Annotated in this window: 49 protein-coding genes (1 of these 49 running past the window's edge); 26 read left to right on the forward strand and 23 right to left on the reverse strand. The window is 55.5% G+C overall.

The window, feature by feature from the left end:
* Both IMQ33_RS20480 and ppiA read right to left on the reverse strand, forming a co-directional pair.
* Positions 1 to 220: LytS/YhcK type 5TM receptor domain-containing protein (locus tag IMQ33_RS20480; RefSeq protein ID WP_304621682.1), on the reverse strand; the 220-nt coding region annotated here is incomplete at its 3' end.
* Positions 221 to 386: 166 nt separating this feature from the next.
* Positions 387 to 956, reverse strand: coding sequence for a peptidylprolyl isomerase A (gene ppiA, locus IMQ33_RS20485; protein WP_021181682.1), 570 nt, complete (start codon positions 954 to 956; stop codon positions 387 to 389).
* 308 nt (positions 957 to 1264) lie between these two features.
* Here ppiA and IMQ33_RS20490 point away from each other — a divergent pair, with 308 nt between their 5' ends.
* From IMQ33_RS20490 to tsgA, 6 genes are all read left to right on the forward strand, one after another.
* Positions 1265 to 1570, forward strand: a complete 306-nt coding sequence (locus tag IMQ33_RS20490; RefSeq protein ID WP_065684036.1) for a PTS sugar transporter subunit IIB — start codon at positions 1265 to 1267, stop codon at positions 1568 to 1570.
* A 16-nt stretch (positions 1571 to 1586) separates the two neighbouring features.
* Positions 1587 to 2912: a PTS sugar transporter subunit IIC gene (locus tag IMQ33_RS20495; protein WP_065684035.1), complete on the forward strand. Its 1326-nt coding sequence runs from the start codon at positions 1587 to 1589 to the stop codon at positions 2910 to 2912.
* 25 nt (positions 2913 to 2937) lie between these two features.
* Complete coding sequence (locus IMQ33_RS20500) at positions 2938 to 3276, forward strand: PTS lactose/cellobiose transporter subunit IIA (protein ID WP_065684047.1); 339 nt, start codon at positions 2938 to 2940, stop codon at positions 3274 to 3276.
* Complete coding sequence (locus IMQ33_RS20505; protein WP_065684034.1) at positions 3273 to 4583, forward strand: 6-phospho-beta-glucosidase; 1311 nt, start codon at positions 3273 to 3275, stop codon at positions 4581 to 4583. Before IMQ33_RS20500 ends, IMQ33_RS20505 begins: the two co-directional genes overlap by 4 nt.
* 89 nt (positions 4584 to 4672) lie before the next feature.
* Complete coding sequence (locus IMQ33_RS20510) at positions 4673 to 5653, forward strand: LacI family DNA-binding transcriptional regulator (RefSeq protein ID WP_173408578.1); 981 nt, start codon at positions 4673 to 4675, stop codon at positions 5651 to 5653.
* Positions 5654 to 5886: 233 nt separating this feature from the next.
* Positions 5887 to 7071 (forward strand): MFS transporter TsgA, encoded by a 1185-nt coding sequence (tsgA, locus tag IMQ33_RS20515; protein ID WP_021181688.1) that lies wholly within the window; start codon positions 5887 to 5889, stop codon positions 7069 to 7071.
* 56 nt (positions 7072 to 7127) lie between these two features.
* Here the strand turns inward: tsgA and IMQ33_RS20520 are convergent, their stop codons facing one another.
* Entirely contained in the window at positions 7128 to 8411 is a 1284-nt protein-coding gene (locus tag IMQ33_RS20520) for a cytosine deaminase (protein WP_196062619.1), read from the reverse strand.
* A 287-nt stretch (positions 8412 to 8698) separates the two neighbouring features.
* Here IMQ33_RS20520 and nirB point away from each other — a divergent pair, with 287 nt between their 5' ends.
* The 4 genes from nirB to cysG all read left to right on the forward strand — a co-directional run bounded on the left by nirB (position 8699) and on the right by cysG (position 14085).
* Positions 8699 to 11248, forward strand: a complete 2550-nt coding sequence (gene nirB / locus IMQ33_RS20525) for a nitrite reductase large subunit NirB (protein WP_024527562.1) — start codon at positions 8699 to 8701, stop codon at positions 11246 to 11248.
* Positions 11245 to 11574: a nitrite reductase small subunit NirD gene (gene nirD / locus IMQ33_RS20530; protein ID WP_024482730.1), complete on the forward strand. Its 330-nt coding sequence runs from the start codon at positions 11245 to 11247 to the stop codon at positions 11572 to 11574. The genes nirB and nirD overlap by 4 nt, the downstream gene beginning before the upstream one ends.
* A 253-nt stretch (positions 11575 to 11827) precedes the next feature.
* Positions 11828 to 12628 (forward strand): nitrite transporter NirC, encoded by an 801-nt coding sequence (gene nirC / locus IMQ33_RS20535; protein ID WP_065684029.1) that lies wholly within the window; start codon positions 11828 to 11830, stop codon positions 12626 to 12628.
* A gap of 53 nt (positions 12629 to 12681) precedes the next feature.
* Positions 12682 to 14085 carry a siroheme synthase CysG gene (cysG, locus tag IMQ33_RS20540; RefSeq protein ID WP_173408577.1) on the forward strand — a complete coding sequence of 468 codons (1404 nt, stop codon included), beginning with the start codon at positions 12682 to 12684 and terminating at the stop codon, positions 14083 to 14085.
* 128 nt (positions 14086 to 14213) lie between these two features.
* Here cysG and trpS read toward each other — a convergent pair whose 3' ends face one another.
* From trpS to pilM, 12 genes are all read right to left on the reverse strand, one after another.
* Positions 14214 to 15218, reverse strand: a complete 1005-nt coding sequence (trpS, locus tag IMQ33_RS20545; protein ID WP_196062620.1) for a tryptophan--tRNA ligase — start codon at positions 15216 to 15218, stop codon at positions 14214 to 14216.
* A gap of 2 nt (positions 15219 to 15220) precedes the next feature.
* Complete coding sequence (locus IMQ33_RS20550) at positions 15221 to 15919, reverse strand: phosphoglycolate phosphatase (protein ID WP_065684027.1); 699 nt, start codon at positions 15917 to 15919, stop codon at positions 15221 to 15223.
* Positions 15912 to 16589, reverse strand: a complete 678-nt coding sequence (gene rpe / locus IMQ33_RS20555; protein WP_024482734.1) for a ribulose-phosphate 3-epimerase — start codon at positions 16587 to 16589, stop codon at positions 15912 to 15914. The genes IMQ33_RS20550 and rpe overlap by 8 nt, the downstream gene beginning before the upstream one ends.
* Positions 16590 to 16615: 26 nt before the next feature.
* Positions 16616 to 17437 (reverse strand): adenine-specific DNA-methyltransferase, encoded by an 822-nt coding sequence (gene dam, locus IMQ33_RS20560; RefSeq protein WP_024527566.1) that lies wholly within the window; start codon positions 17435 to 17437, stop codon positions 16616 to 16618.
* An 84-nt stretch (positions 17438 to 17521) separates the two neighbouring features.
* The gene (locus IMQ33_RS20565) at positions 17522 to 18517 is read right to left on the reverse strand and encodes an SPOR domain-containing protein (RefSeq protein WP_065684025.1); all 996 of its coding nucleotides are present in this window, start codon (positions 18515 to 18517) and stop codon (positions 17522 to 17524) included.
* 280 nt (positions 18518 to 18797) lie between these two features.
* Positions 18798 to 19895, reverse strand: a complete 1098-nt coding sequence (gene aroB, locus IMQ33_RS20570) for a 3-dehydroquinate synthase (RefSeq protein WP_024527568.1) — start codon at positions 19893 to 19895, stop codon at positions 18798 to 18800.
* A 94-nt stretch (positions 19896 to 19989) separates the two neighbouring features.
* The gene (aroK, locus tag IMQ33_RS20575; protein ID WP_005271698.1) at positions 19990 to 20511 is read right to left on the reverse strand and encodes a shikimate kinase AroK; all 522 of its coding nucleotides are present in this window, start codon (positions 20509 to 20511) and stop codon (positions 19990 to 19992) included.
* 552 nt (positions 20512 to 21063) lie between these two features.
* Complete coding sequence (hofQ, locus tag IMQ33_RS20580; protein WP_161738646.1) at positions 21064 to 22311, reverse strand: DNA uptake porin HofQ; 1248 nt, start codon at positions 22309 to 22311, stop codon at positions 21064 to 21066.
* A 9-nt stretch (positions 22312 to 22320) separates the two neighbouring features.
* On the reverse strand, positions 22321 to 22668 hold the full coding sequence (locus tag IMQ33_RS20585; RefSeq protein ID WP_196062621.1) for a DNA utilization family protein: 348 nt from the start codon (positions 22666 to 22668) through the stop codon (positions 22321 to 22323).
* On the reverse strand, positions 22661 to 23167 hold the full coding sequence (locus tag IMQ33_RS20590; RefSeq protein WP_196062622.1) for a hypothetical protein: 507 nt from the start codon (positions 23165 to 23167) through the stop codon (positions 22661 to 22663). Before IMQ33_RS20590 ends, IMQ33_RS20585 begins: the two co-directional genes overlap by 8 nt.
* Positions 23160 to 23696, reverse strand: a complete 537-nt coding sequence (locus tag IMQ33_RS20595) for a PilN domain-containing protein (RefSeq protein WP_161712897.1) — start codon at positions 23694 to 23696, stop codon at positions 23160 to 23162. Before IMQ33_RS20595 ends, IMQ33_RS20590 begins: the two co-directional genes overlap by 8 nt.
* Entirely contained in the window at positions 23696 to 24538 is an 843-nt protein-coding gene (gene pilM / locus IMQ33_RS20600) for a pilus assembly protein PilM (RefSeq protein ID WP_196062623.1), read from the reverse strand. Before pilM ends, IMQ33_RS20595 begins: the two co-directional genes overlap by 1 nt.
* 121 nt (positions 24539 to 24659) lie before the next feature.
* Between pilM and mrcA the strand changes: the two genes are divergently transcribed.
* On the forward strand, positions 24660 to 27218 hold the full coding sequence (mrcA, locus tag IMQ33_RS20605) for a peptidoglycan glycosyltransferase/peptidoglycan DD-transpeptidase MrcA (protein WP_065684020.1): 2559 nt from the start codon (positions 24660 to 24662) through the stop codon (positions 27216 to 27218).
* A 115-nt stretch (positions 27219 to 27333) separates the two neighbouring features.
* On the opposite strand, the gene nudE is transcribed toward mrcA, so the two are convergent.
* A complete protein-coding gene (gene nudE / locus IMQ33_RS20610; RefSeq protein WP_065684019.1) occupies positions 27334 to 27888 on the reverse strand; it encodes an ADP compounds hydrolase NudE in 555 nt (184 codons plus the stop codon).
* A gap of 447 nt (positions 27889 to 28335) precedes the next feature.
* Here nudE and IMQ33_RS20615 point away from each other — a divergent pair, with 447 nt between their 5' ends.
* The 5 genes from IMQ33_RS20615 (at position 28336) to pckA (ending at position 34361) form a co-directional block, all read left to right on the forward strand.
* The gene (locus IMQ33_RS20615) at positions 28336 to 30468 is read left to right on the forward strand and encodes an intracellular growth attenuator family protein (protein ID WP_065684018.1); all 2133 of its coding nucleotides are present in this window, start codon (positions 28336 to 28338) and stop codon (positions 30466 to 30468) included.
* 84 nt (positions 30469 to 30552) lie between these two features.
* Positions 30553 to 31233, forward strand: coding sequence for a GMP/IMP nucleotidase (gene yrfG / locus IMQ33_RS20620; RefSeq protein WP_065684017.1), 681 nt, complete (start codon positions 30553 to 30555; stop codon positions 31231 to 31233).
* The gene (hslR, locus tag IMQ33_RS20625; protein WP_098929538.1) at positions 31230 to 31637 is read left to right on the forward strand and encodes a ribosome-associated heat shock protein Hsp15; all 408 of its coding nucleotides are present in this window, start codon (positions 31230 to 31232) and stop codon (positions 31635 to 31637) included. The genes yrfG and hslR overlap by 4 nt, the downstream gene beginning before the upstream one ends.
* Positions 31638 to 31662: 25 nt before the next feature.
* Positions 31663 to 32541 (forward strand): Hsp33 family molecular chaperone HslO, encoded by an 879-nt coding sequence (gene hslO, locus IMQ33_RS20630; protein ID WP_024482748.1) that lies wholly within the window; start codon positions 31663 to 31665, stop codon positions 32539 to 32541.
* Positions 32542 to 32741: 200 nt separating this feature from the next.
* Positions 32742 to 34361, forward strand: a complete 1620-nt coding sequence (gene pckA / locus IMQ33_RS20635; RefSeq protein WP_098929537.1) for a phosphoenolpyruvate carboxykinase (ATP) — start codon at positions 32742 to 32744, stop codon at positions 34359 to 34361.
* A 182-nt stretch (positions 34362 to 34543) separates the two neighbouring features.
* Here the strand turns inward: pckA and envZ are convergent, their stop codons facing one another.
* Positions 34544 to 35914, reverse strand: coding sequence for a two-component system sensor histidine kinase EnvZ (gene envZ / locus IMQ33_RS20640; RefSeq protein ID WP_196062624.1), 1371 nt, complete (start codon positions 35912 to 35914; stop codon positions 34544 to 34546).
* A complete protein-coding gene (gene ompR, locus IMQ33_RS20645; RefSeq protein WP_004709363.1) occupies positions 35911 to 36630 on the reverse strand; it encodes a two-component system response regulator OmpR in 720 nt (239 codons plus the stop codon). Before ompR ends, envZ begins: the two co-directional genes overlap by 4 nt.
* 378 nt (positions 36631 to 37008) lie before the next feature.
* Here ompR and greB point away from each other — a divergent pair, with 378 nt between their 5' ends.
* The 4 genes from greB (at position 37009) to IMQ33_RS20665 (ending at position 43544) form a co-directional block, all read left to right on the forward strand.
* Positions 37009 to 37491 carry a transcription elongation factor GreB gene (gene greB, locus IMQ33_RS20650; RefSeq protein ID WP_024527581.1) on the forward strand — a complete coding sequence of 161 codons (483 nt, stop codon included), beginning with the start codon at positions 37009 to 37011 and terminating at the stop codon, positions 37489 to 37491.
* Between the two features lie 125 nt (positions 37492 to 37616).
* Positions 37617 to 39947 carry a Tex family protein gene (locus tag IMQ33_RS20655; protein WP_196062625.1) on the forward strand — a complete coding sequence of 777 codons (2331 nt, stop codon included), beginning with the start codon at positions 37617 to 37619 and terminating at the stop codon, positions 39945 to 39947.
* Between the two features lie 169 nt (positions 39948 to 40116).
* Positions 40117 to 40824, forward strand: coding sequence for a DUF1266 domain-containing protein (locus IMQ33_RS20660; protein ID WP_121608416.1), 708 nt, complete (start codon positions 40117 to 40119; stop codon positions 40822 to 40824).
* Positions 40821 to 43544, forward strand: a complete 2724-nt coding sequence (locus IMQ33_RS20665) for a DUF805 domain-containing protein (RefSeq protein ID WP_161712902.1) — start codon at positions 40821 to 40823, stop codon at positions 43542 to 43544. Before IMQ33_RS20660 ends, IMQ33_RS20665 begins: the two co-directional genes overlap by 4 nt.
* A gap of 51 nt (positions 43545 to 43595) precedes the next feature.
* On the opposite strand, the gene IMQ33_RS20670 is transcribed toward IMQ33_RS20665, so the two are convergent.
* Complete coding sequence (locus IMQ33_RS20670) at positions 43596 to 45287, reverse strand: molecular chaperone HscC (RefSeq protein WP_196062626.1); 1692 nt, start codon at positions 45285 to 45287, stop codon at positions 43596 to 43598.
* Positions 45288 to 46067: 780 nt separating this feature from the next.
* Here IMQ33_RS20670 and feoA point away from each other — a divergent pair.
* From feoA to IMQ33_RS20685, 3 genes are all read left to right on the forward strand, one after another.
* A complete protein-coding gene (feoA, locus tag IMQ33_RS20675) occupies positions 46068 to 46292 on the forward strand; it encodes a ferrous iron transporter A (RefSeq protein WP_024527584.1) in 225 nt (74 codons plus the stop codon).
* 75 nt (positions 46293 to 46367) lie between these two features.
* A complete protein-coding gene (gene feoB, locus IMQ33_RS20680; protein WP_173408562.1) occupies positions 46368 to 48680 on the forward strand; it encodes a Fe(2+) transporter permease subunit FeoB in 2313 nt (770 codons plus the stop codon).
* Positions 48680 to 48919: a FeoC-like transcriptional regulator gene (locus tag IMQ33_RS20685; protein WP_098929532.1), complete on the forward strand. Its 240-nt coding sequence runs from the start codon at positions 48680 to 48682 to the stop codon at positions 48917 to 48919. The genes feoB and IMQ33_RS20685 overlap by 1 nt, the downstream gene beginning before the upstream one ends.
* A gap of 49 nt (positions 48920 to 48968) precedes the next feature.
* On the opposite strand, the gene IMQ33_RS20690 is transcribed toward IMQ33_RS20685, so the two are convergent.
* Positions 48969 to 49253: a YdgH/BhsA/McbA-like domain containing protein gene (locus tag IMQ33_RS20690; RefSeq protein WP_065684045.1), complete on the reverse strand. Its 285-nt coding sequence runs from the start codon at positions 49251 to 49253 to the stop codon at positions 48969 to 48971.
* A gap of 300 nt (positions 49254 to 49553) precedes the next feature.
* On the reverse strand, positions 49554 to 50324 hold the full coding sequence (gene bioH / locus IMQ33_RS20695; RefSeq protein WP_161712905.1) for a pimeloyl-ACP methyl ester esterase BioH: 771 nt from the start codon (positions 50322 to 50324) through the stop codon (positions 49554 to 49556).
* An 86-nt stretch (positions 50325 to 50410) separates the two neighbouring features.
* Here bioH and gntX point away from each other — a divergent pair, with 86 nt between their 5' ends.
* Together gntX and nfuA are read left to right on the forward strand one after the other, a co-directional pair.
* The gene (gene gntX / locus IMQ33_RS20700) at positions 50411 to 51094 is read left to right on the forward strand and encodes a DNA utilization protein GntX (RefSeq protein ID WP_065684008.1); all 684 of its coding nucleotides are present in this window, start codon (positions 50411 to 50413) and stop codon (positions 51092 to 51094) included.
* Between the two features lie 58 nt (positions 51095 to 51152).
* Complete coding sequence (nfuA, locus tag IMQ33_RS20705; RefSeq protein WP_065684007.1) at positions 51153 to 51728, forward strand: Fe-S biogenesis protein NfuA; 576 nt, start codon at positions 51153 to 51155, stop codon at positions 51726 to 51728.
* 73 nt (positions 51729 to 51801) lie between these two features.
* Here nfuA and malQ read toward each other — a convergent pair whose 3' ends face one another.
* Together malQ and malP are read right to left on the reverse strand one after the other, a co-directional pair.
* Positions 51802 to 53883 (reverse strand): 4-alpha-glucanotransferase, encoded by a 2082-nt coding sequence (malQ, locus tag IMQ33_RS20710; RefSeq protein ID WP_196062627.1) that lies wholly within the window; start codon positions 53881 to 53883, stop codon positions 51802 to 51804.
* Between the two features lie 9 nt (positions 53884 to 53892).
* On the reverse strand, positions 53893 to 56298 hold the full coding sequence (gene malP, locus IMQ33_RS20715; protein ID WP_196062628.1) for a maltodextrin phosphorylase: 2406 nt from the start codon (positions 56296 to 56298) through the stop codon (positions 53893 to 53895).
* A 592-nt stretch (positions 56299 to 56890) separates the two neighbouring features.
* Between malP and malT the strand changes: the two genes are divergently transcribed.
* A protein-coding gene (gene malT / locus IMQ33_RS20720; RefSeq protein WP_065684004.1) for an HTH-type transcriptional regulator MalT crosses the window boundary here: on the forward strand, positions 56891 to 57671 show its 5' portion. It continues 1934 nt past the right edge of the window; the window shows 781 of its 2715 coding nt (coding positions 1–781); its start codon is at positions 56891 to 56893; the stop codon falls past the right edge of the window.

Genomic DNA, 57671 nt, shown 5'->3' on the forward strand with positions numbered 1-57671 from the left:
TAGCGCGGGTATTGGCGATGGAGTCCTGAATATGCAGGCCAAAATAGGTGCCCATAATGCAGAACACCGAGAAAATGACGTAGCACAGCAGCTTGTGTGGCAGGCGGATGGTCACCTGCATCAGCGGAATAAACAGCGGCGTCTTGCTCAGCAGATAAGCAATGACGAGATACACGCACATCTGCTGTAGCAGCAGTAACACCTGGTTAAATTCGTACATAAAAACGGCTCATCCTGAACAACGGGGCGATCAAAAAAGTGCCGGGTATCCGGTCTGGTTTTAGGCGGGCAATTAAATCACGTGGGATCAAAAAAAACAGTGATGCAGGCAAACATTCAGGAGGGAAAAGCAGGCCGGCCCCCAGCTAGAGACCGGCTTGGGTGATTTATGGCAGCACTTTGGCCGACAGGATCACGATAGGTTTGCTAGGGACATTCTGGTAAGGACCGACGTTGCCAGTGGGTACCTGGGAGATTTTATCTACTACGTCCATCCCTTTAACGATCTTGCCAAATACCGCGTAGCCAAAATCACGCTGGCCATGATCGAGGAACGCATTGTCTGCCACGTTCAGGAAGAACTGGCTGGTGGCGCTGTCTTTATCGGCGGTACGCGCCATGGAAATGGTGCCACGCAGGTTACGCAGGCCGTTGTCGGCTTCGTTTTTGATCGGTGCATTGGTGGTTTTCTGCTGCATATCCGCAGTAAACCCGCCGCCCTGAACCATGAAACCTGGGATCACGCGGTGGAAAACGGTGTTGTTGTAGTAACCGCTGTTCACGTAGTCAATAAAGTTCTTGGTTGAGACCGGTGCCTTCTGACTGTCGAGCGCCAATTCGATATTCCCTGCCGAGGTGGTCAGCATGACGTGGGTTTCACCGGCGGCTAATGCGGCGGGTGCCATAGCTGTCAGGGAACACAGCGCAACGAAGGTCACTAAAGTACGTTTGAACATGAACGGGTCCTTTCTTTGAGATACAAACAACGGAAAGCGCTTTGATTCTAAAGAGCTGCGCCCGGCAGCGCCAGCCATTTACCTATATTTACTCAATTGCCGGACGTTTCTGAGTGCGCCCGGTTTTTTCCTGCCGACAGTATGATCCCCGTACTGATTTTTGCCAAGCCGATCACGCATTATTTGCCCATTTTCGCCCTTCATCGTTTTTTGCGACACAAATCCCGGTTTGGTTCTGCAATCCAGCTAGGCTAAATAAATGAGAGCGCTCTCATTTGCGCTGATAACAATAATACTGGAGAGCAATGATGAAGAAGATAGTGCTGTGCTGTGCCGCGGGGATGTCCACCAGCATGCTGGTCAAACGCATGCAAACCGAAGCGCAAAAGCGCGAGCTGGCCGTGGAGATTGTGGCGGTAGCGGCTGCGGATTTCGAAGCCGAGTTGCCAACCGCCAGCGTGGTACTGCTTGGGCCACAGGTGAAATACGAACTGGCCCGCTTCAGCCAGCTTGCTGAACCGCATGGCCTGCAGGTTGCCGTCATCGACATGATGGATTACGGCACCCTGCGCGGTGACAAGGTATTAGACAAAGCCCTCAGCCTGATCGCCTGACGCCGCGGAGACCCCCATGAGCCTATACGCTTCCCTGATGCGCGTGGTCGAAAGCCATATCGCGCCACTGGCTGGCCGGATCGGTAGCCAGCGCCATATTATTGCCATTCGTGACGGTTTTATCAGCGCCATGCCGTTTTTGATCGTCGGCAGTATCATGCTGATCGTCGCCAACCCGCCGTTTGACGCGACCACCACCTCCAGCTTCGGGCAAGCCTGGTTAGGGTTCGCCAAGAAGCACTGGGACACCATCACCATGCCGTTCTTTATGACCATGGGGTTGATGAGCGTATTTGTCTCTATTGGTACCGCCTACAGTCTGGCAAAGCACTACAAAATGGACGCCCTGACCGCCGCGCTGCTGTCGCTGATGGCATTCCTGCTGGCCTCCGCGCCACAGGTCGACAACAAGATGTCCCTTGATTTTCTGGGTGGTCAGGGGGTATTCACCGCCCTGATCTGCGCCATTTGGTCGGTCGAACTGATCCGCCTGCTGAAAAAGTACAACATCACCATTCGCATGCCGGAACAGGTTCCCCCTGCCATTGCCCGTTCGTTTGAACTGCTGTACCCGGTGGTGGGCATTCTGTTGACGGTCTACCCCGTCAGCCTCCTGATGCAGAGCGAATTTCAACTGTTGCTGCCCGCCGCGATTATGCAGGTGTTCCAGCCGCTGATTTCCGTCGGCGATACGTTGCCAGCCATTCTTTTGGCGGTGCTGATTGCCAACCTGCTGTGGTTTGCCGGTATTCACGGCGACAACATCGTGACCGGCCTGCTGAACCCGATCTTTATGGCTAACCTGGCGACCAACGCCGCGCTGGTCGCCAACGGTGCCGCCATGACCCAAACGCTGACCGCGCCCTTCTGGTCATTCTATGTCTGTATCGGCGGTTCTGGATCCACGCTGGTGTTGGCCTTCCTCTACCTGCGCAGCCGCTCCATTCATCTTCGCACCATCGGCAAGCTGAGCGTGGTTCCGGCGGCTTTCAATATCAATGAACCGCTGCTGTTCGGTTCGCCGGTGGTGATGAACCCAACGCTGTTTATCCCGTTGATTGTGGTGCCGATGGTTAACGCCACTCTGGCTTATTTCGCCCTGCACTGGGACATGGTGGAGAAAATGGTGGCGATGGCCCCCTGGACCGCTCCGGCACCGCTGGGAGCGATGATCTCCGCCTCCTGGGATATCCGTGCCGCCGTATTGGTGCTGGTGCTGATGGTGATAGACCTGGCGATCTGGCTACCGTTCTTCAAGGTGTATGAAAAACAACTAATGGCGCAGGAACACGAGCAGGCTGAGGCTGAACGTGAAGCCAGCAACGCCGCCGCCGCGCAGTAACAGGAGAGATAACGTGACTGAACTGATGGCTGAAGTCAGCCAGGATTTTGAAAGCACCATTATGGAGCTACTGGTATTTGCCGGTAGCGCCCGCAGTAGCGCGCTGATGGCTTTGCAACAGGCCCGTGCCGGTGATTTCACCGGCTCCGCCGAACATATGGCCGAATCCAAGCAGGCGGTGAAGCAGGCCCACCGCATTCAGACCCAACTGATCGGCATGGACGAAGGCTGCGGCAAGCTGGCCATCACCCTGATCACCGTACACGCGCAGGATCACTTGATGAACGCCATGGTCATTCAGGATCTGGCAGATGACATGATCGAACTTTATCGCCGTCAGACACTGCAGGAGGCCCGCTCATGAGTCCATTAAAAATCGCCATTATTGGCGGCGGCAGCAGCTACACGCCGGAGCTGGTGGAAGGCCTGATCCTGCGAATTGAAGAGTTGCCGGTGACCGAGCTGGCATTGGTGGACGTTGAGCCTGGCCGGGAGAAGGTCGAGATCATTGCTGCATTAACCCAGCGAATGTTGGCTCGTAACGGCCTGGAGCAGGTGAAGGTCAGCGTGCATTTCGACCTGGACGAGGCCATTCGCGGTGCCAGTTTCGTCCTCACCCAGTTCCGCGTGGGTCAGTTGCCTGCCAGGGCCGCCGACGAGCGCCTGGGGCTGAAATACCAACTGATCGGCCAGGAAACTACCGGCGTTGGCGGTTTTGCCAAGGCGCTGCGCACCATCCCGGTGATGCTGAATATCGCCCGCAAGGTTGAACAACTGGCACCCGATGCCTGGATCATCAACTTTACCAACCCGGCGGGCATCGTGACCGAAGCCGTTTCGCGCTATACCAAGGCGAAAATCATCGGCTTGTGTAACGTGCCGATCAGCATGCATCACATGATCGCCAATATGCTGAAGGCCCCTTACGCCGAGGTGCAGCTGCAATTCGCCGGGTTGAACCACATGGTGTGGGTCCACCAGGTGCTACAAAACGGCAAGGACGTGACCGGCAAAGTGATCGACATGCTGTGTGACGGTGCCGCACTGACCATGAACAACATCAAGGAAGAGCCTTGGCCGCCGGAGTTCCTGCGCGCCGTTGGGGCGATCCCCTGCCCTTATCACCGCTATTTCTACCAGACCAAAGAGATGCTGGAAGAAGAGATTGCCGCCGCAGCCGAACGTGGTACCCGTGCCGAGCAGGTGATGAAAGTAGAGAAGGAGTTGTTCGAACTGTATGCAGACCCGCATCTCGACAGCAAGCCCGAGCAACTCAGTTTCCGTGGCGGCTCCTTCTATTCCGAAGTGGCGCTGGAGCTGATCCGTGCCATTCACAACAATCTCGGTACGCAATTAGTGGTCAATACCGCAAACCGTGGCGCTATTCGCGGTTTGCCAGACGATGCTGTGATAGAAACCAACTGTATCGTCGATGCTCAGGGCGCTCATCCGCTGACGTTTGGCCAACTGCCGGATTCGATGCATGCGCTGACCCAGCAGGTTAAAGCCTATGAACGGCTGACGATAGAGGCCGCTGTGCATGGCGATCGCCGCAGTGGGCTGCTGGCACTGGTCACCAATCCCCTGGTCGCCAACGCCCAAATTGCCCAGCCGCTGCTGGAAGAAGTGCTGGAGGTGAATAAAGCCTATTTGCCGCAGTTTAACGCATAACCATCAACATTGGGTTCGGCTCGCCGGGCCCACTTATCTCCTGTAATCTGATCAAGTGGGGGGATAAGCCCGTAATCAGGAGCAGCAAAATGGTGACACTGGAAGATGTCGCAGCGATAGCGGGCGTATCCCGCGCGACTGTGTCACGCGTAGTCAACGGCGATAACAAGGTCAAAGCGCTCACCCGCGAGAAGGTCAAACGGGCGGTGGCCGAACTGGGCTATACCCCCAACCCGGCGGCCAGGGCGTTGGCATCCAGCCAAAGTAACACCTTGGGCCTGGTCACCACCTCATACCGAGGCGGCTTCTTTGGTGCCCTGATGGATTTCGTCCAAACCGAAGCCGAGTCCAACGGTAAACAGCTGTTGGTGACCCAAGGCCGCAATAGTGCGGAAAATGAACTGCTGGCGATCCAACGCCTGTTCAGCCTGCGTTGCGACGGCGTGATCCTGCATGTGCGCTGCCTCAGCGACGATCGGCTACGCCAGTTGGCTGCCGAACAGCGCTCCTTTGTGCTGCTGGATCGCCTGGTCCCCGGCCTGGAAGATCGCTGTGTCACCTTCGATCACGTTTACGCCAGCCAGCTTGCTACCCAGCAGTTGATCGACGCGGGCCATCGGCGCATTGCCTGTATCAGCGGTCCAGCCCAACGAGCATCCAGCCAACAGCGGTTACAAGGGTTCCTTAATGCGATGCAGGCCGCCAATCTGCAACCGCTAGGCTGCCCGGAAGGGGTGTATGACCTGGAAAGCGGCTACCAGTGCGCTGACCAACTGCTGCGCAGTAAAGCGCTGCCTACGGCGATTTACTGCTGCAACGAAGAAATGGCGATTGGTGCCCTGCTAGCAATTAATGAGCGGCATTTGCGCGTACCACAGGATATCTCGCTAATCTGTTACGACAGCGGCGAGCGAGCGCCGTTTGTCCGCCCGGCGCTCACCAGCGTGCATTTCCCCATTACCGAGATGGCGCAATATGCCGCTCGTCTGCTGATAGATCCACTGACCGCGCCGGTGAGCTTTGAGCCGACCATCATCCAGCGCGATTCGATCGCCACACTCGGTAGCTGATCACATAAAAATCTAAAAACCTTTCATCCCTTGCATCAAAAAATCGATGCTCGTCACATAAACTCCCGTTGTCTATGCTAGGATCCGCCTCCTGGTGGCCTGATCGGGATCTTTTCCAGTTTTTACCAGGAAAAACCTGCGGCCTTATGCCAGCTTTAAACCCCAGGGATCTCAGGTTTCGGCCTGACGGCCCACGGGTATAAACCACAACAAAGATAATCAGGCCTATATACATGAATGACAGCAACCGCATCCGGCTAACCTGGATCAGCTTCTTCTCTTATGCGCTGACCGGTGCATTAGTGATCGTCACAGGGATGGTGATGGGAAACATCGCAGAGTATTTCAATCTGCCGGTTTCCAGCATGAGCAATACCTTTACCTTCCTTAACGCGGGTATTTTGATTTCAATCTTCCTCAATGCCTGGCTGATGGAAATCATTCCGCTGAAACGTCAGTTGATCTTTGGCTTTATCCTGATGCTGCTGGCCATCGCCGGGCTGATGGTAGGCAAAAGCCTGACCCTGTTCTCGCTGTGCATGTTTGTGCTCGGCGTGGTCAGCGGTATCACCATGTCGATCGGCACCTTCCTGATCACCCATATGTATGCTGGCCGCCAACGCGGTTCACGCTTGCTGTTTACCGACTCCTTCTTCAGCATGGCCGGGATGATCTTCCCGATCATCGCCGCAATGCTTCTGGCGCGTAGCATTGGCTGGTACTGGGTTTACGCCTGCATTGGGGTGCTGTACCTGGCCATCTTCGTGCTGACGCTGTGTTCCGAGTTCCCGGTTCTGGGTGATAAAGGGGAGAAAAGCAGCGAGCCGGTGGTGAAAGAGAAATGGGGTATCGGCGTGCTGTTCCTGGCTATCGCTGCGCTGTGCTACATCCTTGGCCAGTTGGGCTTTATCCAATGGGTACCGGAATACGCCACCAAAACCTTCGGCATGAATATCGACCAGGCGGGCAAGGTGGTCAGCAATTTCTGGACTTCTTACATGATCGGTATGTGGGTGTTCAGCTTCGTGCTGCGCTTCTTTGACCTGCAACGCATCGTCACCGTGCTGGCTGCGCTGGCAACGGGTGCCATGTACCTGTTTATCAGCACCGATAATCCTGAGTACCTGAGCTACTACATCATGGCTCTGGGCTTCGTCTCCAGCGCGATCTACACCACGCTGATCACGCTCGGTTCTCAGCAAACCAAGGTTTCCTCACCGAAACTGGTCAACTTTATCCTGACCTGCGGCACCATCGGCACTATGCTGACCTTCGTAGTCACCGGCCCGATCGTTGCCAGCAGCGGAGTCCATGCCGCGCTGACTACGGCCAACGGCCTGTATCTGGCCGTGTTTGTGATGTGTCTGCTGCTCGGTTTTGTGACCAAGCACCGCAACCATGGGCATACCACGCACTAACTGCTGCTAGTTTTCCCCATGAGGGTTCTGCCAACGCAGAACCCTTTTTTTTATGTCTAACGCCTGAAGTCGACCTGCTCTTCCTGCTCCAGATACAGCGTAGTTTGCGCAGGCTGGGTGGCCGCGATGACCGCACCAGCACGGATCGAATAGCGTACCGGCGTCTGGCGGCGTACTGCGTCAAAACCGCTCTCTGCGGGTAAGATCACCAAATCGGCACTATTGCCTGCACGCAAACCGTAATCCGTCAGATTCAGGGTTCGTGCGCTGTGGGTGGTGATCAGATTCAAACCGTCATCGATCTGGCCATAGCCCATCAGTTGGCAGACGTGGAGCCCCATATGCAGCACCTGCAACATATTGGCGGTACCCAGTGGATACCAGGGGTCAAACACGTCGTCATGACCAAAGCAGACGTTGATGCCCGCCTCCAGCATCTCCTTCACCCGGGTGATGCCACGCCGCTTGGGATAGGTATCGAAACGTCCTTGCAGGTGAATATTCACCAACGGGTTGGCCACGAAGTTGATACCGGACATTTTCAGCAGCCGGAACAGCCTTGAGGTATAGGCCCCATTGTAGGAATGCATCGCGGTGGTGTGGCTGGCGGTGACCTTGCCGCCCATCTCCAGCTTCAATGCCAGCGCGGCCACGGTCTCCACAAAGCGGGACTGCTCGTCGTCAATCTCGTCGCAGTGCACGTCCACCAGCCGATCATATTTCTGTGCCAGGGCAAAGGCCTTGTGCAGCGACTCCACGCCGTATTCGCGGGTGAATTCAAAATGCGGGATAGCCCCAACCACATCCGCCCCGAGCCGTAATGCCTCCTCCAGCAAGGCTTCCCCATTGGGATATGACATGACCCCTTCCTGAGGAAAAGCCACGATCTGCAGCGTGATCCAAGGAGAGACCTCCTGCTTGACCTCCAGCATGGCGCGCAGCGCGGTCAGTGTAGGATCGGATACGTCAACATGGGTGCGCACATGCTGTACGCCGTTGGCGATTTGCCATTTCAGCGTCTGCCACGCGCGTTGCTTCACGTCTTCATGGGTGAGCAGTGCTTTGCGCTCTGCCCAGCGTTCAATGCCTTCAAACAGCGTGCCGGACTGGTTCCATGCGGGCTGCCCGGCGGTTTGCGTAGTATCCAGGTGGATATGCGGCTCGATAAACGGCGGCAGCGCCAGCCCGCCTTCGGCATCCAACACGTCGCTGCGCCACTCCAGGCCCTCAGGCTGTGGAATGATATGCGCGATCCGCCCCTGCTCAATGGCCAACTGCCATAGCCCCTCATGCCCACTCAGGCGCAGATTATCGATAAACTTGACCGGATTGTTCGCCATTTTTTTACCTCTGCTCGGCTCACCATTTCTTTCATCATACTGGGCAATGACGAGCTGACAAAATCACCGCTTGGCTTTCCTTCCCCCGGTTACTCCCCAATGAGTATTTTTTGCATTAACTGTCTCGATTCAGCTAAAGTTGAGTAAAAACCGCAACTTATCAAATATCGATAAAAATCATAGATATACCACCTTAGAGGTATATAAAGGCTAACTTGACCTGCATCAATAAATTGCCTTCTGGGAGGAATAAGGTACATCCAGGAAATCAGAATTTTGAGGCAATAATGAGCAGAGTCCAACTCGCGGTCATCGGCAATGGCATGGTCGGCCACCGCTTTATCGAAGATCTGCTGGAAAAGGCAGACAAAGACCAGTTCGACATCACCATCTTTTGTGAAGAGCCGCGCATCGCCTACGACCGCGTGCATCTCTCCTCCTATTTCTCCCACCACACTGCCGAAGAACTTTCGCTGGTCCGCGAAGGCTTCTACGAAAAACAGGGCGTCAAAGTGCTGGTGGGCGAGCGCGCGATCACCATTAACCGCGCAGAGAAAGTGATCCACTCCAATACCGGCCGCACGGTGTATTACGACAAGCTGATCATGGCGACCGGCTCCTATCCGTGGATCCCGCCGATCAAAGGTTCAGAGACGCAGGACTGCTTCGTTTACCGCACAATTGAAGATCTTAACGCTATCGAATCCTGCGCCCGCCGCAGTAAACGTGGCGCAGTGGTGGGTGGTGGTCTGCTCGGCCTGGAAGCGGCTGGCGCACTGAAAAGCCTGGGCGTGGAAACCCACGTGATCGAGTTCGCGCCGATGTTGATGGCAGAACAGCTCGATCCGATGGGCGGCGACCAGCTGCGCCGCAAGATCGAGCGCATGGGTGTCAAAGTCCACACCGGCAAGAACACCACCGAAATCATCAACGGCGGCAAAAGCGCACGCAAAACCATGCACTTTGCCGACGGCAGCGAGCTGGAGGTCGACTTTATCGTCTTCTCCACCGGCATCCGTCCGCAGGACAAACTGGCTCACCAGTGCGGGCTGGCTACCGCCCCACGCGGTGGCATTGCGATTAACGATAACTGCCAGACCTCCGATCCGGACGTTTACGCCATTGGTGAATGCGCCTCCTGGCAGCAGCGCACCTTCGGCTTGGTAGCGCCGGGCTACAAGATGGCTCAGGTCGCCGCCGACCATCTGCTGAGCCGTGAAAACAGCTTCCAGGGTGCCGATATGAGCGCCAAGCTGAAGCTGCTGGGGGTCGATGTTGGGGGTATTGGTGATGCGCACGCACGTACCGAAGGCGCCCGCAGCTACGTCTATCTGGATGAAAGCAAAGAGGTGTATAAGCGCCTGGTCGTCAGCGCAGACAACAAAACGTTGCTTGGTGCGGTGCTGGTCGGCGATACCAGCGACTACGGTAACCTGCTGCAGCTGGCACTCAACAACATCGAACTGCCGGAAAATCCGGACAGCCTGATCCTGCCAGCCCATGCCGGCAGCAAGCCTGCCATCGGCGTAGATTCGCTGCCAGAGACCGCACAGATCTGTTCCTGCTTTGACGTCAGCAAGGGCGATATCATCAAAGCGGTGAATATGGGCTGCCATACCGTAGCGGCGATCAAGTCCGAGACCAAGGCCGGTACCGGCTGCGGCGGCTGTATTCCACTGATCACCCAGGTGCTGAATGCCGAACTGAGCAAACAGGGTATTGAGGTTAACCATCACCTGTGCGAACACTTTGCCTATTCTCGCCAGGAGCTATATCACCTGATCCGGGTTGAAGGCATCAAGACCTTCGACGAACTGTTGGCAAAATACGGCAAAGGTTACGGCTGCGAAGTGTGCAAACCGACCGTCGGTTCACTGCTGGCCTCCTGCTGGAACGAGTATGTGCTCAAGCCGCAGCACACGCCGCTGCAAGACACCAACGACAACTTCCTGGGCAACATCCAGAAAGACGGCACCTACTCGGTGATCCCACGCTCTGCCGGTGGTGAAATCACGCCGGAAGGTCTGATCGCCGTCGGCCAGATTGCCAAAGAATACAACCTGTACACCAAGATGACCGGCTCGATGCGTATCGGCATGTTCGGTGCGCAGAAAGACGATCTGCCCGCCATCTGGAGCAAGCTGATCGCCGCCGGTTTCGAAACCGGCCACGCCTACGCCAAGGCGCTGCGGATGGCGAAGACCTGCGTCGGCAGTACCTGGTGCCGCTATGGCGTGGGTGACAGCGTTGGCTTTGGCGTACAGCTTGAACACCGCTACAAAGGCATCCGTACTCCGCACAAGATGAAGTTTGGCGTTTCCGGCTGCACCCGCGAGTGTGCCGAGGCGCAGGGGAAAGACGTTGGCATTATTGCCACCGAGAACGGCTGGAACCTGTATGTCTGCGGCAACGGCGGGATGAAACCGCGCCATGCCGACCTGCTGGCAGCCGATCTCGACAACGAAACGCTGATGCGTTACCTCGACCGTTTCATGATGTTCTACATCCGCACCGGCGATAAGTTGCAGCGTACCTCGGTCTGGCTGGAAAGCCTGGAAGGCGGCATCGATTATCTGCGCAAGGTGATTATCGACGACAAGCTGGGCATCAACGCACAGCTGGAAACTGAAATTGCCCGCCTACGTGAAGCGGTGATCTGCGAATGGAAAGCAACTGTCGAAAATCCTGCATCGCAGGTGCGTTTCGCTCACTTTATTAACAACAGCCAGCGCGATCCTAACGTTCAGGTCGTGGCTGAGCGCGAGCAACATCGCCCAGCACGCCCGGATGAACGCATTCCCGTCACCTTGCTGGAAACCGAGGAGAACAACGCATGAGCCAGTGGATCACCGTTTGCCCCATCGCCGATATTCTGCCCGCGACCGGCGTCTGTGCGCTGATCGGCACCCAGCAGGTGGCGATATTCCGCCCCTATGCCGACGAACGGCTGTTTGCCATCAGCAATATCGACCCGTTTGCCCAGGCCAGCGTGCTTTCTCGCGGCCTGATTGCCGAGCATCAGGGTGAATTGTGGGTCGCCAGCCCGCTGAAAAAACAGCATTTCCGCCTGCACGACGGTTTCTGTCTGGAAGATGAGAGCCGCTCTGTGGCCAGCTTCGCCAGCCGGGTAGTCGATGGCCTGGTTCAGGTGGCGGCTAAGTAATCCTTCGTCCCTCACTCCAGCCCTCTTCCAAAGGGAGAGGGAGCTGCCCAGAGCACGTAGTTATCCCATGCAGCTACGGAAAGTAGGGAGTGAGAACAACAAAGGCAAGGTAAAACGCTAAGCAATTAACTAGCTCGATCGGTCCCCTCTCCCTGTGGGAGAGGGTTAGGGTGAGGGCGTTTCTTTTTGCCTAACTGACCGGCATTACCCTTATTACAAACACACTTTTTATTATTTATTTCCAGGGAAATCTATGTTCACCGACACCATCAACAAATGCGCTGCCAACGCGGCACGCATCGTCAAACTGGCCAAAGAGAGTCCGCTCGGCTTCTGGATCAGCTCCGCTATGGCCGGGGCCTATGTCGGCCTTGGTATTATCCTGATCTTTACCCTCGGCAACCTGGTCGATCCGTCCATCCGTCCGTTGGTCATGGGTGCCACCTTCGGTATCGCACTGACGCTGGTGATCATCGCCGGTTCAGAACTGTTCACTGGCCATACCATGTTTCTGATGCTGGGCGTCAAGGCCGGTACCATCAAGCAGCGCCAGATGTGGGCCGTACTGCCACAAACCTGGCTAGGAAATCTGCTCGGTTCGGTGCTGGTCGCGCTGATGTATTACTACGGCGGTGGTAGCCTGCTGCCGATTGATACCAGCCTGGTACATACCGTAGCGCTGGCCAAAACCACCGCCCCTGCAGAAGTGCTGTTTTTCAAAGGCGTACTGTGTAACTGGCTGGTTTGCCTGGCGATCTGGATGGCGTTGCGTGTTGAAGGCGCGGCCAAGTTCATCGCCATCTGGTGGTGTTTGCTGGCGTTTATCGCTTCCGGTTACGAACACTCGGTAGCGAACATGACGCTGTTTGCCCTGTCCTGGTTCGGCCACCACAGCGAAGCCTATACCCTTAGCGGTATCGGTCATAACCTGCTGTGGGTGACTCTGGGCAACATGTTCTCTGGTGCCGTCTTTATGGGCCTCGGTTACTGGTATGCCACGCCACGTGCCCAGCGTCCACAGGCTGAGATTGCAGCTGCTCGCCAAACCGCATAATGCTTTTGGGGGTGAACGATCGCCCCCGTTTACCACTTCCCCGAGGATTGCCGATGGATTACTTACCCATTTTCTGCCAACTGCAACACAAAGCCTGCCTGCTGGTCGGCGGCGGGGAAGTCGCTGAACGTAAGGCTCGCCTGCTGCTGGAGGCTGGTGCGCAGTTAACCGTCAACTCGCTTGAGTTCAGTGAGCAATTCCATATCTGGGCCGAACAGGGCCAGGTGACGCTGGTCGCAGGTGAGTTTTCTGCCGACTTGCTGGCAGAGAAATGGTTAGTGATTGCCGCAACCGATCGGGTGGAAGTCAACGCCCTGGTCTATCAGTGCGCCAACCAACGGCAGGTGTTCTGCAACGTGGTGGACGACCCCAAACGCGCCAGCTTTATCATGCCTTCGATTATCGATCGTTCGCCGATTATGGTGGCCGTTTCTTCCGGGGGCAAAGCCCCGGTGCTGGCACGTCTGCTACGGGAAAAACTGGAAGCCATTCTGCCGCAGCACCTGGGCCAACTGGCTCAGTTGGCGGGTTCATTGCGCCAGCGGGTGAAGCAGGAGTTTGGCAGCATTGGCGCTCGTCGCCGCTTCTGGGAAAGGTTGTTCGTACACGACAGGCTGGCGCAATCCCTGGCCAACGGCGATACCCGGCAGGCCAACCAGCAGGTTGAAAAGCTGTTCGCCGATCGTCCTGAAGAACAGGGCGAAGTGGTGCTGGTAGGTGCAGGTCCCGGTGATGCTGGCCTGCTGACGCTGAAAGGTCTGCAACAAATCCAACAGGCTGACGTGGTCGTTTATGACCGCCTGGTCTCTGAAGAAATTATGGCCCTGGTGCGCCGCGATGCCGAGCGTATCTTTGTGGGCAAGCGTGCCGGATACCATTGCGTACCCCAGGAACACATCAATCAGATCCTGGTGGAACAGGCCAGGCGAGGCCTGCGTGTCGTCAGGCTGAAAGGGGGCGATCCCTTCATCTTTGGCCGTGGTGGCGAAGAACTGGAAACGCTGGCCGAAGCGGATATTCCCTTCTCGGTAGTACCAGGGATCACTGCGGCTTCGGGGTGTTCGGCCTACAGCGGCATTCCCCTCACCCACCGCGATCACGCGCAAAGCGTGCGTTTGGTGACGGGCCATGCCAAAGCCGACGGCGGATTGGACTGGGCACAGCTTGCCGCCAAGCAGCAAACGCTGGTGTTCTATATGGGGTTAACTCAGGCGGCAGAAATCCAGCAGCAGCTGATCGCTCACGGTATGGCTTCCTCGATGTCCGTGGCGCTGGTCGAAAACGGCACCTCAACTCGCCAACGAGTGATCGAAGGCCAGTTGGCACAACTGGGTGAGCTAGCAAAACAAGCTGAGAGCCCAAGCCTGATTATCGTTGGCAGCGTCGTCAGCCTGCGCAGCAAGCTGAACTGGTTTGCCAGCCAGGAAACACCGGCAGACCTGAGCAAAATAGCATAAAAAAAGCGACCCTTTGGCCGCTTCAGATTGGGAGCAATGTTGCTAAGTTTGTAGTTCCGCACCTAGGCTAGGGCGCCGCATGCTGCGCCCCTACCTGGCGAACGGGTTGAGAACTGTGTCTGCATCCATTAAGGGTGCGGTACAAAACCTACGGCTTCATACACCTTCGCCAAGGTTTCCTGCGCACGAGCTCGGGCTTTCGCCGCGCCATCACGCATCACCTGCTGTAACAGAACCTCATCGTTGCGGAAACGGTGATAACGCTCTTGCAGCTCGACCAACATACCAGACACGGCCTCTGCTACAGCGCCCTTCAGGTGACCATACATCTGGCCCTCAAACTCGGCCTCCAACTGGGCAATGCTCTTGCCGGTCACACCGGAAAGGATATCCAGCAGGTTGGACACCCCCGCTTTATTGGCAACGTCGTAACGAATGACTGGCGGATCTTGGGAATCGGTCATCGCACGTTTGATCTTCTTGGTCACCGCCTTCGGATCTTCCAGCAGGCCGATCACGTTGTTACGGTTATCGTCCGACTTGGACATCTTCTTGGTCGGCTCTTGCAGCGACATCACGCGCGCGCCAGATTTCGGAATAAACGGCTCCGGCACCTTGAACACGTCGCCATACAGCGCGTTGAAGCGCTGGCCAACGTCACGGCTCAGTTCCAGATGCTGCTTCTGGTCTTCACCGACCGGCACCTGATTGGTCTGGTACAGCAGAATGTCTGCCGCCATCAGTACCGGATAGCTGAACAGACCGGCGTTGATGTTTTCCGCATAGCGCGACGACTTGTCTTTGAACTGGGTCATGCGGCTCAGTTCACCGAAATAGGTGTAGCAGTTCAGCACCCAGCTCAGTTGCGTATGTTCCGGCACATGAGACTGCACGAAGATGGTGCTTTTCTCTGGATCGATACCACAGGCCAGGTACAGCGCCAGCGTATCCAGGGTGGCTTTACGCAGCTGTTGTGCATCCTGACGCACGGTGATGGCATGCAGATCGACGATGCAGTAGATGCAATCAAACTCGTCCTGCAGCTGCACCCACTGGCGCAGCGCCCCCATGTAGTTGCCGATAGTCAGTTCACCGGACGGCTGCGCGCCGCTGAAAACGATGGGCTTACTCATAGTTAAATTTCCCGATCTTCTAAAGATGACAGCCCAAGTGCGGGCAACAAATCGGCGAAGCGCTCCAACACGCGGTCGGGGTGGCTCAGGGCGATCGCTTCACCGTAGTTATATCCGTAAGTCAGACCGACGCTCGGGCAACCTGCCGCCTGCGCCGCCTGAATATCATTGCGCGAATCCCCGACGAACAGCACTTCACCGGCCCGCAGGCCAAGCTTGCCGAACACCAGATACAGCGGGGCAGGATGTGGCTTTTTCTCCACCACGTCGTCACCGCCGATGATCAGCGAGAAAAAGTCGATAATGCCGAGCGACGTCAGCAAAGGGGCCACAAAGGGTGTCGGTTTGTTGGTGACCAGCGCCAGCGGGTAGCCAAGCTTGGCCAACTGAGCCAGCGTCTCTATTACCTGTGGGAACAGACGGCTGCCGCTTTCTACGGTTTGCCCATAGAAATGGTCGAAACGTTGACGCATTTGCAAACACCGCTCCGGCGTGGCTTCCACCTCTGCCCAGCGCAGCGCACGCTGGACCAGCACATCGGCACCGTTACCAATCCAGGTGCCAACACGGGCCTCACCGGCCTGCGGCAGACCCATTTCCGCCAACGCCATATCAATGGCCGCCGCCAATCCCGGCGCACTGTCTACCAGCGTACCGTCGAGATCGAAGGCCAGACCACGGATGGCGCTAAAATCAGCCATGACTCACCTTTGCCAGCTCACTGCGCATCTGATCGATCACCGCACGGTAATCCGGTTTGCCAAAGATGGCGGAGCCTGCCACGAACATGTCCGCCCCCGCTGCTGCGATCTCGGCAATGTTGTCGACCTTCACGCCACCGTCCACTTCCAGGCGAATATCGCGGCCGCTTTCGTCGATCAGTTTGCGAACCTGACGCAGCTTGTCTAACGTGCCATGGATAAAGGATTGACCGCCAAAACCGGGGTTGACCGACATCAGCAGGATCACGTCGATCTTGTCCATCACGTAATCGAGATAGCTCAACGGGGTCGCTGGGTTAAACACCAGGCCCGCCTTGCAGCCGTTCTCTTTGATCAGTTGGATGGTACGGTCGACGTGTTCGGAAGCTTCGGGATGGAAAGAGATGTAGGTTGCCCCAGCCTTGGCAAAGTCCGGCACGATGCGATCGACCGGTTTTACCATCAGATGGACGTCAATCGGTGCGGTAATGCCGTAATTGCGCAAGGCTTCGCACACCATTGGCCCGATCGTCAGATTAGGCACGTAGTGGTTATCCATCACGTCAAAATGCACCACGTCGGCGCCAGCGGCCAACACTTTGGCAGTATCTTCACCCAGGCGGGCAAAATCTGCAGACAGAATGGACGGGGCAATCAAAAACTTTTTCATCCGCTTCTCCAAACGTAGGGGTCGAGTTATTCAGCTTTTTTATACAGCGCCAGAAGTTCGTTCACTTTACTGCGGCCTAAAATATTGCGGCTGATGGTGCGACGAGCCTTCACCACATGCAGCGAAGCATGCTGATACCAGTCACGCGTCAGCTCGGTGTCATGGTTGGAAATCAACACCGGCACCTGGCTTTCAACCGACAGCTGATGTGCAATGCGCGCCAGCCCTTGCTGATCGGCCAGGCTAAAGCTGTTGGTGTGATAAGCGGTAAAATTCGCCGTTGCCGACAGAGGAGCATATGGCGGATCGCAATAGACCACCGCACCTTGGGTCGCCTTCACCATGGTATCGTGATAGTGCTCGCAGACAAAAGTGGCATTGCGTGATTTTTCAGCAAACCAATACAGCTCTTCTTCCGGGAAATAGGGTTTCTTGTAACGCCCAAACGGCACATTGAACTCACCACGCAGGTTATAGCGGCACAGGCCGTTATAACAGTGGCGGTTCAGATACAGGAACAGCAGTGCACGCCGATACTCATCGGCGGTGGTGTTGAACTCTTCGCGCAGCAGGTAGAACTGCTCAGAGTTATTGAATTCGTCGGTGAAAAGCAAGCGGGCATCGCGCACGAAATCATTCGTGCGCAGCTTAACGATGTTATACAGGCTGATAAGGTCGCTGTTGATATCGGCGAGAATATAAGCCTCATACTCTGTGTTCAGGAAGACTGAACCCGCGCCCACGAAGGGCTCGATTAAGCAGTTACCCTCTGGTAAATGACGACGGATCTCGTCTATCAGCGGGTATTTTCCACCAGCCCATTTTAAAAAAGCGCGGTTTTTCTTCATGCCGTCAGTTAGCTACTTATTACAATTCAGAGCGGCGGATATGTACTCTGCTTCAGACAGCACATCAGCGCACAAAATTAATGATTATTTTTTCAGGTCTTGCTGTACTTGCTGTACAGGGCGGACCCATGGTTTTTTCGCCTGAACTTCCGCCGGCAGCGTAGCGATAGCACGCTTGGCCTCCGCCGAAGAAGCGTAGTTGCCGCTCACTAATACATACCAGGGTTTACCATCACGCTTGGTCTCGTACACCATAAAGTGTGGCAAATTCTGTTGCTTGGCAAAGGCATTCAACGTATCGGAGCGTGAGGCACTGCTCAACTGCAGCGTGTAATGGCTACCCGGTGCGGTTTTCAGTGAGCTTCCGCTGCCGCTCACCACACCACTCTTGCCTTTGGCCGGTGGGGTGTAAACCGTGGTGGTGGTCGCAGAAGGTTTGACCGATGCTGTCGGCTTGGTTGCTGCTGGCTTGGTGGCAGGCGTTTTATGCGGCTGCGTCGCAGCGGTTGCATTGCCATTCGCTGCCGGGCGCGCGGCAGCACCGTTCATCACGGTCGCCGGAGCGGTTGGTAAAGTGGAAACCGGGGCATTGATACTTTGCGCGGCAGCAGCATCAACCTGACCTTGTTGTGAAGACAAGGCATCGGCCATGTTGCCTGGCAGATCGACACGCTCACCAGCACCGCCCTGTGGCACTACAGGTTGTGCTTCGGTCGGCGTGCTGGAGATAGGCGGGACGCTAACAGTCTGAGGCTGAGAGGTGCTGACACCGTTGTTATCGTTGGTATCCGTAGTGCCCCCCGCAACGCCGTTGTTGCTGGTGGTCAGCGACGATGAGCCCGACAGATTGATGTCTCGGGTTGCCCCTTGCTGTTGCGCTGTCTCGTGTTTAGTAGGTGCCTTCAGCGCCGAACCGATGCCGATGATCAGCAACAGCAGCACCAAAATGCCAATCCCAATCATCATATGCTGACGTGAAACGGCAAAACGCGGCCCAGTTGCGGCTGGCCGACGTGAACGCGAAGGACGGCGATCGCTGGTATCAGGCCTGAGATCGTCTTCTGGTTTAAATTCATCCATCTGAAACCCTCCAACTAGAGGCAAAATCTCGCCACCCAGGTGGTTCGAGACTATTAACCCGATGATGGCAAAGCGACATCTGTCTCGCCCTGCGCACAATTTTTATAGAGTCTAACAGCAGCCAAGCTACTGTTATAGCCCGCAAGCTCAAGCACTGTCGACCTGCGTCAAATTACGCCATCCATGGAATTGCCCGGCGGGCAAGTACAGCTCAGATAGCAGCAGAGAAACGGCTGCATATCGACCTGGCGAAACGTTAATGCTATTGAGTGTAACCGACTTACGCGCGCTGTGTTGGTAAACAGTCGGCGATGGATGCCAGCACCAGCTCATGGGCGACACCGCCACGAACTTCTGCTTCACCAATACCCTTCGGCAATACCAAACGCAACGCCCCCGCCAACACTTTTTTATCACGCAGCATGTGTGGCAGATAGGCCTCAGGCGTCATTTCCTGCGGCCCGCAAACCGGCAACCCGGCGCGCAGCAGCAGCGCCTTGATCCGTTCGATATCGTCAGCCGAGAACTGGCCCAGGCGACGTGCTGTTTCAGCAGCCATCACCATGCCAGCCGCCACGGCTTCACCGTGCAGCCAGACACCGTAGCCCATTTCGGCTTCGATGGCGTGGCCGTAGGTATGGCCCAGATTGAGCAACGCCCGCAGACCGTTTTCACGTTCATCGGCGGCCACCACTTCGGCCTTCAATTCGCAACAGCGGCGGATGCAGTACGCTAACGCGTCCATATCCAGCGCAACCAGCGCATCAATATTATTTTCCAGCCAGACGAAAAAATCACCATCGAGAATAATCCCGTACTTGATCACTTCCGCCAAACCAGAGGAGAGTTCACGCGCCGGTAAAGTACGCAGGCAGTCCAGATCTACCACCACCGAAGCCGGTTGGTAGAAGGCGCCGATCATATTTTTACCGAGCGGATGATTGACGGCGGTTTTGCCGCCAACGGAGGAGTCCACCTGCGAGAGCAGCGTGGTAGGAACCTGGATAAAACGCACACCGCGTTGATAGCACGCTGCGGCAAAGCCGGTCAGATCGCCAATCACGCCGCCGCCGAGGGCAATTAGCGTGGTATCGCGACCGTGGGGCTTTTCCAGCAGCGCCGAGAACACCTGCTCGAGTACGGCCAGAGATTTATACTGTTCGCCATCAGGTAGAATCACCTGATCCACCACTACGCCGCCCTGTTCCAGCACCGACCGGATACGCTCCAGATACAAGGGTGCCAAAGTCTGGTTAGTGACCAGCATGACCTGTTCACCCGCCTTTAGCGGCATAAAAGAAGCCGGATCGTCAAACAATCCGGCGGCTATGGTAATCGGGTAGCTACGCTCCCCAAGCGTTACGGTAATTCTCTCCATGTCGCGCTCAGTTCTCGGTGTGGTTTATCCCCGCCAACGCGGGGAACACAATCAGAATTTCCGCATTTGCCCGCGGCCAACACGGAACCCGCTATCAGTTACTTTCCAGCATGTTGATAATCTGGTTGGCAACCACTTTAGCGCTTTGATCGTCGGTGCGGATAGTGACATCTGCAATTTCTTCGTACAACGGATTGCGCTCTCTAGCCAGCGCTTCCAGCACCTCACGCGGAGGAGAGTCTACCTGCAGCAGCGGACGCTTCTTGTCGCGCTGAGTACGGGCCAACTGCTTCTCGATAGTGGTTTCTAAATAGACCACAACACCACGCGCCGACAGGCGGTTACGCGTTTCACGCGACTTAACCGAGCCCCCGCCGGTAGCCAGCACAATCCCTTGCTTTTCCGTCAGTTCATTAATGACTTTTTCTTCACGATCGCGGAAACCTTCTTCCCCTTCCACGTCGAATACCCAGCCCACGTCAGCTCCGGTACGTCGCTCAATTTCTTGATCGGAGTCGAAAAACTCCATATTGAGTTGCTGAGCTAACTGACGGCCAATAGTGCTTTTGCCGGCACCCATAGGCCCAACCAGAAAGATATTGCGTTTCTCTGCCATGTTTTTCGGTATTACTAAGACAATTCGTTAATGATAACCCGCCCCGCCAATCAAATTAGCGGCGGGACCTAAACTGAAACCTCATGAGCGATAGTGCGAGATCAGACGAAAAATTATCTCAACACTCTTGGTAGTTTGGCAACCGAATAAATCACTATCCACGCCGCAGGAGGGAAACCATACGTTTTTAACGGCGTCTTATACCCTATGGATCCCAGGTTTCAGCCTGGAAGACGACGGGTACAGCATTAACAAAAAAACCTCGGTGCTCAATTCGGTAACCCTTGTAAGCTAAATCGGCCGCAGCGTCAAACTCAGATGCCTCTAAGGCACGAAAAAAAGTGCATTTGCTTGCCAACTTTTAAGCGTTTTCAACGGCTAGGATTTTGGACTAAGACCTCGTGAACCGAGCATTGCAGCGAGATCTCCGCCTGGAGTTTATCTGAAAAAGTCACGGGATGTCGTGATTTGGCAGATTAACGGCAACTTTCGTCGGTTTCCCTCATTTGGCCTTGGCGTCATCACTGCACCAAACATCACCATCGAGACAATTTAGACTTTAACCAGTGTGGGCGTGATGAAAATCACCAACTCGCGCCTTTTATGCTGTTGGTTGCTGTGTTTGAACAGCGATCCCAGCAAGGGGATATCGCCCACACCAGGGACTTTATCGCTCGCCTGGTTGCGCTGACGCTGAAAAATGCCCCCTAAGACAATGGTTTCACCATCTTTCACCGTCACCTGGGTTTTAATCTCCTGTTTGTCGATCGCCAGCGCCTCTCCTTCGCCCTGTTTGATCGAACGCCCGGGCATATTCTGGCTGATCTGTAACGCCAGGGTGATGCGGCCATTGGGTAAAATCTTTGGCGTGACCTCCATGCCCAGCACCGCGTCCTTGAACTCGATTGAGGTGGCACCGCTGGAGCCGCTCGACACCTCGTAGGGGATTTCCGTACCCTGTTTAATACTGGCGGTTTGCAGATGTGCGGTAAGCAGGCGCGGGCTGGCGATAATCTCCACCTGATTTTCCTGCTCCAGCGCCGACAGCTCCAGATCCAGAATGCGCCCGCTGATGCGTGCCAGGTGGAAACCAGCCGTTATGGCACTGTTCTCTACCGGCAGACCAACGCTGAAATTATCTATCCGCAGCTTTTTGGCTGGCCTTTCTTCTGCCGCCAGCCCCCACCTTACGCCAAGCTCCCGCAAATTTTCGCTGCTGATGGTGACAATATGGGCAGCCAGCTGCACCTGTTCCAGCGGGGTATCCATCTCTGCCACCCAGGTTTTCAACTGGGCCAGCGCCTGAGCGGTGTCACGCAGCAGTAACGCGTTGGTGCGTTTATCTACCACGACGCTGCCACGCTCGGTCAATAATTTGCCGCGTTGGCTATCCAGGCTCTGCGCTATCTCGCTGGCCTCCGCGTTTTGCAGCGTGATCGTCAGGTTGTGCAGCGGCTCCTGCTGCGCCAACGCCCGCTGCCGACGAAGCAGCTCCTGCTCATCCGGCAGTGGGAAAACCATCATCACATTGCCCTCCAGCGTCATCGTCAGCTTGCCCATGCGTAACACCACGGCTAACGCCTGCTGCCAGGGAACATTGTCCAACCGCAGCGTCAGATTGGTATCGACACTCTCGGCTGCGACCAGGTTCAGGTCTTGATACTCTGCCAGCGCCTGTAAAATCAGGCTGACCGGAGTATCATGGAACGCCAGTGACACCGGTTTTTCCTGCTTTACGCCTGCCATCACCGCCAAAGGGAGAGCCAGCCACCCCACCAAAAGCCACTGATATCCTTTCATCACTTTTCCTTACGGTTTTTTCTCCAACGTGAGCACCACACTGCCCTTACGTGGCCGACATGCTTCAGCCCTATCCTGCGCGACGAGTTCAAGCTGCCGGGGTTGGATCTGCACCACTTGCCAATCCCCATCAAGCACCCGCTGCCGGGGCAATAACCCCAACCACTGTCCCTGCGGGGTGACCACCCAGCCATAGCGCAAATCCGGTGTGCCAATAATCCCTTTCAGCCGCCAGCCCTCCGGTGAAATGGCAGGATCGGCGCAGGCCGCCGTTAGCGGTGGCTGGAACGGATCGCGATACTGTTCAGCCCACAGCGGGGCCGAGAACAACAGCCAAAACCACCACGCCTTATTCATCCACCGCCTCTTCTGAGCAAATAAGAGTCAGTTGAGTGGTTAACCCTTTCGGCTGCCTCTCGATCTTCATTTGCCCAATCCTGCGGGTGGATGGCAGCGCCTCCAACAAACGCAGCAAGCCCCCGAAATCTAGCTGTACCCTTATCTTTTGCTGGGCTGGTTTCACCTGCTGGAAACGTAGCAGCCGCCCCCCAAGCTGATAGAGCTGAGCCCCCAAGTCCCCCGGCTCATCAGGCACGATCAACACCTGCTGCCCCAACCGCTGCTCAAGCTCTGCTAACGGCGGTAGCTGGCTCAGTTGCTGCCGGCGCTCGGCAATCTGGTGTACTAACTGCTGACGCTGCTCCTCCAGCTTTTCCCACCGTTGCCATTCCCCCGAGATCAGCCCACTGCAGGCCAACAGCCCAGCCCCGGTTAATACCAGCCATTGAGCTGCCAGCAGCTGCCAACCAGGCCGGGCAAGCCAGGGGGTAAGCCAGTCTGGCAGGGGCTTATCCATCTTGCCCCCAGCGTGCCGTTAGAGTGAACGCCAACCCTCCCTCCTTGCGTTGTGTGACTTCAACCAGTCGACAGCCCTGCAACAAAGGTAGCGCGGCCAACCGCCGCTCAAAGGTGACAATCTCCTCATACGCCCCACCTTGCCCCCGCAGCAAGATCCCCCTGGCGTTCTCTTCAAAATCCGTGAGCCACAGGGTTTCAGGCAGCGTTACCGAGAGTTGCTGCAATAGCGACAGGTAACGCAGGTTATGCGCACGATTGTGCTGGTAACGGGCACTTTCTGCGGCCAAACGGGCCAGTTCGGCCATCTTTTGCTGCGTCTGCTGAATACGCCCTGCCAGCTCAGTGTGTTGCTGCGTCAAGCCCTGCAATATCGAATGTTGCCTGGCCTGTTGGTAGAACAGCAAACAGTAGGCTGCCGTGAGCGTAGCCAGCACCAGCAGCAATTGAGCAACGAAGCAGCGTAACCAGAAGGTGTAGCGCTGCCGCTGCCGTCTGAGACGCCAGGGCAACAGATTGACCTGATACATCAGGCATCCTCGCGGCGCAGAGCCAACCCGCCAGCCAGAACAAACGCCATCGGCTGAGCGGGCAGCGGCGGGTATAAGCGGCTGAAAGCCGTGAAAGGTGACCAGGGCATGGTGCCTTCTGGCGCGGCCTCGTCCAGGACGCTGCTGTAATACACCTCTTTAGCCCCCATGGCTGGGCAAGCTGAACGCAGGGCTGCTAACGCCTGCTTGACGCCGACGGCTTCCCCCGCAAGCAAGACACCATAAGCAAAGGGCATCGCTCGCGGTGCTACCCATAGCCATTCCGACTCCAGGCGATGCAGCAGCCCGGCATCGGGAGCCAAACCAGCAAATGCGGCCATCATGCATAGCGCATTGGGTGTGATATCGATCACCTGGGGATGCAGATCCGCCAGTTGCAGGCATTGCAGCCATTGTTGCAGCTCCTGCTGGCGGGCCGCGGTGAGCAGCAACTGATGGGTATTGGGCTGCACCTGCCGGTAATCCATTGCCAACGTCTGGCTGTCTAACGGGAACTGTTTCAGGCCCTGGGTGGTGATGTAGTCATGGCGAACCGGCTCCTTTAAGCGCAGGTCTGGCAGGGGCAACGTCTGCTGTAAAACCCGCTGTGCGGGTAAAGCAATGCGTAAGGAAATATGTCTTGGTAACCGGCTACGCCACTGTTTGAGTACCGTCACCAGCATGGCAGAACTCTCTAAATGCCCCGCCCGCAGCGCCGGGAAGGGCAATGCCTGTTGCCACCAGTGGCGCAATTGCCAACCGTTACGCCGACGCTGCGCAGCCAGCGCTCTGATGCTGTGATCCTGGATATCCAATCCCACCTGCCACGTTTGAGAAAACATATTTCACCCCACCTCCGTACCCTCAGATAACAAAAGAACATATCCATGTTGCAGGCTTGCCTTTATACTACCGCGCGGTTGTTTATAAACTGCCCAATTGACATGAAATGGGAAATCTCAGGTGAAGTTCGTAAAGTATCTTTTAATCCTTGCAGTGTTTTGCATCGTGCTGGGAGCAGCCTCGATTTTTGGCTTGTACAAATATGTCGAGCCACAGCTGCCCGATGTCGCAACGCTGAAAGACGTGCGGCTACAAATCCCGATGCAGGTTTACAGCGCGGAGGGCGAACTGATCGCCCAATATGGTGAAAAACGCCGTATACCTCTCAAGCTGGACCAAATTCCACCGGTGATGGTGCATGCCTTCATCGCCACGGAGGACAGCCGTTTCTATGATCATCACGGGGTCGATCCCGTTGGTATCTTCCGTGCTGCATCGGTCGCGCTGGTTTCCGGCCATGCTTCGCAGGGGGCCAGTACCATCACCCAGCAGTTGGCCAGAAACTTCTTCTTGAGCCCGGAACGCACCTTGATGCGCAAAATCAAGGAAGCCTTCCTGGCGATCCGCATTGAACAGATGCTGACCAAGGATGAAATTCTTGAGCTGTATCTGAACAAAATCTATCTGGGTTACCGGGCTTATGGCGTGGGTGCTGCCGCGCACGTCTATTTTGGTAAGGATGTCAGCCAACTGACGCTGAGCGAAATGGCCACCATTGCCGGATTACCCAAGGCACCGTCTACCTTTAACCCGTTGTACTCCCACGATCGCTCCGTAGCGCGTCGTAACGTAGTGCTATCGCGAATGCTGGACGAGCACTACATCACGCAGGCGCAGTACGATCAGGCCCGCAGTGAACCTTTGGTCGCCAATTACCATGCGCCAGAAATCAGCTTCTCCGCCCCTTATCTTTCAGAGCTGGTGCGTCAGGAGATGATCAAGCGTTACGGTGAAAACGCCTATACCGACGGTTACAAGGTGTACACCACCATCACCAAGCGGCTGCAGCAAGGCGCTCAGGAGGCGGTACGTAACAACATCCTCAACTACGATATGCGCCACGGCTATCGCGGCCCGTCAAACGTACTGTGGAAAGTGGGTGAGCCAGCCTGGGATCAGAAACAGATTGTCGATTCCCTGAAGAACCTGCCGAACTACGGCCCGCTGTCTCCTGCGGTGGTCCTGCAAGCGGATGCCGAACAGGCTACCGCCATGCTGGCCGATGGCAGCCGCATTGCGCTCCCCATGTCTGGCATGCGCTGGGCCCGTGCGTTCAAGAGCGATACTCTGCAAGGCCCTACGCCGAAGCGCGTCACCGATGTGGTGCAGCCCGGCCAGCAGATCTGGGTGCGTAAAGTTAACGACAACTGGTGGCTGTCACAGGTGCCGGACGTGAACTCGGCGCTGGTGTCGCTCGATCCTAATACTGGCGCTATCAAGGCGTTGGTCGGCGGCTTCGATTTCAACCAGAGCAAGTTCAACCGCGCAACCCAGGCACTGCGCCAGGTGGGTTCCAACATCAAACCGTTCCTGTATACCGCGGCGATGGATAAGGGCCTGACGCTGGCCACCATCCTCAACGATCTGCCGATCACCCGTTGGGATGCCGGTGCCGGTACCGACTGGCGGCCGAAAAACTCGCCACCTACTTACGACGGTCCTATCCGACTACGCCAAGGCCTAGGCCAATCGAAGAACGTGGTGATGGTGCGGGCAATGCGCGCCATGGGCGTGGACTATGCCGCTGAATATCTGCAACGCTTTGGTTTCCCGGCGCAAAACATCGTGCATTCGGAATCGCTGGCGCTCGGTTCGGCTTCGTTCACCCCGCTACAGGTGGCACGCGGCTATGCCGTGTTGGCCAACGGTGGCTATCTGGTTGACCCGTACTTCATCACCAAGATCGAAGACGATACGGGTAAAGCGATATTCGAAGCCAAACCGAAAGTGGTCTGCGATAGCTGCAACCTGCCGGTGATCTACGGCGATACGCATCGTTCAGCCATGCTTTCCGATGATAACGTCGAGAACGTGGCGGTATCGCAGGAAGGCAACAATGCCAACGTCCCGATGCCACAGCTTGAGCAGGTAACCCCGGCACAGATGCAGCAGGATAACGAACAGCAGTATGCGCCACACGTGATCAGCACCCCGCTGTCGTTCCTGATCCGTGATGCGTTAAACACCAATATCTTCGGTGAACCGGGCTGGATGGGTACCGGCTGGCGCGCAGGCCGCGATCTTAAACGCCATGATATCGGCGGCAAAACCGGTACCACCAACAGTTCGAAAGATGCCTGGTTCTCCGGCTACGGCCCAGAAACAGTGACATCGGTGTGGATCGGTTTTGACGATCACCGCCGCAATCTTGGCCGAGCCTCCGCTTCGGGTGCCATCCCGGATCAGATTTCCGGTGGTGAAGGTGGGGCGAAGAGTGCTCAACCGGCTTGGGATGATTTTATGAAGGTAGCGCTGGAAGGCCTGCCAGAGCAGAAAGTCACGCCACCGCCGGGGATTGTCAGCGTAACCATCGACAAGAGCACCGGCAAACTGTCCAACGGGGGCGGAGGTAGCCGTTCCGAGTACTTTATCGAAGGCACTCAACCCACGGAGTTCTCGGTACATGATGCCGGAACCACCCTGACAGACCCTGGTGGCGAAAGCCACGAGCTGTTCTAAAACGACAATGGCCAGAGCAATCTGGCCATTTTTTTATCTTAACCGGCGGGCACAGCATATTGTGAGTCCGGTGAGGGTTTGTCGGCAGCGCCCGTGCAGATGAATCGATGGAAGGTTAGCGTGAACCGCGCAGGAATGCCTCGGCGAGGAATAATGCGCTGACATTGCGCGCCTCACGAAAGTCCGGTTCCGCCAGCAGTGCCATCATCTTGGCTATCGGCCAACGTACCTGGGGTAACGGCTCTGGCTCGTCCCCCTCCAGGCTTTGCGCATAGAGGTCGTGTGCCAGCACGATATTCATCTGGCTGGAAAAATAGGAAGGAGCCATCGTCAGTTTGCTGAGGAAATCAAAGCGCCCGGCCCCAAAGCCAACTTCTTCCATCAGTTCGCGGTTAGCGGCTTCCAACACCCCTTCGCCAGGGTCGATCAGCCCTTTGGGGAAGCCCAGCTCATAGGATTCAGTGCCCACCGCATATTCACGGATCAGCAGCAAATCATCCCCTATCACCGGCACAATCATCACCGCTTCGCGTTCCGAAGGGCGCATGCGCTCATAGACCCGCCGCACACCGTTACTGAACTCCAGATCGACCGACTCCACGTTAAATAAACGCGAGCGCGCGACCGTTTCTACTTTCAGAATTTTAGGTTTTTGCAGCTGTTTATCCATGATTGCCTCAAATAGGTTAACCGCCTAATACACTGAATACTCAGTACTCTCAGGCAGGTAACCAGGATAATAATATGCGCGTTGTGGCAGACAGCAAAAGGGTCAACCACCGGCTAAACTCGATCTTGATCACATTGTGCGTTAATGGGAACCATTTCCGCAACGAGCTTAGCCTGTAATTTACTTTTTTTTAACAAACCTGGCCAGCAGCTATCCCGGTGGATAAAAAAACAGGTAGGCAAATAGGATAATCCTGATATCCGCACACCATGAGGATTGCTATGCTCGTGCAGGTTAAAAAATCGTACGGTAAATGCCTAACGATAGCCACGAATGAGAGCCGGATACAACTAAACGGTGGGTCATTCTATCTCTGGGCGGTTAACTCCGTATAATGTCTGGCTTTGCGTAAGATTGGCGGTTTCATGGGTGTGGGACGAGAATAGCATGAGCACAATAGCGTTGATATTGGCCTTAGCGCTAGCCTGCCTGATCGCTGCTGGCCTCTACTTGTGGTTTAAATTCCGCTCCCGGTCGGCCTTGACCGGTATCCTGCCGTTCGTTAAACCTACCCACCGCAAGCTGACCGCACCAGAGCGGGCAGCTATCGAGTTTTACCTCAACCAACAGAACCGCCTTGGCAACAAACTGCTGTCAGGTTCCGCTTCCCTACCTTCTGTCAGGCTGTCGTTGACCGCACAGAGCGACAACGTTTACCCGATCACCCATGCCATCACCCGCTATGGGCTGGCAAGCGATGAACCCAACAACTGGCGTTACTATCTCGACTCGGAAGAGATCCATCTTCCTCCGTTTTGGGAGCAGTACATCAGCGCCGATAACCATGTCGAAGTGATCAAGACCCAGACGCTACCGCTGGTGATCTCACTCAACGGCCATTCGCTGCTGGATCATATTTACGACAGCCCACCTTCGCCGGTAGTGACTACAACCCCGACAAGGAACGCCTCCATCCGCAAAGAAGAGAGCGAACATATTGAGTTGGTGAACATTCGCAAGGAAACCCGCGAGGAACATGAGCTTAACCGGCCGAACGGCGTCAAGGAAGCGGCCCTCATCTCTGCTGCCCTACTACTGCTATTTCTCAGCCTGATCAGTCCGGTGGTAGTGATCCCCTGGATTATTCTGGTGGCGGTGCTGATGATCGTCTGGGGCTGCTGGCATCTGTTGCGCCGCCCGAGCGAAAAAGAGCTGAAAGAAGTGCACTGTCTGCGCGGCACGCCAAAACGCTGGGGGTTATTCGGTGAGTCCAATCAGGGGCAAATCAGTAATATCTCTTTTGGCATTATCGATTTGATCTACCCCCCGCACTGGCTGCCTTACCTGAATGCAGACCTGGGTAAAACCACCAATGTGGATATCTACCTCAACCGGCAGGTGGTACGCCAGGGGCACTATCTTTCCCTGCATGACGAAGTGAAGAACTTCCCCTTGCAGCAGTGGGGCAAGAACGCCGTATTAGCGGCCAGTTCGCTCGTGGTGCTGTTGTTACTGTTAATCTACATTCCACTCAGCCTGCCCGCTAAATTGAGCACCGCGTGGTTACAGGGCACGCAGAAAACGGAAGTCACCAGCGTTCAGGCGCTGGAGGCTATCCCACTGCATATCGGCGATAGGCTGAAAATTCAGGGCAACGGCATGTGCTACGTTCCTTCGGGCAACAACAGCGCCACTGCGCCGAGCTTTATGCCTTTCGATTGTTCGGGGATCTACTGGAATACGGCTACCCCATTGCCACAGCCCGAATCGGAAGTGATCGATAAAGCTGCTGCGCTGATGGCCACCATCAACCGGCAACTGCACCCAAGCGGTGCCGAGCAGAAAGTGAACCCGCAGTTGGCCAGTGCCATTGAAAAGTCAGGCATGATCCTGCTGGATGACTTTGCGGATATCGTATTGAAAACGCAGGATCTGTGCGGCACTGAGGCCGACTGTGTGCGCTTGAAGAACGCATTGGTCAATCTGGGCAACGTCAAGAACTGGGCCAACCTGGTGAAACGGGCCAAATCCGGGGCGCTGGAAGGCGTTAACGTTCTGCTACGTCCGGTCAGTGCTGAATCGCTGGAAAACCTGAGCAACGCGGCTACCTCTGCCTTTGTGGTGCGGGAAACCCGTCAGGCCGCTGCGGCCCTCAATAGTCCACCGCCGGGCGGTTTTTTGATCACCAGTGACGAAGGCAAGCAGTTGGTGGATTATCCCTTGCCAACGCAACCGCTGAACGAATACAACTCACTCGACCAATGGAAAGAGCTACAGCGTCTTAGCAGCATGCTGCTACATACGCCGTTCCGGGCAAACGGGGTGATCACCAATATCTTTGTCGATGCCAACGGCACTCGGCATATCGCCCTGCATAGTGAACCGGATATCGTGACCCTGTGGCGCTATCTTGGCACCAGCCTGCTGTTGCTGGTGTTGGTCGTCGTGCTGGGTTACAACTCCTGGCGGCTGGTACAACGCTGGCGCAAAAACCAACATCGCCTCGCCGATATCCAGCGCTATTACGACAACTGCTTCAACCCGCAGCTCACCCCGATATCCATACGCCCGATGGCGTAGCCTCCGACCTGCCATCCGCCTATACTAGGCTGTATGTTTTTTATCATCCGCGGGATACCGCTATCCCGCCTATGGAGTTGGTACATGGTTCCTGAGTTTGACTGGCACGATATTGATACCGTACTGCTGGATATGGACGGCACCCTGCTGGATCTTGAATTCGACAGCCATTTTTGGCTAACGCTGGTACCGCAGGCGTTGAGTGAGCAACGGGCCATTCCCTTCGACGACGCCAGCAACATCATTCACCAGGAATACCTGGCCGTGCAACACACCATGAACTGGTATTGCTTTGATTACTGGAGCGAACGCCTCGGGTTGGATATCTACCAAATGACCAGCGAAGTCGGTAACCGCGCTCGGCTGCGTGAAGATACCCAGCCATTTTTGCAGGCGTTACGCGATGCCGGGCAGCGTACCATCCTGCTCACCAACGCGCATCCACACAGTCTGGCGGTGAAGGTTGAGCACACCGGTTTGGATCGACACCTTGATTTATTACTTTCCACCCACACATTTGGTTATCCAAAGGAAGATCAGCGTCTGTGGCAGGCCGTGCAGCAGCAAACCGGCTTTGATCCGCAGCGCACGCTGTTTGTGGATGATGGTGAACCCATTCTGGATGCCGCAAGCAAGTTTGGTATCCGCTACTGCCTTGGCGTGCAGAACCCGGACTCCAGCATGGCGAGTAAAACTTTCCAGCGTTATCCGTCAATGAGCGACTACCGCCAGTTGATACCGGCCTTGGAACGGAGGGAGCAATGAAAGCCAAAGCAACAGAGGATGAGGCTGTCCGCCTGGATAAATGGCTGTGGGCCGCCCGATTTTACAAAACCCGCGCACTGGCCCGCGACATGATCGACGGCGGCAAGGTGCACTACAACGGGCAGCGCGGCAAGCCGAGTAAAGCCGTTGAAATCAATGCAGAAATCAAGCTGCGTCAGGGCAATGACGAACGCACTGTCATCGTGCTGGCCATCAATAGCCAACGGCGTGGAGCCGATGAGGCGCAGCTGATGTATCAGGAAACCGAGGCCAGCATTGCCAATCGCGAGAAAGTGGCGCTGGCACGCAAGATGAATGCGCTGACCATGCCGCATCCGGATCGTCGTCCGGACAAGAAAGAGCGGCGCGATTTGATTAAATTTAAATTTGGCGAGCAGGAATAATCCCTCGCCTCAATGAGAGAAAACTATGTCCAACCATGACCAATTGCACCGTTACCTGTTCGAAAACTACGCGGTGCGCGGTGAGCTGGTTACCGTCAGCGAAACCTATCAGCACATCCTGACCAACCATGATTATCCGGCACCGGTACAAAAGCTGCTGGGCGAATTGCTGGTAGCCACCAGCCTGCTCACCGCCACGCTGAAGTTCGACGGTGACATTACCGTTCAGGTGCAAGGTGACGGCCCGCTGAAACTGGCGGTGATCAACGGCAACAATCGCCAAGAAATGCGTGGTGTAGCCCGTGTCGAAGGCGAGATTGTGGCCGACAGCACCCTGCACCAGATGCTGGGTAACGGCATTATGGTGATCACCATCAGCCCGTCTGAAGGTGAACGCTATCAGGGCGTGGTGGGTCTGGAAGGTGAAACGCTGGCCCAGTGTCTGGAAGGGTATTTCCGCCAGTCCGAACAGTTGCCAACGCGCCTGTTTATCCGTACCGGCGAAGCCGAAGGTAAACCAGCAGCCGCTGGCATGCTGTTACAGGTGCTGCCAGCTCAGGATGGCAATGCCGATGATTTCGACCATCTGGTACAGCTGACCGCCACCATCAAGGATCACGAGCTGTTCACCCTGCCAGCTAACGAAGTGCTGTATCGCCTCTATCATCAGGAAGAGGTCACACTGTACGAACCCCAGGACGTGATCTTCCGCTGCACCTGTTCACGCCAGCGCTGTGCCGATGCCTTGATCACGCTGCCAACGGAAGAAGTGGCCGATATGCTGGAACAGGATGGCAACATCGATATGCACTGTGATTACTGTGGTAATCATTATGTATTCGATGCGCTAGACATCGCAGCCCTTCACAACGGCAATGCCGACAGCAGCACCCAACTGCATTAAGCAAAACCGCGGTGTGACGTGCGTCGAGTTGTGACGCACGTCAGCCCCCGCCGTTTGCACGCTTGCTTTATTCCGTGGTCTACATCTCATAACGTAACTAAAAAACGTTTAATACGTTAAATATTTGATACCTATCGCGGTTACATCTCCATGGATCCCTACAATTGTCGCCAGAAATTCTGTGATCAAGGAGTAGTGACATGCGTGTTAATGGTATAACCCACCAGGATCTTGCCGCTTATGGAATTCATAACGTTGGTGAAATCGTTCACAATCCGAGTTATGAATTACTGTTTAAGGAAGAAACGGACCCTTCACTGCAAGGGTTTGAGCGTGGTGTAGTAACCAATCTGGGTGCCGTTGCCGTCGATACCGGCATCTTCACCGGCCGTTCGCCAAAAGATAAGTACATCGTTCGTGACGATATCACCCGGGACACCGTCTGGTGGGCCGATCAAGGTAAAGGCAAGAACGATAACAAACCTCTCAGCCCTGAAGTCTGGGCAGATCTGAAAAACCTGGTCACCGAGCAGCTTTCCGGCAAGCGCCTGTTCGTGGTCGATACCTTCTGCGGTGCTAACGCAGACTCCCGCCTGAAAGTCCGCTTTATCACAGAAGTGGCTTGGCAGGCGCATTTCGTCAAAAACATGTTTATCCGCCCGAGCGATGAAGAACTGCAGGGCTTTGAGCCTGATTTCGTGGTGATGAACGGCGCCAAGTGCACCAACCCGAACTGGCAGCAGCAGGGAATGAACTCGGAAAACTTCGTGGCATTCAACCTGACCGAGCGTATGCAGTTGATCGGCGGCACCTGGTACGGCGGCGAAATGAAAAAGGGTATGTTCTCCATCATGAACTACCTGCTGCCGCTTAAAGGCATTGCCTCCATGCACTGCTCGGCCAACGTGGGCGAGAAAGGCGACGTGGCAGTGTTCTTCGGCCTGTCCGGCACCGGTAAAACCACCCTGTCCACCGATCCGAAACGCCAACTGATTGGCGATGACGAACACGGCTGGGATGACGATGGCGTCTTCAACTTTGAAGGCGGCTGCTACGCCAAGACCATCAAACTGTCGGAAGAAGCCGAGCCAGATATCTATCACGCCATCAAGCGTGATGCGCTGCTGGAAAACGTCACCGTATTGGCCGACGGTACCGTGGACTTCAACGACGGGTCGAAAACCGAGAATACCCGCGTTTCCTATCCGATCTATCACATCCACAACATCGTCAAACCGGTTTCCAAAGCGGGCCATGCTACCAAGGTGATCTTCCTGACTGCGGATGCCTTCGGCGTACTGCCGCCGGTGTCACGCCTGACGGCCAACCAGACCCAGTACCACTTCCTGTCCGGTTTCACCGCCAAGCTGGCCGGTACCGAGCGCGGCGTTACCGAGCCAACGCCAACCTTCTCTGCCTGCTTTGGCGCGGCGTTCCTGTCACTGCACCCAACCCAGTATGCAGAAGTGCTGGTCAAGCGCATGCAGGCAGCCGGAGCCCAGGCTTACCTGGTGAATACCGGTTGGAACGGCACCGGTAAGCGTATCTCGATCAAAGACACCCGCGGCATTATCGACGCCATCCTCAACGGTGAAATCGATAAGGCAGAAACCATCACGCTGCCAATCTTCGATCTGTCGATGCCAACCGCCCTGCCAGGCGTTGATCCGGCCATCCTCGACCCACGTGCCACCTATGCCAACCTAGAACAGTGGGAAGAGAAGGCACACGATCTGGCGAACCGCTTTATCACCAACTTCGACAAATACACCGATACCCCGGCAGGCGCTGCACTGGTCAGCTCGGGTCCGAAACTGTAATAGCGTTGATTAACCACCTAAGCCAAGGCGCGGAATTCCGCGCCTTTTCTATTTGTGGCTGATTTGCACTTGAGGTGGGTTTGAATTCGTGGCTGACTTGCACCGGTGGTCGATTTGTAGGGGCGCAGCATGCTGCACCCGTTAATAAACAGGCCACAATGCTGCGGCCTTAAGTCAGGATATCAGGCGTTCTCTTTGGGTGGCGGATTCCCGCTGGCAGCTTCTTTCTTCTCGATTGGCAATGGGAGATAAGCTCGAATACGCAGGCCACCGCGCTCGCTGGTGCCGATATCCAGCACGCCAGCATGAGCATCAATGATACGCTGCACGATCGCCAGCCCCAACCCGGTGCCGCTGGTGCTACGCGCACTGTCGCCACGTACAAAGGGTTGGAACAGGTGCTTCAGCTCTTCCGGCTTGATCCCGGGACCATCATCCTCCACCTGGAACCAGCCGCGCTGCAGTTCGCGCCCGCTGCTAACCTTGATCCAGCCGTTGCCATAGCGCGCCGCATTCACCACCATGTTCACCACCGCACGTTTGATCGATAGCGGATGCACATCCACCATCAGCTCACCCGGCAGAATATCGGTTTCAATCACCCGCTCGTAGCCACTTTCTGTCGCCACCACTTCGCCCAGAATGGAATTCAAATCGCAAATTTCGGTTTGCATCTCCTGGCCGGTACGCAGGTAATCAATAAACTGTTCGATGATGGCGTTGCATTCTTCGATATCTTTATTGATCGACTCCGCCAGATAACCGTCTTGCTCGCTCATCATTTCCGTCGCCAGACGGATACGCGTCAGCGGCGTGCGCAAGTCATGACTGACCCCCGCCATCAGCAGCGTGCGATCGTCGGCCAGCAACTTCACCCCAGAGGCCATTTGGTTGAAGGCCCGGGTTACCGAGCGCACCTCAGAGGCACCATACTCACGTAGCGGCGGCGGAATAATGCCTTTGCCTACCTGCAAGGCAGCATGCTCAAGCTCCACCAGAGGGCGGTTCTGAATGCGGATAAACAGCCAGGCGCCGCCTATCGCCAGCAACATAATCGCCAGGGTGTAGCGGAACAGCGGCGAGAAATCGCCTTGATGGATTTCGGTCAGCGGGACGCGCACCCAGATATCCGGCTGCAACCAGGTTTTCAGCCAGACCACCGGGGAGTTTTTATTCACCTCGACGCGGACGTCGGTCGGCCCCCCCAGTTGCTGCGCCATCTGCTGGCTAAGGAATTGGTAGTGTTGCGCCCAGCGCAGGCCGCTCTCTTCCGCAGCCGCGTTGGTATAAAGCGAAATGCCCAGCTCGCGGTAGATCTCGCGGCGGAACGCTGGCGGCACCTCCAGCAAGGTACCGTCCTCCAGTTGCAGCCGATCGGTCATCAGCATACGAACTTCGTACGCCAATACCTTATTGAACTGCTGCAGACTGGGCAGGATGGCGAAGTTAAGCACCACCAGATAGGTCGTCACCAGGCTGACGAACAGCAAGGTGACGATCAACAGCAAAGTTCGGGCAAACGAGCTACGCGGTGAAAAGCGTAATCGCCTCATGCCTTACTGCCGTCCGGGACGAAGACGTAGCCAAGACCCCAAACGGTCTGGATATAGCGTGGATGTGCCGGATCTTCCTCAACCATGCGGCGCAGGCGCGAGATTTGCACGTCGATGGAACGCTCCATCGCACTGTATTCACGACCGCGGGCCAGGTTCATCAGCTTATCGCGCGACAACGGTTCACGTGGGTGGCTGACCAGGGCTTTCAGCACGGCGAACTCACCGCTGGTTAATGGCATAGGTTCATCTTCACGGAACATCTCGCGCGTGCCGAGGTTCAGTTTGAATTTACCAAAGGCGATCACCGCCTCTTCTTGAGAAGGCGCACCCGGCAGTTCGTTGGCCTGGCGGCGCAGCACGGCACGGATACGAGCCAGCAGTTCACGCGGGTTGAACGGCTTAGGGATATAGTCATCGGCACCGATTTCCAGCCCGACAATACGGTCCACTTCTTCACCCTTGGCGGTCACCATAATGATCGGCATCGGGTTGCTTTGACTGCGCAGGCGACGGCAAATGGACAGCCCGTCTTCACCCGGCAACATCAGGTCTAATACCATCAGATGGAAAGACTCACGCGTCAGCAAACGATCCATTTGCTCAGCGTTGGCAACGCTGCGAACCTGGAAGCCCTGTTCGGTTAAGTAACGCTCTAAAAGCGCACGCAGGCGCATGTCATCATCGACGACCAGAATCTTGTGATTCTCTTGCATTGTCTGACTCCCAAAGGCTGTATTGCCTGATTCTAGACTGTGGCCCGCACTTATGCATTGGCACCGCTGGCGGCTATTTGGCAACAGCCTCGTATTGTTCAAAAACTCAATCATTACTGACAGCGTTTAATGGTATATATTCTAGACGAAATTGTTACAAAGCTTATTCTTTTGCCCAAATATCAACAATTTTCACTTAAACCGGAGCCGCAGATCGGTAAAAAACTTCCCGCTGCGTATGATGTACACTCTTGGCAGAAAACCGCAAGACTGGCGAATTGGCAGTGTACCTCAGGTTTATAAAAAAAACGCCAACGGATATGGTGGCCGCTTTATGCGAGAATGCCCACTGCTCCTGTGATTTGATGATGGATGACGATGAAAACATTGCTGATCACCCGTGAGGGTTACAACAAGCTCAAAAAAGAACTGGATTTTCTGTGGCGTGAAGACCGCCCGGAAGTGACCAAGAAAGTCACCTGGGCCGCCAGCCTGGGCGACCGAAGTGAAAACGCCGATTACCAATACAATAAAAAGCGGCTGCGTGAGATCGATCGCCGGGTGCGCTATCTCACCAAGTGCCTCGAGCAGCTGAAAATTGTCGATTATTCGCCACAGCAGGCGGGCAAAGTGTTCTTTGGGGCCTGGGTAGAGATCGAGAATGACGATGGCGATACCAAACGCTTTCGCATCGTGGGTTACGACGAAATCTTTGGCCGTAAAGACTACATCTCCATCGACTCACCAATGGCCCGCGCCTTGCTGAAAAAAGAGGTGGGGGATACGGCCACGGTTGAGACCCCGGCGGGGATTGCCTACTGGACCGTCAACGAGATCGAATATATCAAAGACGTAGAATAGTTGAGACCGTAGGGGCGCTGCATGCTGCGCCCGTCAAAACCTCGGCCCTCTGGACTGGCATTTTCCCCCTGCAAAACGTATAACTATCCCCCTATCGATTATCGCTGCTAACAGATACCTGACTTATGACTGATCCACTGAGCCGCATTATTGCAACCGAACTGCAGGCCCGCCCGGAGCAAGTTGACTCCGCCATCCGTCTGCTGGATGAAGGTAATACCGTGCCGTTTATCGCACGCTATCGTAAGGAAGTCACCGGGGGCCTGGATGATACCCAACTGCGTCAGTTGGAGACTCGTCTGGGCTATCTGCGTGAACTGGAAGATCGCCGCCAAACCATCCTCAAGTCCATTGAAGATCAGGGTAAGCTGACCGAACAGCTGGCGGGGGCAATCAACGCCACGCAAAGCAAAACCGAACTCGAAGACCTTTACCTGCCCTACAAACCGAAACGCCGCACCCGTGGGCAGATCGCTATTGAAGCCGGTCTGGAGCCGCTGGCAGACTCCCTGTGGCAAGATCCGCAACAGCAGCCAGAACAGCTGGCAGAAGGGTTTGTCGATGCCGAGAAGGGCGTGGCAGACATCAAAGCGGCGCTGGACGGCGCACGCTACATCCTGATGGAACGCTTTGCCGAAGACGCGACCCTGCTGGCCAAGGTGCGTGACTACCTGTGGAAAAACGCCCATCTGGTGTCCAAGGTTGTCGAGGGTAAAGAAGAAGAAGGCGCGAAATTCCGTGACTACTTCGATCACCATGAACCTATTGCGCAAGTGCCTTCGCACCGTGCACTGGCAATGTTCCGTGGCCGCAATGAAGGCGTGCTGCAACTGGCGCTGAACGCCGATCCGCAGTTTGAAGAAACCCCGCGTGAAAGCCAGGGCGAGCTGATTATCACCAACCATCTCAACCTACGCCTGAACAATGCGCCGGCAGATGCCTGGCGTAAATCCGTGGTTAACTGGACGTGGCGCATCAAGGTGTTGCTGCATCTGGAAACCGAGCTGATGAGTACCCTGCGTGAGCGCGCGGAAGACGAAGCGATCAACGTTTTCGCTCGCAACATGCACGATCTGCTGATGGCAGCCCCGGCCGGTATGCGCGCCACCATGGGCCTGGATCCAGGCCTGCGCACCGGCGTTAAAGTGGCAGTGGTTGATGCTACCGGCAAGCTGGTTGCCACCGATACCGTCTATCCGCATACCGGGCAGGCAGTTAAAGCGGCTGCGGTCGTTGCCGCGTTGTGCATCAAACACAAGGTTGAGCTGGTTGCCATCGGTAACGGTACCGCATCCCGCGAGACCGAGCGTTTCTTTGCCGAGCTGCAACAGCAGTTCCCAGAAGTTAAAGCCCAGAAAGTGATCGTCAGCGAGGCAGGAGCTTCAGTATATTCCGCTTCCGAGCTGGCCGCGTTGGAGTTCCCGAACCTCGACGTTTCACTGCGCGGTGCGGTTTCCATCGCCCGCCGTCTGCAAGATCCGTTGGCCGAGCTGGTGAAGATCGATCCGAAATCTATCGGCGTGGGCCAATACCAACACGACGTCAGCCAAAGCCAGTTAGCCAAGAAGCTGGACTCGGTGGTGGAAGACTGTGTGAACGCCGTTGGCGTAGATCTGAACACCGCCTCCGTGCCACTGCTGACCCGCGTAGCAGGCTTGACGCGCATGATGGCGCAGAATATCGTCACCTGGCGTGATGAGAATGGCCGCTTCAGCAACCGTGAACAACTGCTGAAAGTGAGCCGTTTGGGGCCAAAAGCCTTCGAGCAGTGCGCGGGCTTCCTGCGCATCAACCACGGCGACAACCCGCTGGATGCCTCAACCGTTCACCCGGAAACCTACCCGGTGGTGGAGCGCATTCTGGCAGCGACCCGCCAGGCTCTGCAAAATTTGATGGGCAACCCGAGCGCGGTCCGCAGCCTGAAAGCCAGCGACTTTACCGATGAGAAATTCGGCGTACCAACGGTCACCGACATCCTGAAAGAGCTGGAAAAGCCGGGCCGTGACCCGCGCCCGGAATTCAAAACCGCCACCTTCGCCGAAGGGGTGGAAACCCTCAACGACTTGCAAGTGGGCATGATCCTGGAAGGCTCGGTCACCAACGTCACCAACTTTGGTGCCTTTGTTGATATCGGCGTTCATCAGGATGGCCTGGTGCACATCTCGTCATTGGCGGACAAGTTCGTTGAAGATCCGCATACCGTGGTGAAAGCTGGCGATATCGTCAAGGTGAAGGTGATGGAGGTCGATCTGCAGCGTAAGCGTATCGCACTGAGCATGCGCCTTGATGAGCAACCGGGTGAAGGTTCACCACGCCGTGGCGGGGGCAATAATAGCGCTCCAGCTCGCGATAAAAACTCACGCCCTGCGGCTAATAAGCCTAAACCACGCAACAGCACTCCGGCAGGTAACAGCGCTATGGGTGATGCACTGGCCGCCGCATTTGGTAAGAAATAATAAGCAGGGGGGATAACCCCTTATCCCCCCTTCGGCTGTCTCTTGATTGGTTCTCCCGATCAAGAGACTTCGCTGGCTTATAGATCGTCTCTCCGTTCGGACCCTTACCTGACTTAATCGGCAGGCCGCTGATGCCGGTATAAAACAGGGATTTATTGGAACTTGATTGATGGAACAACAATATCAGCAATGGCTAATGGCTCTTTCAGCCCCCATGGTCGCGATAAATGCTCATACCGGCTGCACCTTTGACTCGCTAAAATATTATCCCTTCGACACCACTTTCGATTTAAAAGAAAGCTGGGGGATCACCTCGCGCTCTGGTGTGATCAATATGATATTACGCATGGTGGATGCAGGGCATGCGAGAGAGCTGGCACATTACTATTCTCTCTGGCATCGTCTCAGTCCGACGCAATGGCAGGAGCATGTGGAACAACAGTCAGTTGAAGAACAGGTGTTGATGCAAATAGTCGCTGATACGGCGGTTATTTGTGGTGATGGAGGCATCCGTTCTTGGGACCTGGGGCGGCTGAGTTTTCTTTGTCGCGTTGCTCAGCTCCATGGCTGGTTTACCGCTGAGGAAAATCTGTGGTTCCATACTCGGCTAGCACTGCGTGCCCGCCACTATTACGCGAATTGGGAAAGCTATTACGCCGCGTTTTTCGTTGGCCGAGCCTATTGGCAATCATTAAATCAGGAGACCCCTGAACAACAGCAATATGCTTTTTGCCATTACAGTGGAACGGAAAACTATATTCAGATGCAACAGCACCTCTATTGCCACGCAGATAGCCCCTTAAAAAATCTGGCCTGGCACATTGACTGCCATGAAATGGAGAAACCGGCGTCTCTGGAAGAGGTTGATTGGTCATGAATCAACGTTGCTGGCAAATATTAGGCATTGAGCCAACGGAAGATCAACAAGCCATTCGCGCCGCCTATCGCAGTAAGCTCCCCGACCATCATCCTGAAAATGACCCGAGCGGTTTTCAGCTATTACGTCAGGCTTTTGAGCACGCGCGAAAACTGGCCGAGACCCCGTTTATGCTGCGTTCTGCACAAAGTACTGAAGATGATGGTCCTCATGATGTGGGAACAGCTCAACTCGAGCAGGCCCCCGAGCCGCCGCCATCCGCTGCAGAACCATTATTCGAGAGCATGCTGGCCCAATTTGATGCTCTGTTGAATACCCCCGAAACACGTTATCAGCCACAAAGCTGGCATCGCTATATCGCTCAGTTGGATCAGTACGATATTGCACTCATTGACCGGCTACGCTGGTACTTGCTCGATCGTGTTTACCACTCACCATGCATCTCTACCGACTGCGTCAGACTATTAGCAGACCGTTTGAACTGGCGGCATCGCCTGAATGAACTGGAGCAGGACGACGCTGCCCGGATGGATGATTATTTAGACTATATCGCCCGCGCCGATATCTTCGATCTTTCCACACTGTCGTCAATCAGCCTGCCTGCCCAAGTAGAAACCGTTGCCTTCTTCCGCCATGCGTATCATCTGTACTGGAATGAGCCAGAGTGGATGCTGCGTTTACTGCTGAGTAATCCATCAGTGATTTACTGGCCTGATTGCCCACGGTTGATGAAACAGCTGGCGCAATGGTACAGCCTGGCGGAAGTTCCCAGCGAAACATTGCGGGATCACTGTTTGGCACAGCTGGAGCTGGACGCAGAGAATAGCGATTGGTTGTACCTGGCTGCCCGGCATTGTGCTTTGCTGCAGGATAATCAGCGGGCGTTTGATTATTGGCTACAGCTATATCGGTTAGAGCAACATGCGCAGGCCGAGCAAGGGTTATTGGATTGGTGCCGTGAACAACATCCAGCTTATCTACCGCTGTTGATCCAGGCATTTGATCGGCCAGTTTACCCAGCGGCGGCAGGGATAGCGGCAGATGATGAGATGCAGGATTACCTGACCCCGACCCAAACGGTACAGACCTTGGTACGTTGGGGAGAAGCCGCTCAGTTTAGCTGGGCAGCAGTGCCGATTGCCCAGGCTTATATCCATTGGAAATCCGGTAACGGTCGTGTCGGTGTGATGTATGACCAGCTCGTGCTTGATGATGGTTCCGACCCTCTGCGATTACTGTATCGCCACGCCTGCATGCTAACCTTGGGCAATGAAGGCCTGTTGCAGCAAATTATTGATCAGCCCACACCGGTCGATCCCCTACAGGCCCTGATCCTGCAAGGGCTGCAATCTCAGGCGGCACAGCGGCTGGCATGGTTGAATGATTCGAGCGTCATTGCCGACTTCATTCAGTGGCTGGATGGCCCAATTGACCACCAACTGCCAGAGAGATATACCGATACTGGCTCCGCTAGCTGGCATCAAGCCGTCTTCTGGTTGCGGCAATGGCGTTACCTGTCACCAGCACGATTGAACCGCTTGTATCAGGAGCCAGCATTTAGTGCACAGCTTGGCACCATCAATGACTGGCTGAATTATTTAGCTGCAGTGGACCAGATTGAGATCCCACCGTTTAGCGACGCTACCGCTCCCTGGGATCAATACCGGCAAACCTGTTTACTGGTGTTATTACTCAACGGGGCGGCCGGGCATATCGATACTGTCCGTCAGATAAACCACCTAACGCTCAGTGAGCAGCATCCTGTCTACGAACTGTATCGGTTAATCCGGCAACTCGATCCGGCAAAAGGTGATCTGGTTTGGCAGCTTGAGCAACAACTGCGGTTGGATAACCGTCTGCACTACCTTTGCTGGTTGGAATTACCCGTATCTATTAACCAGTTTTTGCTCCGCGTGCAGAGCCAGTCAGAGCTGTGCAACTGCGCCAATGTCGATCATTTCTCTCATCGTGTTGCCAGTTGGTCTGATGAGATGGAACAGGCTGCGGTGGCCGAGCAAGCCTTGCTTCACGCATTTTTGCTGCGCCATGGCGACCAGAAAATACAGGACAAAAGCCGGGAGGCGCTTGAACGGTTAGACTGCGGCAATCAGGGGGAAACGGAACTACGGCAGGCATTGCTTAACGGTAAAAAGCCCAAAGCTTTGGGGAACTCAACGCTGTTTGCCCGGGACTCATTGCTGACAAAAATAGCTCAGGTTGGCTATCGCCTGTATGACTACGATTGGGACAAGTTGGATCAAGAAGAACGTCAACAGTTGATGGCCTGCCTGGCAGATAGCAGCCTCTCCCCCATTCTGCGATTGAATGCCGGGTTATTAGTGCAGCTATCGGATCAGCGCATCATTGAAAAGCAGCATGCGAAGGAACAAAGGCCAGACACCCGCTTCTGGCAGTTCTGGCAATTTGACCGCCGCATCAACCGCCTGGGCCTGCTGGCTCAGTTGACGCTAGTACCGCTGGCGATGGTTGCGGTTTATCTACTGCTCATCAACGTGCTTTCGGCCTGGGTCATTATCGGGTTACTGCTGCTCAATACGTTCAGCGCACTGCTGCGGCGCAGTCATGATTTAAACCGTAAATACCCGGTCTTTGAAGCTGCGTTGCTGATATGCATGCCCTATCTGATCCTGCTGTATCTGCTGATACCCGGCGTGAAGTACGCGAACCAATATGGCCCGCCGCCAGGAGAAAAATGCTGAGGATTGTGGCGTGAGGAACTGCCCCCAACGTTTTATGGGGGCAGTTGACGCTCAGAAACTCATCTCGTCCAGAAAACGTTCCAGCCGCAGGCGTATGGGCTGGATTTTTTGCTCCTGCTGGCTAACCAACACCGCCTCAAACTCCTGCAACCACAAACCAATCTGCATACGTTCATCACCCAGTGACTGCGCCCAGGCTTTTTCCAGCCGAGCCTGCAGGGTACGGTTAGACAGCGTATCGCGCGGATGCACTTTTAGCTCCTGCAAACGCTGCTGACTTTGCTTTCGCTGTTCTGGGCTCAGGCCAATGGGGCTGTGATCGATCACTTTGGAGAAGGAATCACCACTGTCTGGCAGATGGACATCAACCTCTAGCAACCCATTGATATCGTAGCTGAAACGCACGTCCAGTGATTGAATGTGGCCGTTAGGCTTTACCGGCACGGTAAACTCATCCACCAGGATATTGTTGTCAACATGTGGGCTTTCACCCTGATAGATCGCTATCCGGATCGCCTTTTGCTCCACATGCGTCGTGGTGAAGCTTTCCATCCGTGAAGTCGGGACCACGGTATTACGTTCCAGAATCGGTGAAAAAATCCCATGTCGATCCGCATTCGAGGTAGCTATGCCCAGCGTATAGGGACAGACATCCGTCAGGATCACTTCGTCGATATTCTGATCGCGCAGGCAGCAGGCGGCATGTACTGCGGCACCCAGCGCTACGATGGTTCTGGGATCGAGGTGCTGATGCGGCAACTGACCGAATAGCTTCACCACCAGTTTTTGGATAGTGTTCAGCTTCGTGGCTCCACCGACCAATACCAGGTGATCCATCTGCTGTGGCTGCAAACGAGCATCGTGCAGCACCTGCTCAATCGGTGCGCGCAGGCGATTCAGCAGCGGCAGCCAGATCTCTCCTGCTTTACGTTCATCCAGCTCTATTTCCCATTGCCGATCCTGCCATTGCCAACGCAACTGATGCGGGCCCTGTTGCTGATTGAGCTGGCATTTCCACTGCTCGACACAGTCATACAGCCGGGCCATATCCTGGGGCGCGATCTGCGAGGCATTCAGTTGCCATTCGTTGAGGCAGGCTTTAATGATTGCCTGGGTGAAGTCTTCACCGCCAAGATAGTTATCACCCGCCGAAGCGTGCACCTCAATCAGCGGCAGATCATATTCCAATACCGTGACGTCAAAAGTGCCCCCGCCCAGGTCAAACACTAAAGTACGGCCAACCCCTTGGGTGTGCAGGCCATAAGCCATCGAAGCCGCAGTCGGTTCATTAATCAGCCGCACCGCATTCAAACCGGCCAGTTCAGCGGCAAAGCGGGTCTGCTTACGTTGCTCATCGCTAAAATAGGCGGGTACTGAAATCACAACGTCGCGGATCGGCTGGCCAAGAAAACTTTCTGCGTCTGATTTCAGCGATTTCAACACGATTGCCGATAGCTCTGGGGCGTCAAACGTCTGTTGGTCCAGTTTGAATTTCTTCTTGCTGCCCATGTAACGTTTAAACAGCGCTGCCGTCTTTTGCGGGTGGGTCGTCAGGCGAGATAACGCAGAGCGGCCAACCAGTATTGCCCCGTCCTCATCAATGCTGACGACCGAGGGGGTAAGAAATTCATTGAGCGCATTGGGGATTAAGCGCGACTCCCCGTCTTGCCAGACACCGATCAGGCTATTGGTGGTGCCTAAATCGATGCCGATTGCCGGGGTAGCGTCATGCTGCTGTAACATCGTCCTGACCTCATAAAGAAGAATACTTGCCTGCTAGTACAGCCGTATTAAGCGTGGCAACGTAGTCCATGATGGGGGTTTTTTATATATCGTTTGATATTAGCACGATGGTATTAGGTAGCTCATCGCCATGGAATTTATTTGCTTGAAAGTAATGTTCTACTTTAGTTGAAAAATTTAGCCGGTAGCTCGTTCCCATCGCCTTCATCTTTTCTTGTGCAACCTAGTAGCGCCCCCCGACAATTTTGACCTGCCGCAATAAAATGGCGATTTTTTTGTCGTCCTGTTTCGCGTCATCGCCTTCATCCCCCCCTCCGGTAAAAATACTCCGTTGTTAACACCCTTATTAACACCGCAGTTTCAGTCCGTCGATTGTGCCGTAAACACAAATACTTACCCCTCTCATTTACAGCAGGCGATGTTGCCAGATTTGCGCCACAAAGCTTTCAGCCATGCCATTAGAACTACACCTGTTTCATTACCGCAAGAAAATGCACAAATTTGCAACTTAATTAACCTTTTGCACTCATTTGCAGTGCGTTTGGCTTAGTGCTAAAACTAGGGCTGGCAAGGCGTCCATTGCAGATATGACAGCATTTACAATTGCCCATACATTCCGTATTGAATACGATAATTGTTATCACTATGATTCTGTGTATTCAGTGCTCTGTTTTTGGCTCGGCGCTCCTGGCCCCATACACCTTTTCATAGGTAGTCTGGGCAGCAAATGTTCTGAAGGTGGCATTCCCGTGGGAATTCCCAACTCATTAAGAAGGCGATATGCAGCTGCTTCCTAAACATACCTATAAAATCACCGGCTTCTCCAACGAGATCAGCCCGGCCTACCGCCAGAAATTACTGTCGCTTGGCATGCTGCCCGGCTCGCAGTTTGACGTGGTACGCGTGGCACCGTTTGGCGATCCTATAGAAATAAAGACTCGCCGCGTTAGCCTGGTTCTGCGGAAAAAAGACTTAGACCTGATCCTGCTAGATAGCCAAGCGTAACGCGCTGTCCCCGCCTCAGGCAGTTGCCGGGTGCAAACGCGGCCGATACTTAATTTACTGATATCACGTTGGTTTATGAAAAAAATCACTATTGGCTTAATCGGTAACCCGAACTCGGGCAAGACGACGCTGTTCAACCAGCTCACTGGAGCACGCCAGCGGGTCGGTAATTGGGCCGGGGTGACGGTTGAGCGTAAAGAGGGCCAGTTTGCGACGCCGCAGTCACAGGTCACGCTGGTGGATTTACCAGGCACCTACTCGCTCACCACCATCTCCGAACAAACCTCGCTGGATGAGCAGATCGCCTGTCACTACATCCTGAGCGGCGATGCGGATATGCTGATCAACGTGGTCGATGCCTCCAACCTCGAACGCAACCTCTACCTGACGCTGCAATTGCTGGAGCTGGGTATTCCGTGCATCGTGGCCTTGAACATGCAAGATATTGCCAAGAGCCAGAATATTGAGATCGATGTCGCCGCCCTGGCCGAGCGCCTTGGCTGCCCGGTGGTATCCATGGTTTCTACCAAGGCCGACGGCATTGGCCTGCTGAAACAGACCATCGATAATCATCGCTTCAACCAGTTAAAAGCGCTGGTGGCCTATCCGCCGCTGCTGCTAGACGAAATCGCTACGCTGACCGAGGCCATGCCTCAACAGCTGCCCACCGAACAACGGCGCTGGCTGGCCCTGCAAATGCTGGAGGGCGATATTTATAGCCATCAGTTGGCCGGGAAAGCCACCGAGCTACTGGCACCTTCCAGGTTAGCGCTGCAACAGCAGCAGCAGGAAGATCCCGCGCTGGTGATTGCCGATGCCCGCTACCAGTCGATCGCCACTATCTGCGATGCGGTCAGTAACTCTAAGCTGGCATTGCCAAACCGCCTGACGGAGGTGCTGGATCGGGTGATCCTCAACCGCTGGCTGGGGGTACCCATCTTCCTGCTGGTGATGTACATCATGTTCGTATTGGCGATCAACATCGGCGGCGCACTGCAACCGATCTTCGATCTCGGTTCGGCGGCCATCTTTATTCAGGGCATCCAGTGGGTCGGTTATACCCTGCATTTCCCGCAGTGGCTGACCGTCTTCCTGGCGCAGGGCGTGGGCGGCGGTATCAATACTGTGCTGCCACTGGTTCCCCAGATCGGCATGATGTATCTGTTTCTGTCATTCCTGGAAGACTCCGGCTATATGGCACGAGCGGCATTTGTGATGGACCGCCTGATGCAGGCGCTCGGGCTGCCGGGTAAATCCTTTGTACCGCTGATCGTCGGCTTTGGCTGTAACGTGCCGTCCATTATGGGCGCACGCACCTTGGATGCCCCACGCGAACGCCTGATCACCATCATGATGGCCCCCTTTATGTCCTGCGGCGCGCGTTTGGCAATCTTTGCCGTATTTGCCGCCGCTTTCTTCGGCCAGGATGGCGCGGGCGTGGTGTTCTCACTGTATATGCTAGGCATCGTGGTGGCGATCCTCACCGGCCTGGTGCTGAAATACACCATTATGCGCGGCGAAGCATCGCCGTTCGTGATGGAGCTGCCGGTTTATCACGTGCCACATCTGAAAAGCCTGCTGCTGCAAACCTGGCAACGCCTGAAAGGCTTCGTGCTTCGCGCCGGGAAAGTGATCGTCATTGCCAGCATCTTTATTGGCGGCTTGAACAGCTTCTCGTTCAGCGGCCAGCCGGTAGACAGCATCAATGATTCAGCGCTGGCCTCAGTCTCCAAGGTGCTGACTCCGCTGTTGCAACCCATGGGCGTACACAGTGATAACTGGCAAGCGACCGTCGGGCTGGTGACAGGGGCGATGGCCAAAGAAGTGGTGGTCGGGACGCTCAACACCCTGTACACCGCAGAGAACATCACCAATGAGCACTTTGATGCCGCCAACTTCAATTTGCTTGATGAACTCGGTGCCGCCGTCAATGAAACCTGGCAGGGCCTGAAGAACACCTTCAGCCTGAGCGTACTCTCCAACCCTATCGAAGCCAGCAAGGGCGATGGTGAGATGGGCGTGGGCTCAATGGGTGTTATGAGTAGCAAATTTGGTACTTCAATCTCTGCCTACAGCTATCTGATCTTCGTGTTGCTGTACGTTCCCTGCGTCTCGGTGATGGGAGCCATTGCGCGTGAGTCCAGCCGTGGTTGGATGACCTTCTCCATCCTTTGGGGGCTGAACGTGGCCTATTCGCTGGCAACGCTGTTCTATCAGATCGCGACCTTCAGCCAACATCCGCAATACAGCGCGACGGCGATCCTGATCGTGTTGCTGTTCAATGCGCTGGTACTATTGGGCTTGCGCAAGGCACGTAGCCGCGTAACGATCCGTTTGCGTAGCGCCACCTCGGCGTCCTGTTGTCAAAGTTCGGGTGACTGCCACTAATGGCCAGCCTGCTGCAAATCCGTGATGCGCTTGCCCTACAGGGCGGCGCTCAGGCGCAACAGCTGAGCCAGCAGTTGGCAACGCCCTTGCCATTGGTTGAGGCAATGCTGCAACGTTTGACCGCGATGGGAAAAGTTGAACGTATTGAGCTCGATAGCAGCGAATGCCTGAGCGGCAGCTGCAAGAGTTGCCCAGAAGGGCTGGCTTGTAAAACGGTGATTTATCGTTTGAAGGAGTGAATGTGAATACAGGGGCGCAATAGTTTGCCTGCACCCCCTCACTTGAAGATTATTGCTTGTCTTTATACACGTCCGCTACGGCGCTGAACTTGCCGTGCTCACGGGCTGCCAGCACGACATAATATTGGCCCCCTTTCTCATCGGCCAGTTTGGACAATTCATCTTTCAAGTCCATCGGATCGGTGGCCTGTGCAGTTGAAGACACGGTGCCAACTTTCTCATACTTGCCTGGGTTCTTGTCCAGTTCGTCTTTAGTTAGCAAGGTTGCTGCCATCGAACCGAAAGACACTGAACCTACAATCAACGCCGCAACGATCATCTTCAATGATTTCATGACAATACCTCTCAATGGATAAATTGGATTTTTATGAAAGCGACTAACAACAAATGCGTCATCGAGCTTGGCTACTGCGACGTCTAACAGCTTCGTTGCTTTCCCTGACGAAGCTCCCTCTGCCCAGAAACAAATCGCCAAGGTGAAGATTGATAAGCCCATATTCACCTTGTAGCCACGCATTTACCCCTTCAAGTATCGAACAGGTTTAGTTTTTATCCACTTATTGGTTAAAAATTTACCGCTGTTTTGTGCGTTTATAATCTGTAATCAATGAGATATCGCCGCCAGACCGCGCCATTACTCGGTTGCAACAAATTGATTAATAATGTTAGCGAATGCTTCGGGGTGAGAGATAAACGGCGCATGGGCCGCTTTGGCGATCACCTCCGAGGTGGAGTTTGGCCACAACTCATCCAGCAGGCTAGCCACTTTGCGCGGCACCAGCCCGTCGAGATAACCATAAATACGCAATACCGGCATCGTCAGTGCCGCCAATGATTGGCGTTGATCCACCGTACGCAGCATCTCCAGGCCCCCGTTAAGCACCTCAACGCCCGGCATCGGCTGGTTGAGCACCACGGTTTTCAACTGGCGCGCATCTTGGCGAGCGCTTTCCGTGCCCAACGTTTGCAACGCCAGGAAGCGCTCCACGGTGCGCTGGAAATCATGGCTGAGCTGCTGCTGGAAGCCACTGAGCACCTCCGGGCGGATCCCCGGCCACGGATCGTGCGCCGTAAAACAGGGCGAAGAAGCCACGGTGATCAGCCCGGTTACCCGCTCAGGCTGCATAAGGGCGATCTGCCCGGCTACCAGCCCACCAAGGGACCACCCCAGCCAATAAGCCTGCTTGGGTGCTGCGGCCAGCAGTATCTCCGCCATCTCCATTAACGGGACGGCCCCATAGCCCTGGCTGCGGCCATAGCCGGGTAAGTCCACCAGGTGTAGGCGAAAATGCGGAGCCAATCGCTCCAGCGTGCAACCCCAGACCTCGGCATTCAATCCCCATCCGTGCAACAGCACAAGATCGCGATCGCCTTCACCTAAGGTTTGCCAATACAGCTCTGTCATCAGTTATTGTCCTTACTCGTCGCCTTCCAAACGGTAGCGTTTTGCACAACTCGAAATTCATAGAGTATTAAAAAGGGGAGGTGACCATGCTACCAATCCACAGCCGCTGTTGGCTATGCCGGCAACCATTACGGCTGATGCAACAGGGCATCTGCAGCTACTGCCTGCGGACGTTGCCCGCCAAACCTTGTTGCTGCCCAGTTTGCGGCCTGCCCAGTGGCGATCCCCATCAGCCTTGCGGACGATGTCTGCAAAAGGCGCCCCCTTGGCAAGCCTTGGTCTTTGTTTCGGATTATCGCCCGCCCATCAGCACCCTGGTGAAAAATTTCAAATTCCAACAGACACCCGCACTGGCTCCCACTCTGGCTCGTTTGATCCTGCTGCATTGGCTGCAAGCGCACCGAGAGCAACATCTGAACAGACCGGAGGTGATTTTAGCGGTACCCTTGCAGGATAAACGCTGCTGGCGGCGTGGCTATAACCAAAGCGAGCTGTTGGCCCTGCCACTGGCCCGCTGGTTGGGCTGCGAATATCGCCCTGGGGCATTACGCCGCATCAGGGCAACCGCGCCACAACAGCAATTGATAGCTCGCCTGCGGCGGCGTAATCTGCGTGGTGCTTTCCGTTGTGATGAGAGCCTGGCAGGAAAACATGTGGCGCTGCTGGATGATGTGGTTACCACTGGCAGCACCATGGCAGAAATCGCTACACTATTACAGAAGCAGGGCGTCGCATCGTTGCAGATTTGGTGCGTTTGCCGCACGTTGTAGTACCACGGCAATGGGCGTATTATAACCTACTATAGAAGTCAACTATTGAGCTAATGCTATGATCCGTATAACAGATGCTGCACAGGAACACTTTGCCAAGCTGTTGGCAAGCCAAGAAGAAGGCACCCAAATCCGCGTATTCGTGATCAATCCGGGTACGCCGACGGCTGAATGCGGTGTCTCTTATTGCCCGCCAGACGCGGTGGAAGCGACAGATACCGAACTCAAGTTCGAAAAGCTGTCCGCTTACGTCGATGAGCTGAGCGCGCCTTATCTGGACGACGCCGAAATCGACTTCGTCACCGATCAGCTCGGCTCACAGCTGACGCTGAAAGCGCCGAACGCCAAAATGCGTAAAGTGGACGACGATGCACCACTGATGGAGCGCGTAGAATACGTGCTGCAATCGCAGATCAACCCGCAGCTGGCTGGCCACGGTGGCCGTGTGACGCTGATGGAAATCACCGACGACGCACTGGCCATCCTGCAGTTCGGCGGCGGTTGCAATGGTTGTTCAATGGTAGACGTCACTCTGAAGGAAGGGATCGAGAAAGAGCTGCTGCAAAAGTTCCCGGAACTGAAAGGCGTGCGCGATCTCACTGAGCACCAGCGCGGCGAACACTCCTACTACTGATAAATATCAGGGCGCAATTCCGTTCTGCGCCCTGCTTATCTCCATCGGGGTCGGTTAATCCGCCCCGATGCATTTAGCCTACCGAAACCTTTCTGCGTCGCTTATCCAAATCCTTCAATAAACGGTTGACCTCAGCATCGTCAAACATCGCTTCCAAGGTGTGGCTCAGCTTACGCCGCCAGTTCGGGTACTGATCGCTGGTGCCTGGAATATTCACCGGTTCTGCCATATCCAACCAGTCTTCCGGTTGCAGACCCAGTAAGGCGCTGGCACTGTCTGCCACATAGCGTTGCAGACCCCGGTTCAGCAACGGGCTCATACTCAATAGCGAGGCTTTCTTGCCGACCTTTTGCGGTACGCAGCCGTAGCGATGCAACCCGTCCAGTAGGCCCTGCTTGGCCCGTTCACGATCGGCAAACAGCTCTTTGAGCACTTCCGCATCTGGGTATAACCCCAGTTGCTTGCCGAGCGTCAGGTCGCCGCTTTGCCAATAACCACGCAGCGTTGGCAGATCGTGGGTGGTAATGGTCGCCATTGCCTGCACCGGATAAGACTGCGGCGCACGGAACTGCTTCTCCGCATCGTGCTCGAAATACAGTACCTTGTAGGAATAGACGCCGCTATCACGCAGTTTGCCGACGATCTCCACCGGCACGGTCCCTAAATCTTCCCCAATCACCATGCAACGATGGCGCTGACTCTCCAAGGCCAACAGCGCCAGCAGATCGTCAACCGGGTATTTCACATAGGCGCCGTGATCGGCCGTTTCACCATAAGGGATCCACCATAAACGCAGCATCGCCATCACGTGATCGATACGCAAGGCGCCACAGCTGGTCATGTTGGCCCGCAGCAAATCGATAAACGGCTGATACCCCCGCGCCACCATCACATGCGGATCCATCGGCGGCAGGCCCCAGTTTTGCCCCAGCGGCCCAAGAATATCCGGCGGAGCCCCCACCGAGGCTTGCATACAATACAGCTCACGTTCACACCAGGTTTCCGCCCCGCCCTCTGCCACCCCGACCGCCAGATCGCGGTACAGGCCAATCGGCATCTGGCACTGCTGGCTTTGGCCGAAGCACTCGGCAAACTGGCTGGCCGCCAACCATTGCAGCCACAGGTAGAAGGTAACCTCATCCTCATGCTGCTTACAGAAGGTTTCCACTGCCGGGCTATTGCCCTGCTGATACTCCTTCGGCCAGGCTGGCCATCCCCACATTGTGCTGTCTTTAGCACTGAGATGGGCATGTAACGCGTCGAACGTTGCCTGCTGATACAGGCTGCTGCCCCCTTCGCCGACGAAGCGTTCAAATTCCTGCTTCAGCGCATCCTGCGGCTTGCGGGCCTGGAAATGCGGGAAAGCCAGCTTCAACGCCGCCAGCTTCAACTGCGTTACCGTGCTGTAGTCCACCAGGTCACTACTACGCGCTTTGGCCAACAGCTTCTGCGTCGCAGCCTTCTGCCACCATTTTTGCGCGGCCTGGCTGAGCTGGAAATCCTCCACCACGTTGACGTCGATATACACCACGTTCAACCAGCGGCGCGAAGATGGGCTATAAGGGCTGGCGCTTTCCGGGTTGGCCGGATACAGCGCGTGGATCGGGTTGAGCCCGATAAAGGCGCCGCCGCGTTCCCCCACCTCACCGACCATCGCCCGCAGATCGCCAAAGTCGCCAATTCCCCAGTTACGCTCGGAACGCAGCGTGTAGAGTTGTACGCAGGCTCCCCACAGCTTCTTGCCGGTCAACAATGCATCCGGCTCGTAGCAACGCTTGGGGGCGACAATCAGCCGGCAGGCCCATTGCTGCTCCCCCTGTGACAAAGTGAGCTGGTGATAACCCAGCGGTAACTTGCCCGGCAGGGTTAGGGTTTTATGCGCACTGGCACGGCCTTCTTGCTGGCTACCGTCCTCACGCAACAATACCCAATGAAACTCGCCATCTCCCCCCAGCGGCAGCGCCACCGGGTTGCCTTGATAAAAGACTTTAACCAGCGGCAAGGGAGCCGTTGACGGCTGCAACGACGCCGGATTCATCGCCGCCAATAGCTTGCGTTTGGTTTCCGGCGAAATTGCCTGCCGTTGGCCATGGGCATTGATGTAATCGGCAGCAATCCCAGCCTGGGCTGCTACCTGATCGATACCTTTACTCATTCGCACTCCTTAACGCTTGGCTTGCCAAATGCGTTGCTGATAGTCACGGATCGAACGATCCGAACTGAACATGCCTACGCGCGCGGTGTTAAGGATAGTGCGGCGCGTCCATTCGTCGCGGTCACGATACAGTTTGTCTACCTGCCGTTGAGCTTCGCAGTAGGAAGCAAAGTCCGCCAGCACCAGATACGGATCCCCCCCTTCCAACAGGCTGTGCAGCATCATATCGAAAGCGTGCTTGTCACCGTGACTGAATGCGCCGCTGGCCAGTTCGTCCAGGATCGCTTTCAGGTGCTTGTCTTTCTTGCGATAGCTCAGCGGGTCATAACCCTTGGCCAACAGCGCTTTGACCTGCTCCACGGTGTTGCCGAAGATAAAGATGTTGTCCTCGCCGACCTGCTCGGCGATCTCGACGTTAGCTCCGTCCAGCGTGCCAACGGTCAGTGCACCGTTCAGCGCCAGCTTCATATTCCCGGTGCCCGACGCTTCTTTACCGGCGGTGGAGATCTGCTCGGAAATGTCCGCCGCCGGGATCATCAGTTCAGCGACGGAAACGCGGTAATCAGGGATGAAGGCCACTTTCAGGCGATCCTTGACGATCGGATCGTTATTGATCTTCTCTGCGGCCTGGTTGATCGCATAGATGATGTTCTTCGCCAGGTAGTAGCCCGGCGCGGCTTTGGCACCAAACAGGAATACGCGTGGCACGATGTCCAGATCGGGGTTATCCCGCAATTGGCGATACAGCGAAAGAATGTGCAGCAGGTTCAGGTGCTGGCGCTTGTACTCGTGCAGGCGTTTGATCTGCACGTCGAAGATCGCGTCTGGATTGAGCGTCAATCCCATTACGCGGTGCACGTAGTTGGCCAAGATCACCTTGTTATCACGCTTGATCTGCTGATATTTCTCGCGGAATGCGGCATCTTCGGCATATTTTTCCAGCCCCTTCAGCGCATCAAGATCGTTGGCCCACTCCACTTTCAGGGTGCTATCGATCAGGCCTGACAATGCCGGGTTACACTGCTTGAGCCAGCGGCGCGGCGTAATGCCGTTGGTGACGTTGTGGAATTTGTTCGGCCACAGCTGGTGATATTCCGGGAACAGATCTTTGACTACCAGATCCGAGTGCAGCTGAGCCACACCGTTCACCGCAAAACCGCTGACCACGCACAAGTTGGCCATGCGCACCTGCTTGTTGTGGTGCACTGCCAGCTTGGCCCACACCGCCTCATCGCCCGGCCAGTGTTGGTCTACCAACCGCTTAAAGTTGGCGTTGATCTGCTTGATGATAGAGAAGTGGCGCGGCAGCAGGCTGCGCACCAGTTTCTCATCCCAGCACTCCAAGGCTTCCGGCATCAGGGTGTGGTTGGTATAGGCAAAGGTCTTGCTGGTGATCGCCCAGGCTGCATCCCAATCCAGTTGATGCTCATCGAGCAGAATACGCAGCAGCTCTGGAATGGCGATGGTTGGGTGGGTGTCGTTGAGTTGGATCACTTCGTACTTCGGCAACTCTTCAATCTTGCGCCCGGCCAGATGGTGTTTACGCAGAATATCGGCCACCGAGCAGGCACACTGGAAATACTGCTGCATCAGGCGCAGGCGTTTGCCAGCCTGATGGTTGTCATTCGGATAGAGCACCTTGGTCAGCTTGGCGGCTTCTACGCCCTGCTTTTCCGCCAGCAGGAATTTGCCGTCGTTGAAATCCCCCAGATCGAATGGATGACTATGCGTTGCCTGCCACAGGCGCAGCGGCTGGGTGACCCCGTTACGGAAGCCCAACACCGGCAGATCCCAAGCTTCCCCACGCAGGGTAAACTCCGGGTGCCACAGCTCGCGGCCATCGGCCAGTTTCTCTATCTTGCCACCAATCCCGACATCCACCGCCAACGCAGCATTATGGCGGAACCACGGGTAGCTCTCGCGCTGCCAGTTATCCGGTGCCTCTTGCTGATGACCCTCTTTGAACGACTGACGGAACAGCCCATATTGATAGTTCAGCCCATAGCCGGTAGCCGGTTGCTCCACCGTAGCCATCGAGTCCAGGAAGCAAGCGGCTAAACGCCCCAGGCCCCCGTTCCCCAACGCCGGATCGGTTTCCTGCTCCAACAGATCGGCCAGCTTGACGTCCTGCTCTGCCAATGCGGCCTCAACGGTGTCATACCAGCCGAGGTTGATCAGGTTGTTGGCCGTCAGGCGGCCAATCAGGAATTCCATCGAGATGTAGTTTACATGGCGCAACGACTTGCTGCTTTTACGCGGTGCAGGCTGCGCAGCCAGCTGTTCGGCGAGAGCGGCACTCACGGCCTCCCACCATTGATGCTGAGTCATCTGCTGTGCGGAGCTGAGGCCAAAACGCTGCCACTGACGAGTCAGTGCAGCCAGAAAAACGTCCTTTTTGAGCATAGGCTGTGACATAGGTAAAACTCTCTATCCGGTGTACCCGTCGTCTTTCAAGCGGCAACTTGAGTTCCATTGGGTAGTAAATGGGCCAATTTTTTCACTATCGTGCCGGGGAGAACCCGCAATGGCATCATCCCGCCTGGGGGTTAGCTGGGGAGGAGGATTGGGGCGTAGCTGAAACTGTGATCTCAGGCACTTTTTAAGCCCCCTTGCGTGCGGTAAGAAAGCCCATCGATATCACCGGTGAGCATAAAATCGGCGGAAAACCTCAGGACGTTAGCACAGTTATGATAGCTGATGAAGTTTTGTACTTGTCCACTAACAGCCGAAAAACAGGGTAATTTCTGAGGGTAATCAGGCGCGATGTAAAGCGCAGTTAGAGCGGAACCGGGGGCAAACATAAAAAAGTGTGATCAATAGCAATTTAACTTCAAGCCAAAGCGCAAGCTTGTTGCATTACCGTTGACGATGTTCGAAGTTAAAGAGGGGGATTAATTACGAGCTACAAAATAATTAACTCAACCCGGTCCCGAGACAGGAACACGGTGAAATAATTCCTTCGGGCAGTCCTTCGGCGGCGGGAACCGCACTTTACACCTGGAATATTATGCTGATCCCATCAAAACTGAGCCGTCCGGTACGGCTGCAAAATACCGTGGTACGCGATCGTCTGCTGGCGAAGTTGGCCGGCGCGGCGAACTATCGCCTGACATTGGTCAATTGCCCGGCAGGCTACGGTAAGACCACGTTGGTGGCACAATGGGCTGCGGGCAAATCGGATCTGGGGTGGTACTCCCTGGACGAGAGCGACAACCAGCCAGAGCGCTTCGCCAGCTATCTGATCGCTGCGCTGCAACAGGCCACCACTGGCCACTGCGTGAAAAGCGAGGCATTAAGCCAGAAACATCAATACGCCAACCTTTCGGCGCTGTTTGCCCAGCTGTTTATCGAGCTGTCTGACTGGCACCAGCCGTTGTACCTGGTGATCGACGATTACCACCTGATCACTAATGACCAGATCCATGAAGCGATGCGTTTCTTTCTGCGCCACCAGCCAGAAAATCTGACGCTGCTGATCCTTTCCCGCACCCTGCCTCCCCTGGGAATTGCCAATCTTCGCGTACGCGATCAGCTGTTAGAGCTGAGCACGCGCCAGTTGGCTTTTAATCACCAGGAGGCGAAACAGTTCTTTGACTGCCGCCTTACCTCCCCACTGGAGCACAATGACAGCAGCCGTCTGTGTGACGAAGTGGAGGGCTGGGCAACCGCCTTGCAGCTAATCGCGCTCTCCGCTCGTCAATCCACCTCTTCCGCTCAGCAATCTGCCAAACGTCTGGCCGGGCTGAACGCCAGCCACCTGTCCGATTATCTGGTGGATGAGGTGCTGG

Source organism: Serratia sp. Res13-Sevr-LER1-36-b (assembly GCF_015673035.1).
Taxonomy (GTDB): Bacteria; Pseudomonadota; Gammaproteobacteria; order Enterobacterales; family Enterobacteriaceae; genus Chania; species Chania fonticola_C.

What these genes read in the sequence shown, in the direction of transcription:
- IMQ33_RS20490 (WP_065684036.1), top strand. Translation starts at nt 1,265, where the DNA reads ATGAAGAAGATAGTGCTGTGCTGTGCCGCGGGGATGTCCACCAGCATG.
- feoA (WP_024527584.1), top strand. Translation starts at nt 46,068, where the DNA reads ATGCAGCTGCTTCCTAAACATACCTATAAAATCACCGGCTTCTCCAAC.
- IMQ33_RS20655 (WP_196062625.1), top strand. Translation starts at nt 37,617, where the DNA reads ATGACTGATCCACTGAGCCGCATTATTGCAACCGAACTGCAGGCCCGC.
- IMQ33_RS20520 (WP_196062619.1), bottom strand. Translation starts at nt 8,411, where the DNA reads ATGGCGAACAATCCGGTCAAGTTTATCGATAATCTGCGCCTGAGTGGG.
- IMQ33_RS20670 (WP_196062626.1), bottom strand. Translation starts at nt 45,287, where the DNA reads ATGTTACAGCAGCATGACGCTACCCCGGCAATCGGCATCGATTTAGGC.
- nfuA (WP_065684007.1), top strand. Translation starts at nt 51,153, where the DNA reads ATGATCCGTATAACAGATGCTGCACAGGAACACTTTGCCAAGCTGTTG.
- IMQ33_RS20590 (WP_196062622.1), bottom strand. Translation starts at nt 23,167, where the DNA reads ATGGATAAGCCCCTGCCAGACTGGCTTACCCCCTGGCTTGCCCGGCCT.
- feoB (WP_173408562.1), top strand. Translation starts at nt 46,368, where the DNA reads ATGAAAAAAATCACTATTGGCTTAATCGGTAACCCGAACTCGGGCAAG.
- bioH (WP_161712905.1), bottom strand. Translation starts at nt 50,324, where the DNA reads ATGACAGAGCTGTATTGGCAAACCTTAGGTGAAGGCGATCGCGATCTT.
- hslO (WP_024482748.1), top strand. Translation starts at nt 31,663, where the DNA reads ATGTCCAACCATGACCAATTGCACCGTTACCTGTTCGAAAACTACGCG.
- pilM (WP_196062623.1), bottom strand. Translation starts at nt 24,538, where the DNA reads ATGTTTTCTCAAACGTGGCAGGTGGGATTGGATATCCAGGATCACAGC.
- malP (WP_196062628.1), bottom strand. Translation starts at nt 56,298, where the DNA reads ATGTCACAGCCTATGCTCAAAAAGGACGTTTTTCTGGCTGCACTGACT.
- nirB (WP_024527562.1), top strand. Translation starts at nt 8,699, where the DNA reads ATGAGCAGAGTCCAACTCGCGGTCATCGGCAATGGCATGGTCGGCCAC.
- yrfG (WP_065684017.1), top strand. Translation starts at nt 30,553, where the DNA reads ATGGTTCCTGAGTTTGACTGGCACGATATTGATACCGTACTGCTGGAT.
- nirD (WP_024482730.1), top strand. Translation starts at nt 11,245, where the DNA reads ATGAGCCAGTGGATCACCGTTTGCCCCATCGCCGATATTCTGCCCGCG.
- IMQ33_RS20685 (WP_098929532.1), top strand. Translation starts at nt 48,680, where the DNA reads ATGGCCAGCCTGCTGCAAATCCGTGATGCGCTTGCCCTACAGGGCGGC.
- tsgA (WP_021181688.1), top strand. Translation starts at nt 5,887, where the DNA reads ATGAATGACAGCAACCGCATCCGGCTAACCTGGATCAGCTTCTTCTCT.
- pckA (WP_098929537.1), top strand. Translation starts at nt 32,742, where the DNA reads ATGCGTGTTAATGGTATAACCCACCAGGATCTTGCCGCTTATGGAATT.
- IMQ33_RS20595 (WP_161712897.1), bottom strand. Translation starts at nt 23,696, where the DNA reads ATGTATCAGGTCAATCTGTTGCCCTGGCGTCTCAGACGGCAGCGGCAG.
- hofQ (WP_161738646.1), bottom strand. Translation starts at nt 22,311, where the DNA reads ATGAAAGGATATCAGTGGCTTTTGGTGGGGTGGCTGGCTCTCCCTTTG.
- malQ (WP_196062627.1), bottom strand. Translation starts at nt 53,883, where the DNA reads ATGAGTAAAGGTATCGATCAGGTAGCAGCCCAGGCTGGGATTGCTGCC.
- ompR (WP_004709363.1), bottom strand. Translation starts at nt 36,630, where the DNA reads ATGCAAGAGAATCACAAGATTCTGGTCGTCGATGATGACATGCGCCTG.
- rpe (WP_024482734.1), bottom strand. Translation starts at nt 16,589, where the DNA reads ATGAAAAAGTTTTTGATTGCCCCGTCCATTCTGTCTGCAGATTTTGCC.
- dam (WP_024527566.1), bottom strand. Translation starts at nt 17,437, where the DNA reads ATGAAGAAAAACCGCGCTTTTTTAAAATGGGCTGGTGGAAAATACCCG.
- envZ (WP_196062624.1), bottom strand. Translation starts at nt 35,914, where the DNA reads ATGAGGCGATTACGCTTTTCACCGCGTAGCTCGTTTGCCCGAACTTTG.
- greB (WP_024527581.1), top strand. Translation starts at nt 37,009, where the DNA reads ATGAAAACATTGCTGATCACCCGTGAGGGTTACAACAAGCTCAAAAAA.
- cysG (WP_173408577.1), top strand. Translation starts at nt 12,682, where the DNA reads ATGGATTACTTACCCATTTTCTGCCAACTGCAACACAAAGCCTGCCTG.
- nudE (WP_065684019.1), bottom strand. Translation starts at nt 27,888, where the DNA reads ATGGATAAACAGCTGCAAAAACCTAAAATTCTGAAAGTAGAAACGGTC.
- ppiA (WP_021181682.1), bottom strand. Translation starts at nt 956, where the DNA reads ATGTTCAAACGTACTTTAGTGACCTTCGTTGCGCTGTGTTCCCTGACA.
- IMQ33_RS20665 (WP_161712902.1), top strand. Translation starts at nt 40,821, where the DNA reads ATGAATCAACGTTGCTGGCAAATATTAGGCATTGAGCCAACGGAAGAT.
- IMQ33_RS20660 (WP_121608416.1), top strand. Translation starts at nt 40,117, where the DNA reads ATGGAACAACAATATCAGCAATGGCTAATGGCTCTTTCAGCCCCCATG.
- IMQ33_RS20565 (WP_065684025.1), bottom strand. Translation starts at nt 18,517, where the DNA reads ATGGATGAATTTAAACCAGAAGACGATCTCAGGCCTGATACCAGCGAT.
- IMQ33_RS20585 (WP_196062621.1), bottom strand. Translation starts at nt 22,668, where the DNA reads ATGAATAAGGCGTGGTGGTTTTGGCTGTTGTTCTCGGCCCCGCTGTGG.
- IMQ33_RS20500 (WP_065684047.1), top strand. Translation starts at nt 2,938, where the DNA reads ATGGCTGAAGTCAGCCAGGATTTTGAAAGCACCATTATGGAGCTACTG.
- IMQ33_RS20510 (WP_173408578.1), top strand. Translation starts at nt 4,673, where the DNA reads ATGGTGACACTGGAAGATGTCGCAGCGATAGCGGGCGTATCCCGCGCG.
- IMQ33_RS20615 (WP_065684018.1), top strand. Translation starts at nt 28,336, where the DNA reads ATGAGCACAATAGCGTTGATATTGGCCTTAGCGCTAGCCTGCCTGATC.
- nirC (WP_065684029.1), top strand. Translation starts at nt 11,828, where the DNA reads ATGTTCACCGACACCATCAACAAATGCGCTGCCAACGCGGCACGCATC.
- aroB (WP_024527568.1), bottom strand. Translation starts at nt 19,895, where the DNA reads ATGGAGAGAATTACCGTAACGCTTGGGGAGCGTAGCTACCCGATTACC.
- IMQ33_RS20495 (WP_065684035.1), top strand. Translation starts at nt 1,587, where the DNA reads ATGAGCCTATACGCTTCCCTGATGCGCGTGGTCGAAAGCCATATCGCG.
- hslR (WP_098929538.1), top strand. Translation starts at nt 31,230, where the DNA reads ATGAAAGCCAAAGCAACAGAGGATGAGGCTGTCCGCCTGGATAAATGG.
- IMQ33_RS20550 (WP_065684027.1), bottom strand. Translation starts at nt 15,919, where the DNA reads ATGGCTGATTTTAGCGCCATCCGTGGTCTGGCCTTCGATCTCGACGGT.
- IMQ33_RS20690 (WP_065684045.1), bottom strand. Translation starts at nt 49,253, where the DNA reads ATGAAATCATTGAAGATGATCGTTGCGGCGTTGATTGTAGGTTCAGTG.
- trpS (WP_196062620.1), bottom strand. Translation starts at nt 15,218, where the DNA reads ATGAGTAAGCCCATCGTTTTCAGCGGCGCGCAGCCGTCCGGTGAACTG.
- aroK (WP_005271698.1), bottom strand. Translation starts at nt 20,511, where the DNA reads ATGGCAGAGAAACGCAATATCTTTCTGGTTGGGCCTATGGGTGCCGGC.
- gntX (WP_065684008.1), top strand. Translation starts at nt 50,411, where the DNA reads ATGCTACCAATCCACAGCCGCTGTTGGCTATGCCGGCAACCATTACGG.
- IMQ33_RS20505 (WP_065684034.1), top strand. Translation starts at nt 3,273, where the DNA reads ATGAGTCCATTAAAAATCGCCATTATTGGCGGCGGCAGCAGCTACACG.